This window comes from Streptomyces sp. DH41, assembly GCF_029813785.1.
In the GTDB taxonomy this organism is placed as follows: domain Bacteria; phylum Actinomycetota; class Actinomycetes; order Streptomycetales; family Streptomycetaceae; genus Streptomyces.
In genome coordinates, this window is sequence record NZ_JARVKY010000037.1 from 1 (window position 1) to 55,988 (window position 55,988).

General features: G+C 72.1%; 54 protein-coding genes and 2 pseudogenes. 26 read left to right on the forward strand and 30 right to left on the reverse strand.

Features of this window, described 5'->3' with window-relative positions:
- Both QC283_RS36510 and QC283_RS36515 read right to left on the reverse strand, forming a co-directional pair.
- The coding region (locus QC283_RS36510; RefSeq protein WP_279566089.1) for a hypothetical protein at positions 1–239 on the reverse strand (239 nt) is incomplete at its 3' end.
- Between the two features lie 128 nt (positions 240–367).
- Positions 368–1,009, reverse strand: coding sequence for a DNA-3-methyladenine glycosylase (locus tag QC283_RS36515; protein ID WP_279566090.1), 642 nt, complete (start codon positions 1,007–1,009; stop codon positions 368–370).
- A gap of 147 nt (positions 1,010–1,156) precedes the next feature.
- Here QC283_RS36515 and QC283_RS36520 point away from each other — a divergent pair, with 147 nt between their 5' ends.
- The 3 genes from QC283_RS36520 (at position 1,157) to QC283_RS36530 (ending at position 3,224) form a co-directional block, all read left to right on the forward strand.
- Positions 1,157–1,939, forward strand: coding sequence for a sporulation protein (locus QC283_RS36520; protein WP_279566091.1), 783 nt, complete (start codon positions 1,157–1,159; stop codon positions 1,937–1,939).
- Positions 1,940–1,988: 49 nt separating this feature from the next.
- A complete protein-coding gene (locus tag QC283_RS36525) occupies positions 1,989–2,528 on the forward strand; it encodes a YbhB/YbcL family Raf kinase inhibitor-like protein (RefSeq protein ID WP_279566092.1) in 540 nt (179 codons plus the stop codon).
- A gap of 189 nt (positions 2,529–2,717) precedes the next feature.
- On the forward strand, positions 2,718–3,224 hold the full coding sequence (locus tag QC283_RS36530; RefSeq protein ID WP_279566139.1) for an HNH endonuclease: 507 nt from the start codon (positions 2,718–2,720) through the stop codon (positions 3,222–3,224).
- Between the two features lie 46 nt (positions 3,225–3,270).
- On the opposite strand, the pseudogene QC283_RS36535 reads toward QC283_RS36530, so the two are convergent.
- The 3 genes and pseudogenes from QC283_RS36535 to QC283_RS36545 all read right to left on the reverse strand — a co-directional run.
- Positions 3,271–4,221: pseudogene (locus tag QC283_RS36535) on the reverse strand (SPFH domain-containing protein); the annotation flags it as partial.
- A 168-nt stretch (positions 4,222–4,389) separates the two neighbouring features.
- Positions 4,390–4,821, reverse strand: a complete 432-nt coding sequence (locus QC283_RS36540) for an NfeD family protein (protein WP_279566093.1) — start codon at positions 4,819–4,821, stop codon at positions 4,390–4,392.
- A gap of 320 nt (positions 4,822–5,141) precedes the next feature.
- Positions 5,142–5,672, reverse strand: a pseudogene (locus tag QC283_RS36545) (ABC transporter ATP-binding protein); the annotation flags it as partial.
- 152 nt (positions 5,673–5,824) lie between these two features.
- Here QC283_RS36545 and QC283_RS36550 point away from each other — a divergent pair.
- Positions 5,825–6,613, forward strand: coding sequence for a hypothetical protein (locus QC283_RS36550; RefSeq protein WP_279566095.1), 789 nt, complete (start codon positions 5,825–5,827; stop codon positions 6,611–6,613).
- A 300-nt stretch (positions 6,614–6,913) separates the two neighbouring features.
- Here QC283_RS36550 and chpE read toward each other — a convergent pair whose 3' ends face one another.
- The 3 genes from chpE to QC283_RS36565 form a co-directional block, all read right to left on the reverse strand.
- Positions 6,914–7,159, reverse strand: coding sequence for a chaplin ChpE (gene chpE, locus QC283_RS36555; RefSeq protein ID WP_100044926.1), 246 nt, complete (start codon positions 7,157–7,159; stop codon positions 6,914–6,916).
- Positions 7,160–7,314: 155 nt separating this feature from the next.
- Entirely contained in the window at positions 7,315–7,956 is a 642-nt protein-coding gene (locus QC283_RS36560) for a response regulator transcription factor (protein ID WP_279566096.1), read from the reverse strand.
- Positions 7,949–9,094 carry a GAF domain-containing sensor histidine kinase gene (locus QC283_RS36565; RefSeq protein ID WP_279566097.1) on the reverse strand — a complete coding sequence of 382 codons (1,146 nt, stop codon included), beginning with the start codon at positions 9,092–9,094 and terminating at the stop codon, positions 7,949–7,951. Before QC283_RS36565 ends, QC283_RS36560 begins: the two co-directional genes overlap by 8 nt.
- A gap of 263 nt (positions 9,095–9,357) precedes the next feature.
- Between QC283_RS36565 and QC283_RS36570 the strand changes: the two genes are divergently transcribed.
- The 3 genes from QC283_RS36570 to QC283_RS36580 all read left to right on the forward strand — a co-directional run bounded on the left by QC283_RS36570 (position 9,358) and on the right by QC283_RS36580 (position 12,197).
- The gene (locus QC283_RS36570; protein ID WP_279566140.1) at positions 9,358–10,056 is read left to right on the forward strand and encodes an SDR family NAD(P)-dependent oxidoreductase; all 699 of its coding nucleotides are present in this window, start codon (positions 9,358–9,360) and stop codon (positions 10,054–10,056) included.
- Complete coding sequence (locus QC283_RS36575) at positions 10,053–11,132, forward strand: S-adenosylmethionine:tRNA ribosyltransferase-isomerase (RefSeq protein ID WP_279566098.1); 1,080 nt, start codon at positions 10,053–10,055, stop codon at positions 11,130–11,132. The genes QC283_RS36570 and QC283_RS36575 overlap by 4 nt, the downstream gene beginning before the upstream one ends.
- 351 nt (positions 11,133–11,483) lie before the next feature.
- Positions 11,484–12,197 carry a transglycosylase SLT domain-containing protein gene (locus QC283_RS36580; protein WP_279566099.1) on the forward strand — a complete coding sequence of 238 codons (714 nt, stop codon included), beginning with the start codon at positions 11,484–11,486 and terminating at the stop codon, positions 12,195–12,197.
- Between the two features lie 101 nt (positions 12,198–12,298).
- Here the strand turns inward: QC283_RS36580 and QC283_RS36585 are convergent, their stop codons facing one another.
- The gene (locus tag QC283_RS36585) at positions 12,299–14,869 is read right to left on the reverse strand and encodes an FHA domain-containing protein (protein ID WP_279566141.1); all 2,571 of its coding nucleotides are present in this window, start codon (positions 14,867–14,869) and stop codon (positions 12,299–12,301) included.
- Positions 14,870–15,109: 240 nt separating this feature from the next.
- On the opposite strand from QC283_RS36585, the gene QC283_RS36590 reads away from it, so the two are divergent.
- Positions 15,110–17,071: a streptophobe family protein gene (locus tag QC283_RS36590; RefSeq protein WP_279566100.1), complete on the forward strand. Its 1,962-nt coding sequence runs from the start codon at positions 15,110–15,112 to the stop codon at positions 17,069–17,071.
- A gap of 489 nt (positions 17,072–17,560) precedes the next feature.
- On the forward strand, positions 17,561–18,805 hold the full coding sequence (serB, locus tag QC283_RS36595) for a phosphoserine phosphatase SerB (RefSeq protein ID WP_279566101.1): 1,245 nt from the start codon (positions 17,561–17,563) through the stop codon (positions 18,803–18,805).
- 135 nt (positions 18,806–18,940) lie between these two features.
- On the opposite strand, the gene QC283_RS36600 is transcribed toward serB, so the two are convergent.
- The 4 genes from QC283_RS36600 to QC283_RS36615 form a co-directional block, all read right to left on the reverse strand.
- Positions 18,941–19,459, reverse strand: coding sequence for a SixA phosphatase family protein (locus QC283_RS36600; protein ID WP_279566102.1), 519 nt, complete (start codon positions 19,457–19,459; stop codon positions 18,941–18,943).
- A gap of 94 nt (positions 19,460–19,553) precedes the next feature.
- Positions 19,554–19,760, reverse strand: coding sequence for a hypothetical protein (locus QC283_RS36605; protein WP_279566103.1), 207 nt, complete (start codon positions 19,758–19,760; stop codon positions 19,554–19,556).
- 188 nt (positions 19,761–19,948) lie between these two features.
- Positions 19,949–20,065, reverse strand: a complete 117-nt coding sequence (locus QC283_RS36610; RefSeq protein ID WP_279566104.1) for an SGM_5486 family transporter-associated protein — start codon at positions 20,063–20,065, stop codon at positions 19,949–19,951.
- Positions 20,066–20,142: 77 nt separating this feature from the next.
- The gene (locus tag QC283_RS36615; protein WP_279566105.1) at positions 20,143–21,570 is read right to left on the reverse strand and encodes a CynX/NimT family MFS transporter; all 1,428 of its coding nucleotides are present in this window, start codon (positions 21,568–21,570) and stop codon (positions 20,143–20,145) included.
- A gap of 83 nt (positions 21,571–21,653) precedes the next feature.
- On the opposite strand from QC283_RS36615, the gene QC283_RS36620 reads away from it, so the two are divergent.
- The gene (locus QC283_RS36620; protein WP_279566106.1) at positions 21,654–22,346 is read left to right on the forward strand and encodes a FadR/GntR family transcriptional regulator; all 693 of its coding nucleotides are present in this window, start codon (positions 21,654–21,656) and stop codon (positions 22,344–22,346) included.
- Here the strand turns inward: QC283_RS36620 and QC283_RS36625 are convergent.
- The 3 genes from QC283_RS36625 to fabG all read right to left on the reverse strand — a co-directional run bounded on the left by QC283_RS36625 (position 22,324) and on the right by fabG (position 24,351).
- Positions 22,324–22,692 carry a hypothetical protein gene (locus QC283_RS36625; RefSeq protein ID WP_279566107.1) on the reverse strand — a complete coding sequence of 123 codons (369 nt, stop codon included), beginning with the start codon at positions 22,690–22,692 and terminating at the stop codon, positions 22,324–22,326. The genes QC283_RS36620 and QC283_RS36625 overlap by 23 nt on opposite strands.
- A 166-nt stretch (positions 22,693–22,858) precedes the next feature.
- On the reverse strand, positions 22,859–23,626 hold the full coding sequence (gene fabI, locus QC283_RS36630; RefSeq protein ID WP_279566108.1) for an enoyl-ACP reductase FabI: 768 nt from the start codon (positions 23,624–23,626) through the stop codon (positions 22,859–22,861).
- 5 nt (positions 23,627–23,631) lie between these two features.
- Positions 23,632–24,351 (reverse strand): 3-oxoacyl-[acyl-carrier-protein] reductase, encoded by a 720-nt coding sequence (gene fabG / locus QC283_RS36635; RefSeq protein ID WP_279566110.1) that lies wholly within the window; start codon positions 24,349–24,351, stop codon positions 23,632–23,634.
- Positions 24,352–24,665: 314 nt separating this feature from the next.
- Between fabG and QC283_RS36640 the strand changes: the two genes are divergently transcribed.
- The 3 genes from QC283_RS36640 to tyrS all read left to right on the forward strand — a co-directional run bounded on the left by QC283_RS36640 (position 24,666) and on the right by tyrS (position 29,096).
- Entirely contained in the window at positions 24,666–26,189 is a 1,524-nt protein-coding gene (locus tag QC283_RS36640) for a TldD/PmbA family protein (RefSeq protein ID WP_279566111.1), read from the forward strand.
- A 168-nt stretch (positions 26,190–26,357) separates the two neighbouring features.
- Positions 26,358–27,755, forward strand: coding sequence for a metallopeptidase TldD-related protein (locus tag QC283_RS36645; RefSeq protein WP_279566112.1), 1,398 nt, complete (start codon positions 26,358–26,360; stop codon positions 27,753–27,755).
- A 72-nt stretch (positions 27,756–27,827) separates the two neighbouring features.
- Positions 27,828–29,096, forward strand: coding sequence for a tyrosine--tRNA ligase (gene tyrS / locus QC283_RS36650; protein ID WP_279566113.1), 1,269 nt, complete (start codon positions 27,828–27,830; stop codon positions 29,094–29,096).
- Positions 29,097–29,185: 89 nt separating this feature from the next.
- Here the strand turns inward: tyrS and QC283_RS36655 are convergent, their stop codons facing one another.
- Positions 29,186–29,467 carry a GlsB/YeaQ/YmgE family stress response membrane protein gene (locus QC283_RS36655; protein WP_219186398.1) on the reverse strand — a complete coding sequence of 94 codons (282 nt, stop codon included), beginning with the start codon at positions 29,465–29,467 and terminating at the stop codon, positions 29,186–29,188.
- A 260-nt stretch (positions 29,468–29,727) separates the two neighbouring features.
- On the opposite strand from QC283_RS36655, the gene QC283_RS36660 reads away from it, so the two are divergent.
- Both QC283_RS36660 and QC283_RS36665 read left to right on the forward strand, forming a co-directional pair.
- Positions 29,728–30,126, forward strand: a complete 399-nt coding sequence (locus QC283_RS36660; RefSeq protein WP_279566114.1) for a DUF3099 domain-containing protein — start codon at positions 29,728–29,730, stop codon at positions 30,124–30,126.
- A gap of 288 nt (positions 30,127–30,414) precedes the next feature.
- Positions 30,415–30,636 (forward strand): hypothetical protein, encoded by a 222-nt coding sequence (locus tag QC283_RS36665; protein WP_279566115.1) that lies wholly within the window; start codon positions 30,415–30,417, stop codon positions 30,634–30,636.
- On the opposite strand, the gene moaA is transcribed toward QC283_RS36665, so the two are convergent.
- From moaA to QC283_RS36680, 3 genes are all read right to left on the reverse strand, one after another.
- Positions 30,633–31,622: a GTP 3',8-cyclase MoaA gene (gene moaA, locus QC283_RS36670; protein ID WP_279566116.1), complete on the reverse strand. Its 990-nt coding sequence runs from the start codon at positions 31,620–31,622 to the stop codon at positions 30,633–30,635. The genes QC283_RS36665 and moaA overlap by 4 nt on opposite strands.
- A gap of 196 nt (positions 31,623–31,818) precedes the next feature.
- Positions 31,819–33,453 (reverse strand): solute symporter family protein, encoded by a 1,635-nt coding sequence (locus QC283_RS36675; RefSeq protein ID WP_279566117.1) that lies wholly within the window; start codon positions 33,451–33,453, stop codon positions 31,819–31,821.
- Positions 33,450–33,806, reverse strand: a complete 357-nt coding sequence (locus QC283_RS36680; RefSeq protein ID WP_279566118.1) for a DUF485 domain-containing protein — start codon at positions 33,804–33,806, stop codon at positions 33,450–33,452. The genes QC283_RS36675 and QC283_RS36680 overlap by 4 nt, the downstream gene beginning before the upstream one ends.
- 265 nt (positions 33,807–34,071) lie before the next feature.
- Between QC283_RS36680 and QC283_RS36685 the strand changes: the two genes are divergently transcribed.
- The 9 genes from QC283_RS36685 (at position 34,072) to QC283_RS36725 (ending at position 45,497) form a co-directional block, all read left to right on the forward strand.
- Complete coding sequence (locus tag QC283_RS36685; protein WP_279566119.1) at positions 34,072–35,655, forward strand: S8 family serine peptidase; 1,584 nt, start codon at positions 34,072–34,074, stop codon at positions 35,653–35,655.
- A 76-nt stretch (positions 35,656–35,731) separates the two neighbouring features.
- Positions 35,732–37,282 (forward strand): S8 family peptidase, encoded by a 1,551-nt coding sequence (locus QC283_RS36690; RefSeq protein ID WP_279566120.1) that lies wholly within the window; start codon positions 35,732–35,734, stop codon positions 37,280–37,282.
- A gap of 259 nt (positions 37,283–37,541) precedes the next feature.
- Positions 37,542–39,122, forward strand: a complete 1,581-nt coding sequence (locus QC283_RS36695) for a CoA transferase (RefSeq protein ID WP_279566121.1) — start codon at positions 37,542–37,544, stop codon at positions 39,120–39,122.
- A gap of 132 nt (positions 39,123–39,254) precedes the next feature.
- Entirely contained in the window at positions 39,255–40,262 is a 1,008-nt protein-coding gene (locus QC283_RS36700; protein WP_279566122.1) for a CopD family protein, read from the forward strand.
- A gap of 263 nt (positions 40,263–40,525) precedes the next feature.
- Positions 40,526–41,512 carry a DEDDh family exonuclease gene (locus QC283_RS36705; protein ID WP_279566123.1) on the forward strand — a complete coding sequence of 329 codons (987 nt, stop codon included), beginning with the start codon at positions 40,526–40,528 and terminating at the stop codon, positions 41,510–41,512.
- A gap of 90 nt (positions 41,513–41,602) precedes the next feature.
- On the forward strand, positions 41,603–41,836 hold the full coding sequence (locus QC283_RS36710) for a hypothetical protein (protein WP_161164690.1): 234 nt from the start codon (positions 41,603–41,605) through the stop codon (positions 41,834–41,836).
- 145 nt (positions 41,837–41,981) lie between these two features.
- Complete coding sequence (locus QC283_RS36715; protein WP_279566124.1) at positions 41,982–42,782, forward strand: SURF1 family cytochrome oxidase biogenesis protein; 801 nt, start codon at positions 41,982–41,984, stop codon at positions 42,780–42,782.
- A 167-nt stretch (positions 42,783–42,949) separates the two neighbouring features.
- Positions 42,950–44,737 carry a glycoside hydrolase family 15 protein gene (locus tag QC283_RS36720; protein ID WP_279566125.1) on the forward strand — a complete coding sequence of 596 codons (1,788 nt, stop codon included), beginning with the start codon at positions 42,950–42,952 and terminating at the stop codon, positions 44,735–44,737.
- A 4-nt stretch (positions 44,738–44,741) separates the two neighbouring features.
- On the forward strand, positions 44,742–45,497 hold the full coding sequence (locus QC283_RS36725; RefSeq protein ID WP_279566126.1) for an SDR family oxidoreductase: 756 nt from the start codon (positions 44,742–44,744) through the stop codon (positions 45,495–45,497).
- 75 nt (positions 45,498–45,572) lie between these two features.
- Here QC283_RS36725 and amaP read toward each other — a convergent pair whose 3' ends face one another.
- The 5 genes from amaP to QC283_RS36750 are packed head-to-tail and all read right to left on the reverse strand — an operon-like array spanning position 45,573 to position 47,940.
- Positions 45,573–46,160, reverse strand: coding sequence for an alkaline shock response membrane anchor protein AmaP (gene amaP / locus QC283_RS36730; RefSeq protein ID WP_279566127.1), 588 nt, complete (start codon positions 46,158–46,160; stop codon positions 45,573–45,575).
- On the reverse strand, positions 46,157–46,867 hold the full coding sequence (locus QC283_RS36735; protein ID WP_279566128.1) for a DUF6286 domain-containing protein: 711 nt from the start codon (positions 46,865–46,867) through the stop codon (positions 46,157–46,159). The genes amaP and QC283_RS36735 overlap by 4 nt, the downstream gene beginning before the upstream one ends.
- On the reverse strand, positions 46,864–47,247 hold the full coding sequence (locus QC283_RS36740; RefSeq protein WP_279566129.1) for a hypothetical protein: 384 nt from the start codon (positions 47,245–47,247) through the stop codon (positions 46,864–46,866). The genes QC283_RS36735 and QC283_RS36740 overlap by 4 nt, the downstream gene beginning before the upstream one ends.
- Positions 47,244–47,429: a hypothetical protein gene (locus tag QC283_RS36745; RefSeq protein ID WP_031047637.1), complete on the reverse strand. Its 186-nt coding sequence runs from the start codon at positions 47,427–47,429 to the stop codon at positions 47,244–47,246. Before QC283_RS36745 ends, QC283_RS36740 begins: the two co-directional genes overlap by 4 nt.
- Positions 47,430–47,457: 28 nt before the next feature.
- Positions 47,458–47,940 carry an Asp23/Gls24 family envelope stress response protein gene (locus QC283_RS36750; protein WP_279566130.1) on the reverse strand — a complete coding sequence of 161 codons (483 nt, stop codon included), beginning with the start codon at positions 47,938–47,940 and terminating at the stop codon, positions 47,458–47,460.
- Positions 47,941–48,027: 87 nt separating this feature from the next.
- On the opposite strand from QC283_RS36750, the gene QC283_RS36755 reads away from it, so the two are divergent.
- Complete coding sequence (locus QC283_RS36755; protein ID WP_279566131.1) at positions 48,028–48,789, forward strand: nucleopolyhedrovirus P10 family protein; 762 nt, start codon at positions 48,028–48,030, stop codon at positions 48,787–48,789.
- 156 nt (positions 48,790–48,945) lie between these two features.
- Here QC283_RS36755 and QC283_RS36760 read toward each other — a convergent pair whose 3' ends face one another.
- From QC283_RS36760 to QC283_RS36770, 3 genes are all read right to left on the reverse strand, one after another.
- Positions 48,946–49,749: an enoyl-CoA hydratase/isomerase family protein gene (locus QC283_RS36760; protein WP_279566132.1), complete on the reverse strand. Its 804-nt coding sequence runs from the start codon at positions 49,747–49,749 to the stop codon at positions 48,946–48,948.
- 158 nt (positions 49,750–49,907) lie between these two features.
- A complete protein-coding gene (locus QC283_RS36765) occupies positions 49,908–50,129 on the reverse strand; it encodes a helix-turn-helix domain-containing protein (RefSeq protein ID WP_018567695.1) in 222 nt (73 codons plus the stop codon).
- Positions 50,130–50,463: 334 nt separating this feature from the next.
- Positions 50,464–52,062 (reverse strand): ABC-F family ATP-binding cassette domain-containing protein, encoded by a 1,599-nt coding sequence (locus QC283_RS36770; RefSeq protein WP_279566133.1) that lies wholly within the window; start codon positions 52,060–52,062, stop codon positions 50,464–50,466.
- A 333-nt stretch (positions 52,063–52,395) separates the two neighbouring features.
- Here QC283_RS36770 and QC283_RS36775 point away from each other — a divergent pair, with 333 nt between their 5' ends.
- Entirely contained in the window at positions 52,396–52,809 is a 414-nt protein-coding gene (locus tag QC283_RS36775; protein WP_279566134.1) for a VOC family protein, read from the forward strand.
- 87 nt (positions 52,810–52,896) lie between these two features.
- Here the strand turns inward: QC283_RS36775 and QC283_RS36780 are convergent, their stop codons facing one another.
- On the reverse strand, positions 52,897–54,324 hold the full coding sequence (locus tag QC283_RS36780) for a hypothetical protein (protein ID WP_398018358.1): 1,428 nt from the start codon (positions 54,322–54,324) through the stop codon (positions 52,897–52,899).
- A 169-nt stretch (positions 54,325–54,493) separates the two neighbouring features.
- Positions 54,494–55,621 carry an alpha/beta hydrolase gene (locus QC283_RS36785; protein ID WP_279566135.1) on the reverse strand — a complete coding sequence of 376 codons (1,128 nt, stop codon included), beginning with the start codon at positions 55,619–55,621 and terminating at the stop codon, positions 54,494–54,496.
- Between the last annotated feature and the right edge of the window lie 367 nt (positions 55,622–55,988).

Here is a 55,988-nt window from a genome sequence, read left to right on the forward strand (position 1 = left end):
TGCGTTTCCGACTCTATCAGATCTTTCCGATCCGATTTCCTCGGTGCTTTCCAGGTTCTCGCTTTCGCGTTTCCCTTTCCGGCGGTTCCGACTCTATCAGATCCTTTCGGGCCTGATTCCCAGTCAGGGGGGTTTGCCGTGGCTTTTTGGCTTTCGCCCGTCGGCCTTTCGACATTCACTACGTTAGCCGATTCCTCCGTGGACTCATAATCGAGTCCTGCGAGTTTGAATTCAGACATGCGGACACGCCGAATTCGCCCCCGCTGAGGGGAAGTCGTAGGTAGTGGGTTGGCCGCTTCCGGCTGCAGGCGATTGCCGTACCCGGGTCAAGCGGCTCGGGCTACGTTACGCGTCTCCCAAGGGAGAGTCAACTTCGGCGCCGCCTCGGTACGTGGGCCCGGTACGGGCTGACTGTCGGGTCGTCGGCGACCCAGTAACGCCACGGATGGACGCCGCCCTCGCCCGCCACGCCGGTGCGCGGGCCGCTGCGCACCTGGTCGCGCGGGACGGCGACGCCGGTCAGAATGCGCAGCGGGGTGTCCTCGGCCGTGCACGCGTCCGTGCCGTTCAGGGCGCGGTCCACGCCCAGGGCCGTGGCCAGCCGGGCCGGGCCCTTGGCCAGTTCCTTGTCGTTACGGGCGGAGAGCCGGCGGGGACGGGCCAGGTCGGCGCCCTCGATGATCTCGCCGGCGCGGAGCAGAACGGCGCTCGCCCGCCCCTCGGGGCCGCACACCAGGTTCATGCAGAACCACATGCCGTAGGTGAAGTAGACGTACACGTGTCCGGGCGGACCGAACATCACGTCGTTGCGGGGTGTGCGACCGCGGTACGCGTGGGAGCCGGGGTCGTTCTGACCGTCGTAGGCCTCGACCTCTGTCAGGCGGAGGGCGATCGGACCGTCCGGGGCGTTGCGCACCAGGACGCGGCCCAGGAGGTCGGGCGCCACTTCGAGAATGGGGCGGTCGAAGAAATTCCTGGGGAGGGGCGTACGGTCGGGGCTCGCGATCATGCCGTCCGAGCGTAACGCAGACGGATCCGTGCACGGGGTGGCCAGGGGGCGTCCCGCCTTGCCAGGGTGTGGCGGTGTGGAACCGGCCACCGCCGGATCGCGTTTGTAGGGATCAAGGGTTCACACACTGCCTGGAGAGGGAGAGACATGGCGTTCAAGAAGCTGCTCGCGAGCCTGGGGGCCGGCGGGGCTTCGGTCGAGACCGTGCTGAGCGAGGTCAACGTCGTTCCGGGCGGTGTCGTCCAGGGCGAGGTGCGGATCCAGGGCGGGTCCGTCGACCAGCAGATCGAGGCGCTTTCGGTCGGTCTGCAGGCCAAGGTCGAGGTCGAGAGCGGCGACCAGGAGCACAAGCAGGACATCGAGTTCACGAAGAGCCGGCTCGGCGGTGCCTTCGAGCTCAAGGCGAACGCGGTGCACGCGGTGCAGTTCGGGCTCGAGATCCCGTGGGAGACGCCGATCACGACGATCGACGGACAGACCCTGCGCGGGATGGACATCGGCGTGACCACGGAGCTGGAGATCGCGCGCGCCGTGGACTCCGGCGACCTGGACGCGATCAACGTGCACCCGCTGCCGGCGCAGAAGGCGATCCTGGACGCGTTCATCCAGCTGGGCTTCCGCTTCAAGAGCGCGGACATGGAGCGCGGCCACATCCGGGGTACGCGGCAGAAGCTGCCCTTCTACCAGGAGATCGAGTTCCTTCCCCCGCAGCAGTACCGGGGGCTGAACCAGGTCGAGCTGAGCTTCGTGGCCGACGCGCAGGCGATGGACGTCGTGCTGGAGATGGACAAGAAGCCCGGGCTGTTCAGCGAGAGCAGCGACACGTTCCGTTCCTTCAAGGTGGGGCTGAACGACTACCAGGGAACCGACTGGGTCGCGTACCTCAACCAGTGGCTGTCGGAGGTCGGCAGCAAGCGGAACTGGTTCTGAGGGTTCTAGGCTCGGTCGTCTCTGCACCAAACGATCAGGAGGTACCGAGGTGACCGAGCTCAAGCGGCGTCCGCTCCCCCATGACTTCCACCCGCCCGTGCCGTCGTTCACCGTCATGAGCGAGGACGTCCAGGAGGGCGCGACGCTCAAGGACGCTCAGGTCCACGCGGCAGGCAACACCTCGCCGCAGCTGCGGTGGGAAGGTTTCCCCGCCGGGACCAAGAGCTTCGCCGTGACGTGCTACGACCCGGACGCCCCGACGGGCAGCGGGTTCTGGCACTGGGTGGTGTTCGACATCCCGGCCTCGGTGACCGAGCTGCCGGTGGGCGCGGGCAGCGGCAAGTTCGAGGGGCTGCCGGACGGTGCCGTACAGGCACGCAACGACTTCGGCAGCAAGGACTTCGGCGGTGCCGCGCCGCCGGCCGGGGACGGGCCGCACCGGTATGTGTTCACGGTGTACGCCGTGGACCAGGAGAAGCTGGGGCCGGACGCGGAGGCCACTCCTGCGTTCGTCGGGTTCAATCTGCGGTTCCACACGATCGCGCGTGCCCAGCTGATCGGTGAGTACGAGGTGCCCGCCGATGGCTGAGTGTTCATGGAACGTTTGCCCGCCTCTGGTCTTGGAATGGATCAGGGGCGGGCATTTTTGTTGCGGGGGTGGTGGGGGCTCGGCCCCCGCAGGAGCAGCAGATATTGCGTTGTCCATCTCGGCGTGCCCGGCCAGAGTTGATCCCAGCCCGCCAGGGGGTGGGCCGGTGCGCACGGGAGGTGGGCTGGTATGCGGGACACGCTGGTACTGAACGCGAGCTTCGAGCCGTTGTCGACGGTGACGCTTAATCGAGCCGTCGTTCTGGTGCTCCAGGACAAGGCCGTCGTCGAACAGGCCCACCCCGAACTGCGGATGCGCGGAGCCGCGCTCGACATACCGGCGCCCCGGGTGATCAGGCTGTGCCACTACGTACGGGTGCCCTTCCGAAGACGCGCGCCGTGGTCGAGGCGGGGGGTGCTGGTCCGGGACCGGCACCGGTGCGCGTACTGCGGGCGGCGGGCGACGACCGTCGACCACGTGGTGCCGCGGTCGCACGGTGGGCAGGACACGTGGCTGAACACGGTGGCCTCGTGCGCGGAGGACAACCACCGCAAGGCGAACCGGACGCCGGAGCAGGCGGGTATGCCATTGCTCCGGGCGCCGTTCGAGCCGACGCCCGCGGACGCCATGTTGCTGGCGCTGGGGCGGGACGACTTCGACGCGCTGCCGGAGTGGCTGGCGCAGCCGGCCGCGTAGCCCGTAGTTCGTGGCCCGAAATCCGTGGTCCTTGGTCCGCTACTACGTCGATGGACGGCTTCTCGCGCCGCTCCTGGGCCGGGACGCTCGCACCGGAGCCTCCGCTGCCCGAACCGCCGCCCAGGCCGCCGAAGTTGCCCATGGCGCCGGACAGGCCCTTGAGGGCGTCGCCGATCTCGCTGGGGACGATCCAGAGCTTGTTGGCGTCACCCTCGGCGATCTTCGGGAGCATCTGGAGGTACTGGTAGGAGAGCAGCTTCTGGTCCGGGTCGCCGGCGTGGATGGCCTCGAAGACCGTGCGGACGGCCTGGGCCTCGCCCTCGGCGCGCAGGGCGGCGGCCTTGGCCTCACCCTCGGCGCGCAGGATCTGGGACTGCTTCTCGCCCTCGGCGCGCAGGATCTCGGACTGCCGGACGCCTTCGGCTTGGAGGATCGCCGCGCGCTTGTCCCGGTCGGCGCGCATCTGCTTCTCCATCGAGTCCTGGATGGAGGTGGGCGGTTCGATGGCCTTGAGCTCGACGCGGTTGACGCGGATGCCCCACTTGCCGGTGGCCTCGTCGAGGACGCCGCGCAGGGCCGCGTTGATCTCCTCGCGGGAGGTGAGGGTGCGTTCCAGGTCCATGCCGCCGATGATGTTGCGGAGGGTGGTGACGGTGAGCTGCTCGATGGCCTGGATGTAGCTGGCGACCTCGTAGGTCGCGGCGCGGGCGTCCGTCACCTGGTAGTAGATGACCGTGTCGATGTTGACGACCAGGTTGTCCTGGGTGATGACCGGCTGCGGCGGGAAGGGCACGACCTGTTCGCGCAGGTCGATGCGGTTGCGGATGGTGTCGATGAACGGGACGACGATGTTGAGGCCCGCGTTCAGCGTCCGCGTGTAACGGCCGAAGCGCTCGACGATGGCGGCGCTTGCCTGTGGGATGACCTGGATGGTCTTGATCAGGGCGATGAAGACCAACACCACCAGGATGATCAAGACGATGATGACCGGTTCCATCGTGGTTGTCCGTCCCCTTCTCCGCCTCGGCGCTCTGGCAGATCCTTATTGACCCTGACTACTGACCCTGACTACTGCTGATCCTACGGCTGTTGAGGATCTTGCTGGTCGAGTCTGACAGACCGTCGTGTACCTCGGAGGGTGTTCGGTCCACTTCGTCCGGCGAGGTCACAGGATGATCGCCGTGGCCCCCTCGATGTCCACGACATCCACTTCCTCGCCCGTCTCGTAGGCGCGTCCGGCGTCGAGTGCGCGTGCCGACCAGACCTCTCCGGCCAGCTTGATCCGGCCGCCGGAGCCGTCGACCCGCTCCAGCACCACGGCCTGTCTGCCCTTCAGGGCGTCCACGCCCGTGGCGAGTTGGGGCCGTTGGGAGCGATGTCGGGCGGCGATGGGCCGTACGACGGCGATGAGCGCGACCGAGACGATGACGAAGACGAGTACCTGGACGACGACGTCCACGCCGAACCCGGAGGCGACGGCGGCGGCGACCGCGCCGACCGCGAGCATCCCGAACTCCGGCATCGCCGTCACGACGAGCGGGATTCCGAGCCCTGCCGCGGCGACGAGCCACCACACCCATGCGTCGATGTCGTTCACACGGTCATGGTAGGTCCGCGGGACTCACTGGGACAGGGCGCACGGGGGGCGGGTCAGGACAGAGGGAGCCCCTGTGCGGTCCAGCGGTCGCCGACCTGCTCGACGACGAGCGGCAGTCCGAAGCAGAGGGACAGGTTGCGGGAGGTGAGTTCGAGCTCCAGCGGGCCGGCGGCCATGACCTTGCCCTGACGGATCATCAGGACGTGGGTGAAACCCGGGGCGATCTCCTCCACGTGGTGGGTGACCATGATCATCGAGGGGGCGATCGGGTCGCGGGCGAGGCGGCCGAGGCGGCGGACCAGGTCCTCACGACCGCCGAGGTCGAGGCCGGCGGCCGGCTCGTCCAGGAGCAGCAGCTCGGGGTCGGTCATCAGCGCGCGGGCGATCAGCGTGCGCTTGCGCTCACCCTCGGAGAGGGTGCCGAACTTCCGGTCCAGGTACTCGGTCATGCCGAGGCGGTCGAGGAAGGCACGGGCGCGCTGCTCGTCGATGTCCTCGTACTCCTCCTGCCAGCCGGCCGTCATGCCGTAGGCGGCGGTCAGCACGGTCTGCAGCACGGTCTGGCGCTTGGGCAGCTTGTCGGCCATGGCGATGCCGGCCATGCCGATGCGCGGGCGCAGTTCGAAGACGTCGGTGCCGGGCTCACCGAGGGTCTCGCCGAGAATGGTGGCGGTGCCCTTGCTCGGGTAGAGGTAGCTGGACGCGACATTGAGGAGGGTGGTCTTGCCGGCGCCGTTGGGGCCCAGGATGACCCAGCGCTCACCCTCCTTCACCGACCAGGAGACCTGGTCCACCAGAGCCCGGCCCTCGCGGACCACGGATACGTCCTGAAGCTCCAGAACATCGCTCATGAGCGCGTTGTCTCCCCTTGCATTGTGGCCGGTCTCGGCTGTCGCGTACGCCTGTGGCTCGGGCCGCCGCGCCGGGGGGCGCAGGCCCTCCAGGAAATCTACGCCACCGGTCGGCTTCACCGTTCCATCGGTCCGGTCCTTAGGGTGGGGGCATGCTCTCGGAACCACGCGCAGGGCGCCTTGCCGCCTGGGGAAATGCCCTTATTGCCGGAATGGTCTCGCCGGATGACGCCGCGCTCGCGGTCGTCGGCGAAGACGCGGTGCACCGGGTGGAGGGGTTGCCGGGTGAATCGGCGCCGGTCGGTCTCACGCTGGCGCTGGGGCGGCTGCGGGCGCTGGGGGCGACCGGGCTGAGGGTCGCGCTGCCCGCGCCGGGGCATCCGCTGGGCCTGAGCGGTCCGCCGGAGTTCAACGCGCGGGCGCTGGAGGCCGAGGAGGCGGTGATCTGTCACGGTGCCGCGCTCGGGCTGGTGCCGGAGGTGTACGAGGCCGGGCCCGAGGGTGATGTGCATGTCGAGGTCGTCTGGCACTGCCTGCCGGTGCGGGAGGCGCCGCCCGCCGATGTGCCCTCGCTCGGGGAGGCCGAGCGAGAACTGGCGGAGGGGCTGCGGGACGCGACGGAGGTGCTGACGCGGCTGGACGTCGCCGGGTCGGGGCCGGTCGCGGAGGCGGCGGTCGCGGCGTATCGGGCGCGGGCGGAGCGGGGGCGGGAAGTGCTGGCGCCGGGGTATCCGCCTCGGGCGGTGCGGGTGCTGGAGTTGGCGCAGCGGGTGGGGGCGTTGGTGTCGCTGGCGTATGAGAACGGTCACGGGGGTGCGGTGAGCGCGTCCGAGATGGCGGCGCGGGGGGAGGCGTTGCGGCCGGTGGAGCGGACGGCTCGGCGGGCGCAGGTCGCGGCGTACAACTCCGTTGTGGAGGAGCGGGAGCGGGGGGTGCGGTGACGTCTGTCGGTTGTGCGGGGGCGGCCCTTGGTTGTGCGGGGGCGTTGCTCTGAGGGGTGCCCGGCGTGGGTGCGGGGCGGGGGTGGGTGCGCGGCCCGGCGCTGCGGGGTGCCTCCCCCACTCTCGACTGCGCTCGAGCGGGAGGTGCCCCCACCGCCCACCCGTGCCGCCCCTGGGGGTACCTCCCAGGCCGTTCAGGCACTGGGGGAGGCACGACTGCCCGCAGCTGGGGGGTGGGGGGAAATGCGACCGGCCCCCCGGGGTGGGCCCGGGAGGCCGTGGTCGGCTTGGTGGCCTGGGTCAGTGGTTGACGCCGAGGTTGCCGAAGGCCGGGTTCAGGACGCCGATGACGTTGACGCTGTTGCCGACGGCGTTCACCGGGATGTGGACCGGCGCCTGGACGACGTTGCCGGAGGCGACGCCCGGGGAACCGATGGCCTCGCCGTGGGCGACGGAGCCGTCGGTGGCGGAGGCCATGCCCGCGCCGGCGGCGATCAGCCCGCCGGCCACCATCGTCACGGCCGCTGCCTTCTTCAGGTTCTTCACTTACAAGCCCTCCTTGCGATTGCCGCGGCAGTCGCCGCAGCACGCACTGGAGAACGGCCGGGCGCCGGAGAGGATGCGCCATATGGGGGACATTCCCACGACGGTATGAATCTCGGACTGGAGGGGAACCCTCCGCGGTGCCGTCGCGTAGAGGGTCAGCCGGTCACGCCGTGGCGTACGGCCCACAGCGCGGCCTGGGTGCGGTCCGCGAGGTCGAGTTTCATCAGGATGTTCGACACGTGGGTCTTCACGGTCTTCTCGGAGAGGACGAGGGCGCGGGCGATCTCCCGGTTGGAGCGGCCGTCCGCTATCAGGCCCAGCACCTCACGCTCCCGCTCCGTGAGGGCCCCCGCTCTGCCCTGGCCAAAGTTGCTCTCCTCCTGGGACAGCAGGGCGCCCGCGACCTCGGGCTGGAGCAGGATGTGGCCGGCGTGGACGGAGCGGATGGCGCCCGCCAGCGCGTCGGGATCGACGTCCTTGTAGACGTAACCGGCCGCGCCCGCGCGCAGGGCCGGGACCACCGTGCGCTGTTCGGTGAAGCTGGTGACGACCAGCACGCGCGCGCGGTTGTCCAGCTCGCGGAGTCTGCGCAGCGCGTCGACGCCGTCCATGCCCGGCATCTTGACGTCCATGAGGATCACGTCGGGCTTCAGCTCCTCGGCGCGGTCGACTCCCTCGGCACCGTCCGCGGCCTCGCCCACCACCTCGATGTCGTCCTGCACCTCCAGGAAGGTGCGCAGGCCCCGGCGGACCACCTGGTGGTCGTCGACGAGCAGCACCTTGATTGCGTCAGCCACCGGGGACCTCCATCTCGATCGTGGTGCCCTTGCCGGGCGCCGATTCCACGGTCAGCGTGCCACCGGCACCGTTCGCCCGGTCCCGCATGGAGACCAGGCCCAGGTGGCGTCCCGCGCGGCGCACCGTATGCGGGTCGAAGCCGCTGCCGTCGTCGGTGACCCGCAGCACGGCTCCGGTGCCGCGCCGGTGCAGCGTCACGTCGACGTGTTCCGCCGCGGAGTGGCGCAGGGCGTTGTGCAGCGCCTCCTGGGCGACGCGCAGCATCGCCTCCTCCTGGGCGGCGGGCAGGGCCTTGACCCCGTGCCCGGCGAAGGTCACCCGTGCGGCGTGGGCGCGGTCGAGGACCTGGATCTGGGTGCGCAGCGTGGCGACGAGGCCGTCCTCGTCCAGGGCGGCCGGGCGCAGCTCGACGACGGCGGCGCGCAGCTCGTCGGCGGCCTCCGCGGCGAGCGTGGCGACCTGTTGCAGCTCGCCCTTGGCGCGCGTGGGGTCGCGGTCGACCAGGGTGGCGGCGGCCTGGGCGGTCAGGCGCAGGGAGAACAGTTTCTGGCTGACCGCGTCGTGCAGTTCGTGGGCGAGGCGGGAGCGCTCCTCGGCGATGGTCAGCTCGCGGCTGCGTTCGTAGAGGCGGGCGTTGGTCAGGGCGATGGCGGCGTGCTGGGCGAGGATGCCCAGCAGTTCCTCGTCGTCCTGGGTGAAGCCGCAGCCGCCGTCGGGTTTATCGCAGTTCTTGTTGGCCAGGAACAGCGCGCCGATGACCTCGTCGCCGTCGCGGATCGGCAGGCCCAGGAAGTCGACCAGGTCGGGGTGGGCGGACGGCCAGCCCTCGAAGCGGGGGTCCTTGCGGACGTCGGCGAGGCGCTCGGGGGTGGCCTCGTGCAGCATCGCGGCGAGGATTCCGTGCTGGCGCGGCAGGGGGCCGATGGCCTTCCACTGCTCCTCGCTGACGCCGTCGACCACGAACTGGGCGAACCCACCGTGGTCGTCGGGGACGCCGAGGGCCGCGTACTGCGCGTCGAGCAGCTCGCGGGCCGAGGCGACGATCGTCTTGAGGACGTCGCGCACCTCGAGGTGTCTGCTCATGGCCAGCAGCGCGGAGCTGACCGCGGCGAGGCCGGACCGGGGGCCGTGGCTCATGTCCTCACGGTACCGGCGGAGTGTGACACCCGGATCGGACCTGTGACCGCCGTCGCCTAGGGCGGTGGGCCTAGGCCGGAGGTCCCCGGTCGTCCTGGGCCGGAGGTCCCCGGTCGTCCTGGGCCGGAGGTCCCCGGTCGTCCTGGGCCGAAGGGCCCCGCACGGTTGCGGCTCGTGCCCGAGGCGGCCGGTGCGGCCCGGTTCCTAGGTTGAGGATCACGCCGCGCCGATCAGGAGGCGTGGACGACGAGGGGACGTCTGTCATGCCGGTCGCGATCATCACGGGAGCTTCGAAGGGACTGGGCCGGGCGCTCGCCGGGGCCTTGGCGGCACGAGGGTGGGACCTGGTGCTCGACGCCAGGACGCCGGAGACGCTCGAGGAGACGGCGGCGGCGCTGGGGGCGTACGGCACGCGCGTGACGGCGCTGCCCGGAGATGTCAGCGACGCCGGGCACCGGGCCGGGCTGGTCTCGGCGGCCCGGCGGCTGGGCGGGGTGGACCTGCTGGTCAGCAACGCGAGCGCGCTGGGCGCGCAACCGCTGGTGCGGCTGGAGGAACTGCCGGCGGCCGGACTGCGGCGGGCACTGGAGGTGAACGTGGTGGCCGCGCTGGGCCTGGTCCAGGAGGCGCTGCCGCTGCTGCGGGCGGCCCCGGCGGGCGCGGTGCTGACGGTCAGCTCGGACGCCGCGGCGGAGGCGTACGAGACGTGGGGCGGCTACGGGGCGTCCAAGGCGGCCCTGGACCAGCTGGCGGCGGTGCTGGGCGTCGAGGAGCCGGGGCTGCGGGTCTGGGCGGTCGATCCCGGGGACATGGCCACGGACCTGTACGCGGCGGCCGTACCGGACGACGACGATCCGCGGCCCGATCCGGGGAGTGTCGTACCGGCGCTGCTCAGGCTCCTGGACGAGCGGCCGGCCAGCGGTCGCTACGGGGCTCCGGCGCTGCTGGAGGGAGTGCGATGACGCCGGCGACGGGGGTCCCCCCTCAGGGGGCCGTCGGAGCGTGGGGGAGCGTTCCCGAGGAGTTGTCGGCGCGGGTGCCCGTCGAGCAGCGGGGGCCCGGGCTGGGCCGGGACGGCGTACGGCTGCTGGTGTCGCGTGGCACCGAGGTGTCGCATCACGGGTTCCGGGAGCTGCCGGGGCTGCTGCGGGCCGGCGATCTGCTGGTCGTCAACACGTCGGCCACGCTGGCCGCCGCGGTGGGCGGGGACGTCGGGCACGCGCGCGTGGTGGTGCATTTCTCCACGCGGGGGGACGACGGCCGGTGGGCGGTGGAGCTGCGGGAACCGGACGGGCGGGGCACCACGCGCGCGCGTGCGGGCGGACCGAGGGGGACGGTGGTGCGGCTGCCGGGCGGTACGCGGCTGGTGCTGGAGGAGCCGTTGAGTACGCGCGGGGAGCGGTTGTGGTGGGCCCGGGCGTCGGGGGCGGAGGTGCCCGTGGTGCTGCGGGAGCACGGGCGGCCCATTCGTTACTCCTATACGGAGCGGGATCAGCCGTTGTCCGTGTACCAGACGGTGTTCGCGCGGCCGGCCGGGGACGGGTCGGGGAGCGCGGAGATGCCGAGCGCGGCGCGGCCCTTCACGGCGCGGCTGGTGGCGGAGCTGGTGAGCCGGGGTGTGCTGTTCGCGCCGGTGACGCTGCACACGGGGGTGGCTTCGGCCCAGTCGCACGAGCCGCCCTATCCGGAGCGGTTCTCCGTGCCGGAGGTGTCGGCGCGGCTGGTCAACGCCGCGAAGGGCGGGGGCGGCCGGGTGGTCGCGGTGGGCACGACGGCCGTGCGGGCGGTGGAGTCGGCGGCCGGTGCCGACGGGGTCGTACGGGCCCGGGCGGGGTGGACCGGTCTGGTCGTGACTCCGGAGCGCGGGGTACGGGTGGTGGACGGGCTGCTGACGGGGCTGCACGAGCCCGAGGCCTCGCATCTGCTGATGCTGGAGGCGGTGGCGGGGCGGGCGGCGATCGACCGCGGGTACGAGGCGGCGGTGCGGGAGCGCTACCTGTGGCACGAGTTCGGGGACGTCCATCTCCTCCTGCCGTAGGAGTGCGGTCCACAGCCCTCACGGATTGCATTGCTCCAGCAACCATCGGTGAGAAGCGCGGGGTGCCGATGTGAGCCCGCGCATAGGGCGCACGTCACGTACGAAGGGGGATAGGAGAGCGACTCGTCCGTTTTGACCGGGCCGACAGTCCAGACTGCCCCGTTTTACCCGACCCTGATCCACTACCCCGGATCGTACGTCACACCTTTGCCTCCGAATTTTGCGGCCGCTAAGAATTGCTCTCGTCGCTCAACGCGGCGGGTCTCGCCCCGCGGCGTTTGTGCCGGAAGCACCAACTGTCCCCACCGGACGAGAGCGACCTCCGCGCTATTCGAAGAGGTCTATCCCGCCATGCCCAAGAACATCTTCACCCGTGGTCGCAGTCTTCCCCTGAACCGCAAGCACAAGATCGCGGTCGCCGGTGTCGGCACGCTCGGCGCCGCCGCCGTCGCGCTCACCGCGGTCCCGGCCAGCGGTCAGACGACCACGAGCGAGGCCGCTCCGACGGCCAAGGTGGCGTACAGCACCGAGCAGATCAAGGACGTGCACGCCGGCGTCACCGGCCAGTTCGCCGGTGCCGGCCAGAAGGTCGCCTCCATCGAGGCGAAGCAGGAGGCGGCCACCAAGACCACCTCCACGAAGAAGGCCGCTGCCGAGAAGGCCGCGGAGAAGCGCACGGCCAAGGAGAGCACGAGCCGGTCCGCCGCGCGCGCCGAGGCCAAGCAGTCCCCGAAGAAGAGCTACGCCGACAACCTCGACGGCTGGATCCGCGAGGCCCGGGACATCATGAAGAAGCACGGCATCCCGGGTACCTACGAAGGCATCCACCGCAACATCATCCGCGAGTCCTCCGGCAACCCGAAGGCCATCAACGACTGGGACATCAACGCCATCAACGGCATCCCGTCCAAGGGCCTGCTCCAGGTGATCCCGCCGACGTTCGAGGCGTACCACGTGCCGGGTACCCCCAAGAACATCTACGACCCGGTCGCCAACATCGTCGCCGCCTGCAACTACGCCGCGGACAAGTACGGCACCATGGACAACGTCGACAGCGCGTACTGAGGTCGGCGCGGACCTCTTCACGCCGGCTCGGAACCGAACGCCGAAGGGCGGCACCCTCCTGACAGGGTGCCGCCCTTCGGGGCGTCTCGGCTCGGCCGCGGTTACTTGCGCATGACCTCGGGCTCGTGGCGGCGCAGGAAGCGTGCCACGAAGAAGCCGCAGATCACTCCGAGGACGATCAGCGCGGCCATGTTCAGGCCCCAGGCGCCGATGGTGTGCTCCCACAGCGGATCCGCCTCGGCGCCCTTCTCCGGCGGACTGATCCGGTTGAAGTCCAGCGTGGCGCCGGCCGCGGCGACCGCCCAGCGGGACGGCATCAGGTACGAGAACTGGTTCACGCCGACCGCGCCGTGCAGGGCGAAGAGGCAGCCGGTGAAGACGACCTGGATGATCGCGAACATGACCAGCAGCGGCATGGTCTTCTCGGCGGTCTTCACCAGCGAGGAGATGATCAGGCCGAACATCATCGAGGTGAAGCCCAGCGCCATGATCGGCAGGGACAGCTCGAGGAGCGTCAGCCCCCCGAGGACCAGTCCCTCCTCCGGGATCTCCCGGTTGACGAAGCCGATGACGCCGACCAGCAGACCCTGCAGCACGGTGATCACGCCGAGCACGAAGACCTTGGACATCAGGTACGCCGACCGGGACAGGCCGGTCGCGCGTTCCCGCTCGTAGATGACGCGTTCCTTGATCAGCTCACGGACCGAGTTCGCGGCGCCGGCGAAGCAGGCGCCGACCGCGAGGATCAGCAGGACCGTGGTCGCCGTGCCGTTCGGGACGATCCGGCCCGCCGCGTTGGGCGGGTTGGGCAGCAGGCCCTTGTCCGCGTCGATCAGCAGGCTCACCGCGCCGAGCACGGCCGGCAGGATCACCATCAGGGCGAGGAAGCCCTTGTCGGAGACGATCACCGAGGTGTAGCGCCGCACCAGCGTGATGAACTGGGACATCCAGCCCTGCGGCTTCGGCGGCTTCATCGCCTGCATCGTCGGCACCTGTACGGACTGCGGCGCGACGGCGTCGATGTCCGCGGCGTACATCTGGTAGTGCTGCGAGCCCTTCCAACGGCCCGCCCAGTCGTAGTCGCGGTAGTTCTCGAAGGCGGAGAAGACGTCGGCCCAGGTGTCGTAGCCGAAGAAGTTCAGCGCCTCCTCCGGCGGGCCGAAGTAGGCCACCGAGCCGCCCGGCGCCATCACCAGCAGCTTGTCGCAGATCGCCAGCTCGGCCACCGAGTGGGTGACGACGAGGACGGTGCGGCCGTCGTCGGCGAGGCCGCGCAGCAGCTGCATGACGTCGCGGTCCATGCCCGGGTCGAGGCCGGAGGTCGGCTCGTCCAGGAAGATCAGCGACGGCTTGGTGAGCAGCTCCAGCGCGACGGAGACACGCTTGCGCTGGCCACCGGACAAGGAGGTGACCTTCTTGTCCTTGTGGATGTCCAGCTTGAGCTCGCGCAGCACCTCGTCTATGCGGGCGTCACGCTCGGCGCCCGTGGTGTCGGCCGGGAAGCGGAGCTTGGCCGCGTACTTGAGGGCCTTCTTGACGGTCAGCTCCTTGTGCAGGATGTCGTCCTGCGGGACCAGACCGATGCGCTGGCGCAGCTCGGCGAACTGCTTGTACAGGTTCCGGTTGTCGTAGAGGACCTCGCCCTGGTCGGCGGGCCGGTATCCGGTGAGCGCCTTGAGCAGGGTCGACTTGCCGGAGCCGGACGGGCCGATGACCGCGATCAGCGACTTCTCGGGGACGCCGAAGGAGACGTCCTTGAGGATCTGCTTGCCGCCGTCGACCGTGACGGTCAGGTGGCGGGCGGAGAAGGACACCTCACCGGTGTCGACGAACTCCTCGAGCCGGTCCCCGACGATCTGGAACGTCGAGTGGCCGACGCCCACGATGTCGGTCGGGCCGAGCAGCTGGGAGCCGCCCTTGGCGATCGGCTGACCGTTGACGTACGTGCCGTTGTGCGAGCCCAGGTCGCGGATCTCCATGCGCCCGTCGGGCGTCGAGTGGAACTCCGCGTGGTTGCGGGAGACCTGCAGGTCGGACACGACCAGGTCGTTCTCCAGGGCACGGCCGATGCGCATCACGCGGCCGAGCGAGAACTGGTGGAACGTGGTCGGACTGCGGTCCCCGTAGGCCGGTGGCGCCCCCGCCGCGCCGCCGGGCCCCTGCTGCTGGGGGAAGTGCGGCGCGGCCTGCGGCTGCTGTCGCTGCTGCCAGCCGGCCTGCTGCTGCCCGTGCTGCGGAGCCTGCTGCTGCGGAGCCGCCTGTTGCTTCGCGGCCTGCTGCTGCGGCTCCTGGACCGGCGCCTGCTGGGCCCAGCCCGCGTTCACGCCCTGAGCCGCGTACGGCGGCTGAGGCTGAGCCTGCGGCGTGCCGACGGCGGCCTGGGCGCCGGTCAGGTTCAGACGCGGTCCGTCGGTCGCGTTACCCAGGTTCACCACCGTGCCGGCGCCGAGCTCCATCTGCTGGATGCGCTGCCCGTGCACGAACGTGCCGTTGGTGCTGCCGTGATCCTCGACGACCCAACTGTGGCCGTTGAAACGGATCGTGGCATGCCGCCAGGAGACCCTGGCGTCGTCGAAGACAAGCTCCCCCTGCGGATCGCGTCCGAGCGCGTATGACCTGGACGGATCGAGCGTCCAGGTCTGTCCATTGGATTCCAGTACGAGTTCCGGCACTCCATGCCCCACTGAGTTGTCCCCCGATTTGCCCCCGTCGCGGGGAGTCTAGGGATGTCGAACATCGGGGGGAACTATTTCAGGCTCGGCCCCCTGACCGAAAGTCGGGCCTTGTGAAAACTGCGTGGGCGCCCTTCGGCCGTTCCCGTTGACGGGGTTGAAACCTGCCCGGAGAGTGGTATTCCACGCGAGGGGGACATGCGCGGCAACTCGGCCGCGCAGCGGATCGGGGGGTCTGCCATGAGCGTGTCCACGAGCGCCGAAGCCAAGGGGTACGGCACCGGGGTGCCGTGGGGGGACGTACTGCTGTCCGCGATCGCCTCGGTGAGCTGGGCGTTGATCGGCATGGCGGGAACGGCGGCGCTCGGCCTGCGTCTGCTGGGCGCGGACGCGGCCGGCTCGCTGGGCCCGATGACCGCGGCGGTCGTGGCGCTCGGAGCCGGTGGTTCGGTCACACCGGCCGGAGATGTGTCCGCGTTCGGGCTGAAAGGGGCTCAGGCCCACACGGCCATCGAGTTCACGCCACTGGGCGTGGGACTGGTCGGTGCGGTGCTCCTGTCGTTCTTCTTCCTGCGGTCCCTGCGGGCGGCCGGGGTCGTGGTAGCGCCCGCCGAACTCCTCGCGCGCGCAGGGGCGGTGATCGCCCTGTTCGTGGCGATGATGGGCGGGCTGGCCTGGGCGGGTCACGACGTCATCACGATCGACGGCGGCTCGCTCGGACTCGACGACCTGCCCGGCGGGGGTGGCGACGGCGGGGGCATCGAGATTCCGGGGCTCGGCGATCTGGGCGCCATCGACGGGCTGCTGCCCGACCGGATCGGTGACCTCGTGGACGCCGAGGCGGCCGTCGGCTTCTCCGTCGACACCGCGCCGACGCTGCTGGGCGGCCTGGTCTGGTCCGCCGGGGTCCTGCTGATCGCGCTGCTGGCCTCGCGCCGCACTCCCCTGCCGCGCGGGTGCGAGACCGTGCACCGGGTGGTACGGCCGGCCGTGTCGGCCCTGGTCACGGTGGCGCTGACGGCGGTGGTGGCGGGCTTCGCGGCGGCGGCCTACGCGGCGGTCGGCGACGACCATCCCCGGCGGATCGCGGGGGCGGCGCTGCTGGGCGCGCCGAACGGGGTGTGGCTCGGCGTTCCGGTCGGCCTGTTCGTGCCGTGGGACGGGCGGGCCACCGGTGAGCTGGTCCGGGTCCTCCCGGCTCCGCTGGACGAGCTGCTCGGCGCCGGCACCGAGGAGCCGGTCACCCTCGGGCGGCTGGCGGAGCTGGACGAACGGGTGTGGCTGCTGGGAGTGGCGGCGGCTCTGATGATGCTGCTGGCCGGGGTGCTGACGGCGGTACGGACACCTGTGGCGCGGGACGAGGCGCGTTCCCTGGCTTTCGCCGGGCGGTGCGCCGTGCGGCTGGGCGTCGTGACCGCGCCGGCGCTGCCGCTGCTGGCCCGGCTGACGGAGGTGTCCGTGGACGCCTCGCTGTCGGTACTCGGCGTCGACGCCTTCGGCGCGGGCATCGACCTGCGCGGGCATCTCGGTACGGCCCTGCTGCTGGGTGCCGTGTGGGGCGCGGGGGCGGGGGCCGCCGGGGCGTTGCTGGCGCGGGCGAGCGGGGCGGCGGGGTCGCGGGCGTCGGCCTTGGCACGGAGTGCCGGGACGGCGGGGTCGGGGGTCGCGGGCGTAGGCGGGGCGGGCGTCGACGCTTCGGCGTACGCGGGGGCACCGTCCTCGGGGCCGTACCGGCCGCGGGCACCGCATCGGCCGCCCGACCCGGGCACCAATCCGTATCTGCGCCTGCGGGGAGGGGCGGGCATGGGGGCGCGGGCGGAGGAACCCGAGGACGCGCGGCCTGGCGGGTCGCGTATCCGTCCGCCGTCCGACCCGGGGTATGCGCCGGGTGCCGGGCGGCCCGCTCCCGGAGCCCGGCCGCCCGACGGCACGGGGCAGGGGCACGCGGGCGGGGACCGACGGCCCGAGAACGCGGGGCAGCGGCCCGACACCGACGGACAGCAGGCCGGCAGCGACGGACAGCAGTCCGGCGACGATGTGTACGGCGCCCCTACGGTGGCCGGGCCGCTGGGACCGCGGCCGGGTACGCCGCCACGGCCTCCGCGGCCCGGCGGCCGACCGCCGTCCCGGTGGGGCGAGCGGCCCCCGCCCCCACCTCCCCCGCCTCCGGCGCCACCCCGGCGGCCCGGGGACGAGCGGTGAGGAGACCGGATCCGGACGGGCAGGCCGTGGCCGCCGCCGGCCGTGGCCCCTTCAGCCGCCGGGCGACTGTAATCACCGCCCCCTGAGCACCGCCGCGGCCTCGACGCCCGGCAGCGGCTCGACGCCGATCCCCTGGCGACGAGGCTCCCCTCCCCCGGCACGAGGCCCCCTCGCGGCCACCGACGGCGCCGAGGTGGGCGAGGTGGGTACGGACGCGGTGCGGGCCGCCACCCTTGGGCCCCGAGCCGCCGAGCCACCGAACCGCTGCGATCACCACCGGGCGCGCCTCCGCAGCCTTCCGTCGCGGCCTCCGAGGCCTTCCGCGATCCGGCGGAGGGCCACAGCCGGTCGCCGTCCCCACCGGCGCGTGTGGAACAGCCGCCTCCGCCGTCCCGCGCCCCGGAGGCGACCAGGTCCGCCCCGAGGCCCTGTCCGTCAGGCGGACCTCGGGGGCGGGAGGCACCGGGTGCCGGATACGGTTGGAGCACCATGAGCGCTTCGCAGACCTCTGACGTTCCCACGCTTCTCGTCAAGATCTTCGGCAAGGACCGACCGGGCATCACGGCCGGCCTGTTCGACACCCTCGCCGCCTACTCCGTCGATGTCGTCGACATCGAGCAGGTCGTCACCCGTGGCCGAATCGTGTTGTGCGCGCTCGTGACCGAGCCGCCGCAGGGCCTGGAGGGCGATCTGCGGGCCACCGTCCACAGCTGGGCGGAGTCGCTGAAGCTGCAGGCGGAGATCATCTCCGGCATCGGCGACAACCGGCCGCGCGGTCTCGGCCGCTCCCTGGTCACGGTGCTCGGCCACCCGCTCACCGCTGAGGCGACGGCCGCCATAGCGGCCCGGATAGCCGAGTCGGGCAGCAACATCGACCGTATCTTCCGGCTGGCCAAGTACCCGGTGACCGCCGTCGAGTTCGCGGTGTCCGGCGTGCAGACCGAGCCGTTGCGCACTGCGCTGGCCACCGAGGCCGCGGCGCTCGGTGTGGACGTCGCGGTCGTCGCGGCGGGGCTGCACCGGCGGGCGCAGCGCCTGGTGGTGATGGACGTGGACTCCACGCTGATCCAGGACGAGGTCATCGAGCTGTTCGCCGCGCACGCCGGGTGTGAGGACAAGGTCGCCGAGGTGACGGCGGCCGCGATGCGCGGGGAGCTGGACTTCGAGCAGTCGCTGCACGCGCGCGTGGCACTGCTGGAGGGGCTGGACGCCTCGGTGGTGGAGAAGGTGCGCGGCGAGGTGCGGCTGACACCGGGTGCCCGCACCCTGATCCGTACGCTGAAGCGGCTCGGCTACCAGGTGGGGGTCGTCTCCGGCGGCTTCACGCAGGTCACCGATGATCTGAAGGAGCGGTTGGGACTGGACTTCGCCCAGGCCAACACGCTGGAGATCATCGACGGCAGGCTGACGGGCCGGGTCACCGGGGAGATCGTGGACCGGGCGGGCAAGGCGCGGCTGCTGCGTCGGTTCGCCGCCGAGGCCGGCGTACCGCTGGCGCAGACCGTGGCGATCGGGGACGGGGCCAACGATCTGGACATGCTGAACGCGGCCGGGCTCGGGGTCGCCTTCAACGCCAAGCCGGTGGTGCGCGAGGCGGCGCACACGGCGGTGAACGTGCCCTTCCTGGACACGGTGCTGTATCTGCTCGGCATCACCCGTGAGGAGGTCGAGGCGGCGGACACGCTGGACGAGGGTCTCGTCGAGGGCCTCGGACTGCCCATCGACCGGATCTGACCGACCCACCCCACCTGATCCGATCCGGTCCACCCGCCCCACCGGGTCTGCCCCACCCGGCCCAGGCGCCTCCTCCTACGGCCGGGGCCCGGACCGCCTGAGTGCCGGTCCGGGCCCTGTCCTGCGGGGATCGGATCAGTCGGTCGGCGCCCAGTAGTCGACCAGGGAGGCCGCGCCCGGCTCCACGTCCTTCCAGGAGCCCGTGAAGGTCAGGACGGCGAAGGCCGCGGTCGGGAAGCCACGACGGCCCATCCGCTCCCGGACGTCGTCCTCGGCCGAGCCTGCCAGGATCTCGGCGAGGGCCTCCATGCCCGGGTTGTGGCCGATCACCAGCACGTTCCGCAGGTCGTCGGGGGTCTCGTTGAGCACGGCGATCAGCTCGCCGGGCGAGGCCTCGTAGATCCGCTCCTCATAGACGGTTTTCGGCCGCTGCGGGAACTCCTGGACGGCGAGCTTCCAGGTCTCGCGGGTCCGGGCCGACGTGGAGCACAGTGCCTGGTCGATGGGGACGCCGGTATCCGCCAGCCTGCGTCCGGCCTCTGCGGCGTCCTTGCGGCCCCGATCGGCGAGCGGCCGCTCGTGGTCGGTCACCTGTGGCCAGTCGGCTTTCGCATGCCGGAAAAGGATGATCCTGCGGGGTTCTGCGACGCTCATGGAATCCAGCTTCGCATGAAACAGGCCACGAGGCGCAGGGAGTTGACATGCGGATTCACCGCTTTGAGCGCGCCCGGGGACGCCGGTCCCGGCCTCAGTGCGCGGTCAGCTGCCGCACCCGCTCCAGGAGGTGGGCGATCCCGGGGTCACCGGCGGTGGCGTGGGCCTCGGCGGGATTCAGTATCAGCAGGAGCAGCGCGACGAAGGCGAGCACGGGCAGGGCGAGGGCCCACCAGGGCAGCCGGATCTCGACGCCGCCCCGGGTCGCCTGGGGAGGCCGGGTGTGGATTGGGGCCGACATGAGTGCCTCCGCTGGTCTTCGAGCGTCCCTGGTCCGTGCTCCGCGGCCCGCCTGCCGTACTGCGGGCACATCTCGAAACTACGGAATCCGCGGGCCCCGACCCATCCGGAAGTCCACCCACTTGACCCTGACCCTCGCCCCCTAGGGGATGGGAGGTTAACCCCACCCTCCGGCGGACGAGGACGGGATCACGGTGAGGCGATCGTCGCGACGATGCCGATGATCACGAAGATCGCGAGGAAGCCGCCGAAGACGTACAGCATCTTCTTCTGGCCGTGCTGGGGATTCGGGTCGAGGACTGGCATACGGCAAGTCTCGCATCCGTCTCGCCCACCGGAGCGGGCGGGCCGCACCCCGGAGGGCGGACCGGCCGCTGACGGGTTCAGCGGGCCGCCTCCTCCTCCACTGTGCGGTCGCGTCCCGCCAGGAAGCCCACCACCATCTGCGGCACCATCAGGGCACTCATCAGCGCGATCGGCATGCCCCAGCCGCCGCTGTGCTGGTAGAGCACGCCCACCAGCAGCGGCCCCGGGATGGAGATCAGGTAGCCGGTGCTCTGCGCGAAGGCGGACAGCTGGGCGACGCCCGCGCCCGTCCTGGCCCGCATCCCGACCATGGTCAGCGCGAGCGGGAAGGCGCAGTTGGAGACGCCGAGCAGCAGGGCCCAGGCCCAGGCGCCGCCGGCCGGGGCGAAGTACAGGCCGGCGTATCCGGCGAGTCCGCACACGCCCAGTACGAGCACGATCGGCCCCTGGTGGGGCAGGCGGGTGGCCACCCGCGGGATGACGAAGGCGAGCGGCACGCCCATCACCATGATGACGGCGAGCAGGAGGCCGGCGGTGCCGGCGGACACACCCGCGTCCCGGAAGATCTGCGCCATCCAGCCCATCGTGATGTAGGCCGCGGTGGCCTGGAGGCCGAAGAAGACGGCGAGGGCCCAGGCCGTACGGCTGCGGGTGATCCGCAGCGGGGGCTGCTCGGCGGGCTGTGCCGCCGGCCGGTCCGCACGGCGCGCGGCCGCGGGCCCCGAGGCACCCTCGGCGCCCTCGGCGCCCTTGTCGGCGTCCTTGGAGGCGTCCCGGGCGGGCGAGGGCTCGGACGGTGCCTTCCGGTCGCGCACGAAGGGGATCCACGGCAGGACGGCGGCCGCCGCCAGGACGGCCCACACCGCGAGGCCGGGCTGCCAGTCCCCGCCCAGCGCGTTCGTCATGGGCACGGTCGCCGCGGCGGCGATCGAGGTGCCGAAGGCGAGGGCCATGGAGTACAGGCCCGTCATGGAACCGACCCGGTCGGGGAAGAAGCGCTTGACGATGACCGGCATCAGGACGTTGCTGACCGCGATGCCCATCAGCGCGAGGGCGGTGGCGGCCAGGAAGCCTGCCGTGCCGCCGGCGTACGGGCGTATGAGCAGGCCGGCGGTGATGGCGACCATGCCCGCGCAGACCACCGCGCCGGGTCCGAAGCGGCGGGCCAGCCGCGGGGCGGTGACCCCGAAGACGGCGAAGCACAGCGGGGGCACGGAGGTGAGCAGTCCGGCCACGCTGCCGCTCATGCCGAGCCCGTCGCGGACCTCTTCCAGGAGCGCGCCCAGGCTCGTGATGGCGGGGCGCAGGTTGACGGCGGCCAGGACGATGCCGAGGACGAGCAGGCGGGTCGTCCACGTCGTCCACGCGCGCGTGCCGGGCGGTCCGGGCGTCCTGCCGGGTACTCGGGCATCACGTTCGGCCGCCTCGCGGCCGAGGGGCGCGGACTTCGAGGTCTCCGTCCGGGTCTCCGTCCGGGTTTCGTCACTAGCCATGAGACCCATCATAGAATCATGGGATGATTGGTTGTCCATCCCGGCGTTCGTCCGGTGGCTGTCCGCCGCCGGGACCCCGCGTGCGAAGGTGAGCCATGCCCCTGAGCCATCCCCGTCGTTCGGCGCTGTCCGAGCAGGTCATCGCGGCACTGCGCCAGCAGATCGCCTCGGGCGAGTGGCCGGTCGGCTCCCGCATCCCGACGGAGCCCGAACTGGTCGAACAGCTCGGTGTCGCCCGGAACACGGTCCGTGAGGCGGTCCGGGCGCTGGCCCACAACGGTCTGCTGGACATCCGTCAGGGCTCCGGCACGTACGTCGTGGCGACCAGCGAGCTGGCGGGCGTGATGCAGCGCCGCTTCGCCGACGCCGACCCCCGGCACATCGCCGAGCTGCGTTCCACGCTGGAGTCGGCCGCCGCCCGGCTCGCCGCCGAGCGGCGTACGGAGAAGGACCTCAAGCAGCTCGACGCGCTGCTGGTGCGCCGCGAGGAGGCCTGGGAGTCGGGCGCCACGGAGGCGTTCGTGACGGCGGACGCCACCTTCCACCTGGCCGTCGTGGCCGCCTCGCACAACGACGTGATGACCGCGATGTACGCGGATCTGGGTGAGGTGATGCGGGACTGGCTGCGCGTGGACGTCGGCAGCGAGCTCACTCCGGAGTCGCACATGGACCACACACGGCTGGTGGACGCGATCCGCGCGGGGGACGCGGTGACGGCCGCCCAGGAGGCGGCCGGCTATCCGTTCCTGTGCCGCCCCGGCCGGATCAGCGCGCCCGCCGGTGGCTGACCCACGCCGCCCGGACCTCCTTCCAGCACCGTCCGTCCAGACGTACGGTCTGCGCGGGCCCGGCCGAAACGGCCGAACCGTCGCTGTCGAGGTCCCACCAGCGGACGCACTCGATGTGCAGCCGCACCTGGTCGGCCCCCGGGTACGGGTTGTGGCAGTAGGCGGTCACCCGGGAGCCGTCGACGCGGACCCTGCACTCGGCGCCGAACGGCTCCTGAGACGCGGAGTCCTGGGCGTCCCCCGTGTCCCCGGCGGGCACGCGCGCGTGGGACACCGCCTGGGACGGCAGGATCAGCACACAGGCGAGGGCGGCGGTCACTGAGGCCAGGCGGGAGAGCAGACGCACAGGGGACCCCCTCGGCCGTGCGGGGAACTGGGGAGGCAAAGCGCGTGGTGAACCCGTACCCCAGCGTGTGACACCGGCCGCCCCACCGCCCGGCCGACTGAGCCGAACGGGTGACATGCCAAGGGCCCGCACCCGTGAAGGACGCGGGCCCCGGAGTGGCGGCCGGTCAGGCGCCGACGGCGTGCAGACCGCCGTCGACGTGGACGATCTCGCCCGTGGTCTTCGGGAACCAGTCGCTCAGCAGCGCGACGACGCCGCGGCCGGCCGGCTCCGGGTCCTTCAGGTCCCACTCCAGCGGGGCGCGGTTGTCCCACACGGAGGCCAGCTCGGCGAAGCCCGGGATGGACTTGGCGGCCATGGAACCGATCGGGCCCGCGGAGATCAGGTTGCAGCGGATGTTCTGCTTGCCCAGGTCACGCGCCATGTAGCGGCTGGTGGCCTCCAGGGCGGCCTTGGCCGGGCCCATCCAGTCGTACTGCGGCCAGGCGTACTGCGCGTCGAAGGTGAGGCCGACGACCGAGCCGCCGTTCTGCATCAGCGGCAGGCAGGCCATGGTCAGCGACTTCAGGGAGTACGCCGAGACGTGCATGGCGGTGGCGACCGACTCGAACGGCGTGTTCAGGAAGTTGCCGCCGAGCGCGTCCTGCGGCGCGAAGCCGATGGAGTGGACGACGCCGTCGAGGCCGCCCAGCTCCTCGCCGACGATGTCGGCCAGGCGACCGAGGTGCTCGTCGTTGGTGACGTCGAGCTCGATGACCTTGGTGGGCTTGGGCAGCTTCTTGGCGATGCGCTCGGTCAGCGTGGGCCGCGGGAACGCGGTCAGGATGATCTCGGCACCCTGCTCCTGGGCCAGCTTGGCGGTGTGGAAGGCGATGGAGGACTCCATCAGCACACCGGTGATCAGGACGCGCTTGCCCTCGAGAATTCCGCTCATGGTGATCAGTGACCCATTCCCAGTCCGCCGTCAACGGGGATGACGGCTCCAGTGATGTACGAGGCGTCGTCCGAGGCGAGGAACCGCACCGTCGCGGCGATCTCCTCCGCCTGCGCGTACCGGCCGAGCGGCACCTGCGCGAGGATCTTCGTCTGCTGCTCCTCGGTGAGCTCCCGCGTCATGTCGGTGTCGACGAAGCCGGGCGCGACGACGTTGAAGGTGAGGTTGCGCGAGCCCAGCTCCCGGGCGAGGGAACGCGCGAAGCCGACCAGGCCCGCCTTGGAGGCGGCGTAGTTGGCCTGCCCCGCGGAGCCGAGCAGCCCGACGACCGACGAGATGAGCACGACACGGCCCTTCTTGGCCCGCAGCATGCCGCGGTTGGCGCGCTTGACGACGCGGAAGGTGCCGGTGAGGTTGGTGTCGACGACCGAGGTGAAGTCCTCCTCGGACATGCGCATCAGGAGCTGGTCCTTGTTGACGCCCGCGTTGGCGACCAGGACCTCGACGGGACCGTGTGCTTCCTCGATCTCCTTGTAGGCCTGCTCCACCTGCTCGCTGTCGGTGATGTCGCACCTGACGGCCAGGCAGCCCAGCTCCGTCAGGGCGGCGGGCGGCTCACCCGAGCGGTACGTGATCGCGACCTTGTCGCCGGCGTCGGCGAAGGCGCGGGCGATGGCGAGGCCGATGCCCCGGTTGCCTCCGGTGACGAGAACCGAGCGGCTCAACGGATCACCCTTTCAATAGCGGTCTGGTAGCCGCCCGAACACCCGGTTGACGGGCGGCGATGACAGGCGGCTTCCTCGAAAACCTATCGGTCCCCACCCGTCCGCAAAGACTCGGGCACCCACAGTGGCTTACGGGGCTGGCTGTCGGGTCCCTACAGAAAAGGCCCGGGCGCCGGCCCTCCGGCACGGCCGACACCGCTGCCGCGCGTACTGTCCGGCCTGACGCGAATCCATTGGCAGGTCCCGGCGCCGGCACCCCATGATTCACTGCGGGACGAGCACGTCTCGCTCACCATGACTCAGGGAGGCAGTTCGTGGCCCACGAGGTCGATCAGTCATTCCTAGCACTCCCCCTACGAGCCCTCGCCGACGCCGCGCTCGCACGCGCGCGGGCGCTCGGCGCGGAGCACGCGGACTTCCGGCTGGAGCGGGTGCGCGACGCCTCCTGGCGGCTGCGGGACGCCAAGCCCGCCGGGTCCTCGGACTCCACCGACCTCGGGTACGCGGTACGGGTGGTGCACGGCGGCACCTGGGGCTTCGCGTCCGGTGTGGACCTCACCATGGACGCCGCCGCCAAGGTGGCGTCCCAGGCGGTGGCGATGGCGAAGCTGTCCGCGCAGGTGATCAAGGCGGCGGGGTCCGACGAGCGCGTGGAGCTGGCCGACGAGCCCGTGCACGCCGACCGGACGTGGATCTCGTCGTACGAGGTCGATCCCTTCACCGTGCCCGACGCGGAGAAGTCGGCCCTGCTGGCCGACTGGAGCGCGCGGCTGCTGGCGGCCCGCGGGGTCGACCACGTCGACGCCTCGCTGCTCACCGTGCACGAGAACAAGTTCTACGCCGACACCGCCGGGACGGTGACCACACAGCAGCGGGTGCGGCTGCATCCGGTGCTCACCGCCGTGTCGGTGGACGACTCCAGCGGCGAGTTCGACTCCATGCGCACCCTCGCGCCGCCCGCCGGGCGCGGCTGGGAGTACCTGACCGGCACCGGCTGGGACTGGGACGCCGAGCTGGCCGGGATCCCGGAACTGCTGGCCGAGAAGATGCGGGCGCCGAGCGTCGAGGCGGGCCTGTACGACCTGGTCGTCGACCCGTCGAACCTGTGGCTGACCATCCACGAGTCCATCGGCCACGCCACCGAGCTGGACCGCGCCCTCGGTTACGAGGCCGCCTACGCCGGCACCTCCTTCGCCACCTTCGACCAGCTCGGCAAGCTGCGCTACGGCTCCGAGCTGATGAACGTCACCGGCGACCGCACCGCCGAGCACGGCCTGGCGACCATCGGGTACGACGACGAGGGCGTCGAGGGACAGTCCTGGGACCTGGTGAAGGACGGCACGCTGGTGGGGTACCAGCTGGACCGGCGGATCGCGAGGCTCACCGGGTTCGAGCGGTCCAACGGATGCGCCTACGCCGACTCCCCCGCCCATGTGCCCGTGCAGCGCATGGCCAACGTGTCGCTGCGACCGGATCCCGGCGGGCTGTCCACCGAGGACCTGATCGGGGGCGTGGAGCGCGGGATCTACGTCGTCGGTGACCGGTCCTGGTCCATCGACATGCAGCGCTACAACTTCCAGTTCACCGGGCAGCGGTTCTTCCGCATCGAGAAAGGGCGGCTCGCCGGTCAGCTGCGGGACGTGGCCTACCAGGCGACGACCACCGACTTCTGGGGGTCCATGGCGGCCGTCGGCGGCCCGCAGACGTACGTCCTGGGCGGCGCCTTCAACTGCGGCAAGGCCCAGCCGGGGCAGGTCGCGGCCGTGTCGCACGGCTGCCCGTCCGCCCTCTTCAAGGGAGTCAACATACTGAACACCACCCAGGAGGCGGGCCGATGAGCGCCGGTACGAGCGTCGGCCGGGGGTCCGGGGGTCGTCCCCCGGGACAGCACAGCCTGAACACCACCCAGGAGGCGGGGCGATGAGCGCCGGTACGAGCGTCGGCCGGGGGTCCGGGGGTCGTCCCCCGGGACAGCACAGCCTGAACACCACCCAGGAGGCGGGGCGATGAGCGCGCGTACGAGCAAGCCGCACGAGATCGTCGAGCGGGCGCTGGAGCTGTCCCGGGCGGACGGGTGTGTCGTCATCGCCGACGAGGAGTCCACCGCCAACCTCCGCTGGGCGGGCAACGCGCTCACCACCAACGGCGTCACGCGCGGACGCACGCTCACCGTCGTCGCCACCGTGGACGGGCGGGAGGGCACGGCGTCCGGGGTCGTGTCGCGCTCGGCCGTCACCGTTGACGAGCTGGAGCCCCTGGTGCGCGCCGCCGAGGCCGCCGCGCGCGGCGCCGGACCGGCCGAGGACGCGCAGCCGCTGGTCACGGGCGTTCCGGCCGCGCCCGACTTCACCGACGCGCCCGCCGAGACCTCGTCGGCCGTGTTCGCCGACTTCGCGCCGGCCCTCGGTGAGGCGTTCGCACGCGCGCGTGCGGGCGGCCGGGAGCTGTACGGCTTCGCCAACCACGAGATGACGTCGACGTACGTGGGTACGTCCACGGGGCTGCGGCTGCGGCACGACCAGCCGAACGGGACGCTGGAGCTGAACGCCAAGTCGCCGGACCGCGCCCGGTCGGCGTGGGCGGGGCGCTCCACGCGTGACTTCAAGGACGTCGACCCGGCGGCACTCGACGCCGAGCTGGCCGTACGGCTGGGCTGGGCCCGGCGGCGGATGGAGCTGCCCGCCGGCCGGTACGAGACGCTGCTGCCGCCGACCGCGGTCGCGGACCTGCTGATCTACCAGCTGTGGTCGTCCTCGGGGCGGGACGCGACCGAGGGGCGCACGGTGTTCTCGAAGCCGGGCGGCGGCACGCGCGTCGGCGAGCGGCTCGGCGAGCTGCCGCTGACCCTGCGCAGCGATCCGCACGAGCCGGGTCTTCAGAGCGCGCCCTTCGTGGTCGCGCACTCCTCGGGCGGTGATCAGTCGGTGTTCGACAACGGGCTGCCGGTCGGGGCCACCGACTGGATCCGCGCGGGCGAGCTGAACCGGCTGACGACCACCCGGCACAGCGCCGTGCTGACCGGGCTGCCGGTGGCACCGGCGATCGGCAACCTGGTCCTGGACGGTGGCGACCCCGACCGGTCCCTGGACCAGATGGTCGCCGGCACCTCGCGCGGGCTGCTGCTGACCTGCCTCTGGTACATCCGCGAGGTCGACCCGGCGACACTGCTGCTGACCGGGCTGACCCGGGACGGCGTCTATCTCGTCGAGAACGGCGAGGTCGTCGGCGAGGTGAACAACTTCCGGTTCAACGAGTCGCCGGTGAGTCTGCTGGGCCGGGCCACGGAGGCGGGGCGCACGGAGAAGACGCTGCCCCGGGAATGGGGCGACTGGTTCACCAGGGCGGCGATGCCCGCGCTGCGCGTCCCGGATTTCAATATGAGCTCTGTCAGTCAGGGCGTATAACCTCGTAGGCGGCTGTCACCCGACTGCCCGAGGATCATGAACGCACATGAGTACGTAGGAGACACGAGAACCGTGACGGACATCGTCGACGAGCTGCAGTGGCGCGGGCTGTTCGCCCAGTCCACCGACGAGAACGCATTGCGCAAGGCGCTCGCGGACGGTCCCGTCACGTTCTATTGCGGTTTCGACCCGACCGCGCCGTCCCTGCACGTGGGGCACCTGGTCCAGGTGCTCACCGTGCGCCGGCTCCAGCAGGCCGGTCACCGGCCGCTGGCGCTGGTCGGTGGCGCGACGGGGCAGATCGGCGACCCGCGCCCGACCGCGGAGCGCACGCTGAACTCGCCGGAGACCGTCGCGGGCTGGGTGGCGCGGCTGCGCGGCCAGATCGAGCCGTTCCTGTCCTTCGAGGGCGAGAACGCGGCCGTGATGGTCAACAACCTCGACTGGACCGAGGGGCTCTCCGCGATCGAGTTCCTGCGGGACATCGGCAAGCACTTCCGGGTCAACAAGATGCTGACCAAGGACTCCGTCGCGCGACGGCTGGAGTCCTCCGAGGGCATCAGCTACACGGAGTTCAGCTACCAGCTCCTCCAGGCGATGGACTTCCTCCAGCTCTACCGGAGGTACGGCTGCACGATGCAGCAGGGCGGCAGCGACCAGTGGGGCAACCTCACGGCCGGCCTGGACCTGCTGCACCGGCTGGAGCCGGACGCCACCGCGCACGCCTACGCCACGCCGCTGATGACGAAGGCGGACGGCACCAAGTTCGGCAAGACCGAGGGCGGCGCCGTCTGGCTCGACCCCGAGATGACCACGCCGTACGCGTTCTACCAGTTCTGGCTGAACGTGGACGACCGGGACATCTCGAAGTACATGCGCATCCTGTCCTTCCGCTCCCGCGAGGAGCTGGAGGAGCTGGAGCGGCAGACCGAGGAGCGTCCGCAGGCCCGGGCCGCGCAGCGCGCGCTGGCCGAGGAGCTGACGACGCTGGTGCACGGCGCCGGCCAGACGGCCGCCGTGATCGCCGCGTCCAAGGCCCTCTTCGGCCAGGGCGACCTGACGGAGCTGGACGACCGGACGCTGGCCGCGGCCCTCTCCGAGCTGCCGCACGTCAAGGTCGCCGAGCTGGGGCCGGTGGTGGACCTGTTCGCCGAGGTCGGCCTGGTCGCCAGCAAGTCCGCCGCGCGCCGCACGGTCAAGGAGGGCGGCGCCTACGTGAACAACGCCAAGGTCACCGGTGAGGACGCGGTCCCCGCCGCCGAGGACCTGCTGCACGGGCGCTGGCTGGTGCTGCGCCGCGGCAAGAAGAACCTGGCCGCGGTGGAGGTCACCAGCGCCTGAGCGCGTACGAGGGGCGGTTTCCGGTGCCGTGCGGCTGCCGGAGGCCGCCCCTTGGTCGTACGGGCGCCGTACGGGCGCCGTGCGTGCCGTCAGGCCCGTTCGCGCCGCTTGTTGCCCCGCACCGCCATGTAGATCGCGTCGCCCACGGCCACGATGATGATGGCGGCCACCAGCTGGAAGACGTGCCGCCACCAGTCGATGCCGGACGTCGCGTCCACGCCGGCCGCCCGCGCGATCGCGTTGCCCGCGATGGCGCCGAGCATGCCGAAGATGGTGGTCAGCCACAGGGGGCTGTGCTGCTTCCCGGGAATGATCGCCTTGGCGATCAGACCGAGCACGAAACCGACGATGATCGCCCACAACCAGCCCATGACTGCCTCCTCATACGGCTCTACGCGAGCATTACCGCCAGTGTTCGGCCGTACCGCGTACGGCGCATGCCGGATACGGCCGAACGGGGTACCGGACTACGCGGTGCGGCGCACGCCGTGCGGGCGCAACGGGGGTGCCCCGGTCTCGTAGGCGGCGCAGGCGCGGCGTAACGTGGGGAGTTGTCCGGGACCGGAGTCCCCGAGCGGCCGCGGACGGGAGCGGGCGGGGAGAGTCCGATGCGGGCGGATGGTGGAACCAGATGCGGAAGCAGAGTGCCGGCGGCAGCGCCGAGGTGTTCCGGATCACCGGGGCCCGGACGGGTCTCCAGGAGGACGTGCGCGGGCGGCAGCGCCGGTACATCATCTCGATGTCGGTCCGTACGCTGTCGGTGATCCTCGCGGTCTGCCTGTGGAACGTGGAACGGCACGTCGCGATCGTGGCCCTCATCCTCGGGGCTGCCCTGCCGTACATCGCGGTCGTGATCGCCAACGCGGGGCGCGAGAACGCGCCATCGTTGCCGTCGACGTTCGTGACGGCGCGGACCGCTCCGATGATCATGCCGCCACGCGCCGAGGACGGTTCGGCGAAACCCGTTCCGGAGGACGCCGGGGCGGACCCGGCACCGGGCCCGGCCGGTGAGCCACGTGGCCCGGCGTGACCCGTGGGCGTACGCCGAGGCCGACGCCGGGGCGGCCGTCGATTCCGCGCCAGGCCGAAGAAATGCTCAGATGAATCGTGTGGTTCCGGTGCCGGGCCACGGGTGACCCGTGACATACTTCGTACTCGCTCCGCATCCCCCGTCGGAGCGACGGACCGACGCCGGGCAGCTCCCCCCGTGGCTGCTCGGCGTCGCCTTTTTCCGGGGCCGTCTCCGCGTTGTCGCGCGGGTGTTCTGTTGTCTTTTCAGTAGTCGGTAGTTCTGATTCGGTAGTTGTGAGACGAAACTGTGAGTGACGAGACGAGCCCGATCTGCTCCGCCAAGGGCTGCCGCGCCGCCGCCGAGTGGGTGCTGGCGTGGAACAACCCGAAGATCCACACGCCGGAGCGTCGCAAGACGTGGATCGCCTGCGACGAGCACCGGGAGCATCTGTCCCAGTTTCTCGGGGTGCGGGGCTTCCTGAAGGACGTGGTCCCGCTGGCCGACTGGGAGGCCCCCGCGGGTTCCTAGCCTCCGATCGCCGACATCGGCCGGTCGGGCTGGACGAAGGTCGGGTCGTCGAGGCCCGCGCCCGCCTTCTTGCCCCACATGGCCAGCCGCCAGACTCGGGCGATCTCCTCGTCGGGGGCGTCGGAGCGCAGGGCGGCGCGCAGGTCGGTCTCCTCCGTGGCGAACAGGCAGGTGCGGACCTGGCCGTCGGCGGTCAGTCGGGTGCGGTCGCAGGCCGAGCAGAACGGGCGGGTGACGGAGGCGATGACGCCGACGCGGTGCGGGCCGCCGTCCACGAGCCAGCGCTCGGCGGGGGCCGAGCCGCGTTCCTCGGAGCCTTCGGCGGTCAGCTCGAAACGGGTGCGCAGGGAAGCCAGGATGTCACCGGCGGTGACCATGCCCTCGCGCTTCCAGCCGTGCTGGGCGTCCAGCGGCATCTGCTCGATGAAGCGCAGCTCGTAGTCGTGCTCCACGGCCCAGGCCAGCAGGTCGGGGGCCTCGTCGTCATTGAGCCCCGGCATCAGGACCGAGTTCACCTTGACCGGGGTCAGACCGGCCTCGCGGGCGGCTTCCAGGCCCTCCAGGACGTCCTTGTGGCGGTCCCGGCGGGTGAGGGTCTTGAAGACGTCCGGGCGCAGGGTGTCCAGCGAGACGTTGACCCGGTCCAGGCCCGCGGCCTTCAGAGCGGGCGCCGTGCGGCGCAGGCCGATGCCGTTGGTCGTGAGGGACATCTGGGGACGCGGTTCCAGGGCGGCGACGCGCTCGACGATGCCGGTCAGGCCGGGGCGCAGCAGGGGCTCGCCACCGGTGAAGCGGACCTCCTCGATACCGAGGGAGGTGACGGCGATGCCGATGAGGCGGACGATCTCGTCGTCCGTGAGCAGGTCGGGTTTGGCCAGCCACTGGAGGCCCTCTTCGGGCATGCAGTAGGTGCAGCGCAGGTTGCAACGGTCGGTGAGCGAGACCCTCAGGTCGGTGGCCACTCGGCCGTAGGTGTCGATGAGCACGTGGGCCCCCTCCCTCGACGCGGATCGGCGGAGCTCTTCCACTTCTCTCCTCCGACACCTGCGAGCCTACGTGACGGGTCCGACATCGACAGCGGCCCGATCCCACGACGTGGGACGCGGCCGCGTCGTAGAGATCTACGAGCGGCCGCGTCCCGGTGGCGTCGTACGGGGCCCGCTGCGTGGCCCCGCGCCCGGCTCAGTGCGCTCCGGTGCCGGTCAGGGACCGGACCTCCAGCTCCGCGTACTTGGCCTCGTCGGGCTCCTCCTTGGACAGCATCGTGCCGAGCCAGCCCATCAGGAAGCCGAACGGGATGGAGATGATGCCCGGGTTCTTCAGCGGGAACCAGGCGAAGTCGACGTCGGGGAACATCGCCTTCGGGTCGCCGGAGACCACGGGCGAGAAGAGCACCAGGCCGACGGCGACGATCAGACCGCCGTAGATCGACCACAGGGCGCCCTGGGTGGTGAACCGCTTCCAGAACAGGCTGTAGAGGATGGTCGGCAGGTTGGCGGACGCGGCGACCGCGAAGGCCAGGGCGACCAGACCGGCCACGTTCAGGTCGCGGGCGAGGGCGCCGAGCGCGATGGAGGCGATGCCGATGAAGACGGTCGACCAGCGGGCCGCCCTCATCTCCTCCTTCTCGGTCGCCTTCCCCTTGCGGATGACGTTGGCGTAGATGTCGTGCGCGAAGGACGAGGACGAGGCGAGGGTGAGGCCGGCGACCACGGCGAGGATGGTGGCGAAGGCCACCGCCGAGATCGTGGCGAGGAGGATCGCGCCCCAGGCCGAGTCGACGCCGCCCACGTGCAGGGCGAGCAGCGGCGCGGCCGTGTTGCCTGACGGGTTGGACGCGATGATCTCCTTCTGCCCGACGAGCGCGGCGGCGCCGAAGCCGAGCGCGATGGTCATCAGGTAGAAGGCGCCGATGATGCCGATCGCCCAGTTCACGGACTTACGGGCGGCCTTGGCGTTGGGCACCGTGTAGAAGCGGATCAGGATGTGCGGCAGGCCGGCCGTGCCGAGCACCAGGGCGATGCCCAGGGAGATGAAGTCGAGCTTGGTGGTGCCGCTGGCGCCGTACTGGAGGCCGGGCTCCAGGAAGGCGGCGCCCTTGCCGCTGTTCTCCGCGGCCGTGCCGAGCAGGTCGGAGATGTTGAAGTTGAACTTCAGCAGCACCAGGAAGGTGATCAGGATGGTGCCGCCGATCAGCAGCACGGCCTTGACCATCTGGACCCAGGTGGTGCCCTTCATGCCGCCGATGGAGACGTACACGATCATCAGCAGGCCGACGAGGGCGACGATGAGGATCTTGCCCGCGTCGGAGGTGATGCCGAGCAGCAGCGAGACGAGGATGCCCGCGCCCGCCATCTGGGCCAGCAGGTAGAAGATCGAGACGACGATCGTGGAGGTGCCGGCGGCGGTGCGCACCGGGCGCTGGCGCATGCGGTACGCGAGGACGTCGCCCATGGTGTAGCGGCCGGAGTTCCTCAGTGGCTCGGCCACCAGGAGCAGGGCGACCAGCCAGGCGACCAGGAAGCCGATGGAGTAGAGGAAGCCGTCGTAGCCGAAGAGGGCGATGGCGCCGGCGATGCCCAGGAAGGACGCGGCCGACATGTAGTCGCCGGAGACGGCGAGTCCGTTCTGGAAGGCGCTGAACTGGCGCCCGCCCGCGTAGAAGTCGGCGGCGTCCTTGGTCTGGCGGCCCGCCCAGACGGTGATGCCGAGCGTGGCGAGGACGAAGAGCGCGAAGAGCGTGATGATCAGCGGGCGGTGCTCGCTGGCCTCGTTGGCGGCGAGCTCGGCGGCGAGAACGGTCTGTGCGGGGCTCATGCGCCGCCCTCCATCCGGGACTTGATGGCCTCAGCCTTGGGGTCGAGCTTCGCGGCGGCGTACCGCGAGTACCACCAGGCGATGAGGAACGTGGTGACGAACTGGGCGATACCGAAGACGAGGGCGACGTTGATGTTGCCGAACAGCTTGGTGCCCATGAAGTCGCCGGCGTAGTTCGACAGCAGCACGTACAGCAGGTACCAGGCCACGAAGGCGATCGTCAGCGGGAACGCGAAGGAGCGGAAGGAGCGGCGCAGTTCGGCGAACTCAGCGCTCTGCTGCACTTCGGAGAACTCCTCGGCGGACGGAAGTGGGCGTTCCTCTTTCGAGGGGGGTGGTGCGTCGGTGGCCACGGAGTCTCCTCGTACGACGGACATGACGGCTTGGACCTCGGTGTTCTCACGGGGGCCTGATCGTGCTCGGGCTCCCTGTCCAACGACACGGCGCCCCACGGGGACCGGTTCAACACCCGGGGCACTTTCCGAAGTCACCTGTGGCGGGTCATTGCTGGCCAGGGACTGCGGGGGATAGCTTCGCCCTGCACCACTCCGTCATGTACCTGCCCGAGCATCATCTGTGTCTCGGGCCGGTTTCGTTTCCGGATGATGTGGAGACCCCATGGATCATCTGCATGCGTCGCGTCCGTCGCGTTCCCCGCGTCCGTCGCGTTCCAGACGGCGGCTCGCCCTCGCCGTACCCGTCGTGCTGTCGCTGACCGCGTCGCTCGGCTTCCTGCCGGCGGCCGCCTCGGCCGCCCCGCGGGCGGAAGCCGCCGCAAAGGCCTCGGCGACCGGCCCGGCCGAGGACGCGCCCAGTCTGGCGTACGTCGTCAACACGAGGACGGACCATCGCACGATCGCGTCGGTGAAGCGCGCGATAGCCAGGGCCGACGGCACCGTCGTGGCCACATACCAGAAGATCGGCGTGATCGTCGTCCACTCGGCGAACCCGGACTTCGGGGAGCGGATACGCAAGGCGCGCGGAGTGCAGTCGGCGGGCGCGACCCGCACCGCGCCGCTGACCGCCGCCGGGACGACGGACCAGGGCGCCGCAAAGATGCTCTCCGCCGAGCAGGCGGCGAGGACCGCGAAGGCGTCCGAGGCCGCGGGAGCCGGCGAACCGCTGGAAGCGGAGCAGTGGGACCTGCGCGCGATAGGCGCCGACAAGGCCGCGAAGATCAACCCGGGCAGCTCCAGGGTCACCGTCGCCGTGATAGACACCGGCGTCGACGACACCCACCCCGACCTCGCCCCGAACTTCTCCGCCTCGCAGTCGGCCAACTGCGTCGGCGGCAAGGCCGACACCAGTGAGGGCGCCTGGCGGCCGTACACCGCCGACGACTACCACGGCACCCACGTGGCCGGTGAGATAGCCGCCGCCCGCAACGGCATCGGCGTCGCCGGCGTCGCGCCGGGCGTGAAGGTGTCGAGCATCAAGGTGAGCGACCCGGACAACGGGCTCTTCTACCCCGAGAACGTCGTGTGCGCGTTCATGTTCGCCGCCGACCACGGCGTGGAGATAACGAACAACAGCTACTACGTGGACCCCTGGCTGTACAACTGCATGGACCACCCCGACCAGCGCGCGATCGTCGACGCGGTCAACCGGGCCCAGCTGTACGCCCAGCGCAAGGGCACCCTGCACCTCGCCTCCGCGGGCAACTCCAACCACGACCTGGACTCCGACGCGATCGTCGACGACTCCAGCCCCGACGACTCCACGCCGGTGACGCGGACCGTCGACCCGCACGAGTGCTACGACGTGCCGACCCAGCTGCCGGGCATCGTCACGGTCAGCGCCACGGGCGTCGACAAGGAGAAGTCCTACTACTCCACGTACGGCAACGGTGTCGTCGACATCGCGGCGCCGGGCGGCGACGGGCGCTACCAGACCCCGGACACGCCGTCGAAGAACGGCCGCATCCTGTCGACCATGCCGAACAACGAGTACGCCTGGCTCCAGGGCACCTCGATGGCCTCGCCGCACGCCGCGGGCGTCGCCGCGCTGCTGAAGTCGGAGCATCCCTGGGCGTCCCCCGCGCAGTTGCAGTGGCTGCTGAAGGCCCAGGCGGACAACCCGGGCTGCCCGGCCTCCTACGACCAGGACGGCGACGGCACGCAGGACGCCGACTGCGAGGGCGGCAAGCGGGTCAACGGCTTCTACGGCTTCGGCATCGTCAACGCGCTGCGCGCGGTGAAGTGACCGGCTCGCCCGGCACCGCACGCCCGGGCCTCCGCTCCGCTCACGAAGTTCCTCGGACCAACTGGAGACATCGCACATGACAGCGTTCCACCCGCGTCACCGCCGTGCCCTCGCGATCCCGGCCGGCCTGGCCGTGGCCGCGTCCCTCGCCTTCCTGCCGGGCGTCCCGGCCTCCGCCGCGGAGGCCTCCGAGGCCGCTCAGGCCGCGTCCTTCGTCTCGGCCGACTCGGCGTCCTCGTTCAGCTACGTCGTCAACGTCCGCCCCGGGCACGGTCCCTCGGCGAAGGTCGAACGCGCGATAGCCAGGGCCGGCGGCACGATCGTGACGTCGTACGACCGGATCGGCGTGGTCGTCGTCCACTCCGCGAACCCGGACTTCGCCGAGACCGTCCGCAAGGTGCGCGGCGTGCACTCGGCCGGTGCCACCCGCACCGCACCGCTGCCCTCGGCCGCCACGACCGACACGGGCGCGCCGAAGGTGCTCGGCAGCCAGGAGATCGCCGCCGCCCAGGCAGCCGCCCAGGCCAGCGAGGGCCAGGACCCGCTGCAGCCCCTCCAGTGGGACCTCCCCGCCATCAAGGCGGACAAGGCGCACGAGAAGTCGCTGGGCAGCAGCAGGGTGACGGTCGCCGTGATCGACACCGGCGTGGACGACACGCACCCGGACATCGCCCCCAACTTCGACCGGGACGCCTCCGTCAACTGCGTCTCGGGCAAGCCGGACACCACCGACGGCGCCTGGCGGCCGGGCGCGGCGGAGAGCCCGCACGGCACGCACGTCGCCGGGGAGATAGCCGCGGCCAAGAACGGCGTCGGCATGACCGGCGTGGCGCCCGGGGTGAAGGTCTCCGGCATCAAGGTGTCCAACCCCGACGGCTTCTTCTACGCCGAGGCCGTGGTCTGCGGCTTCATGTGGGCGGCCGAGCACGGCGTCGACGTGACCAACAACAGCTATTACACGGACCCCTGGTACTTCAACTGCAAGGACGACCCGGACCAGAAGGCGCTCCTGGAAGCCGTCACCCGGGCCTCGCGGTACGCGGAGAAGAAGGGCGCGGTCAACGTCGCCGCGGCCGGCAACGAGAACTACGACCTCGCGGCCGACGAGATCACCGACCCGTCCTCGCCGAACGACACGACACCCGGCGACCGGGTGGTCGACCCGTCGAAGTGCCTCGACATCCCGACCCAGCTGCCGGGTGTCGTGACGGTCGCGTCGACCGGTGCGAAGGACCTCAAGTCGTCCTTCTCCAACCACGGCCTGGGTGTCATCGACATCGCCGCGCCCGGCGGCGACTCGACGGCCTACCAGACGCCGGAGCCGCCCGCCACCAGCGGACTGATCCTGGGCACGCTGCCCGGCGGCAAGTGGGGTTACATGGCCGGTACGTCGATGGCGTCACCGCACGTCGCGGGTGTCGCCGCCCTGATCAAGTCGACGCACCCGCACGCCTCCCCGGCCATGGTCAAGGCCCTGCTGTACGCCCAGGCCGACGCCACGGCGTGCACCAAGCCGTACGACATCGACGGCGACGGCAAGGTCGACGCGGTGTGCGAGGGCTCGAAGAACCGCAACGGCTTCTACGGCTGGGGCATGACCGACGCGCTGGACGCGGTGACCCGGTAAACGGCACGCGCGCGCGAACGTGAAGCGGACCGGGGCAGCCCCCCGGTCCGCTTCGTGCGTAGGGCGGGATCCTCGCCATGGCGGCCGGAGCCGCGGCACGAGGGGGACACCGGGTACTCCAGGGCGCGCGTCGACGAGAAGGTCGCCCGCCGGGCCGCCCGGGCCTCGGCTCCGCAGGAGCCGGACGTGCACGAGGAGGTGCGGCCGAGGCGGCCGTCGGCCTCTGGTGCCGGCGTGGCCGACGCCGCATAGTGCTCCCATGAGAGGCATCGAGCAGGCGTGGTCGGCGTTGGGGGGCGATCCCGCGCTGGTGTCCCGGGTGTCGGAGATCGTACGCCGCGAGGCACTCGACGCGCGGCTTCCGGTACGGGAGTCGGCGAGGGCCTGCGTCGGCGCGTGTGCGCTGGCCGCGTCCGAGCTGGGGGCGCGGCGGGCCGGGCTCGCGGAGGTGCCCGGGGTGCGGGTGGACGACGGGGCCGTCGCCGCGGCCTTCACCAGCGAGCGGCACCTGCGGGTCGACGGACGGGAGCCGGTGTCCTTCGCGCCCCTGTCGCGGCTGTGGCGGACGGCCGACGGGTGGGTCCGGACGCACGCCAACTATCCGCACCACCGGGAGCGGCTGCTCGGCGCGCTGAGCGCGCCGGCGGACGTGGCCGCGGTGGGGTCGCTGCTCGCCGAGCGGTCCGCGCTGGAGGTCGAGGAGAGCGTGTACGCGGCCGGTGGACTGGCCGTCGCGCTGCGGACGCCCGAACAGTGGGCGGCGACCGGGCAGTACGGGGCCGTGGCCCGACGGCCGCTGGTGGAGCGGGGACGACTGGACGCCTCGCCCGCGCGCGTGTTCACGTCGTCGGTCCGCCCGTCCTCCTCACCGGTCCGCCCGTCCTCCTCGGCGTCTCCCCTGCTGCCCGCCGCCGGGCTGCGGGTCCTGGATCTGACCCGGGTCATCGCGGGGCCGGTCGCCACCCGCACGCTCGCCCTGCTCGGCGCGGACGTACTGCGCCTGGATCCGCCGGGACTGCCGGAGCTGTCCGACCAGCACGCCGACACGGGCTTCGGGAAGCGGTCCGCGACGCTCGGCCTGTCGGACGGTCGTGGTCAGGAGACGTTCGAGGAACTGCTCGGCGCGGCCGACGTCGTCGTCACCGGTTACCGGCCGGGCGCCCTCGACCGGTTCGGACTGTCTCCGCAGGCGCTCGCCGGGCGCAGGCCGGGGCTGGTCGTGGCGCAGCTGTCGGCGTGGGGCGCGTACGGGCCGTGGGCCGGGCGGCGCGGTTTCGACAGCCTGGTGCAGGTGGCCACCGGGATCGCCGCGGTGGAGGGGACGTCCGAGCGGCCGGGCGCGCTGCCCGCACAGGCCCTCGACCACGGCACCGGGTACCTGCTGGCGGCCGGGGTGCTGCGGGCGCTGACCGAGCAGTCGTACGAGGGCGGCAGCCGGTACGTCCGGGTGGCGCTGGCGCGGACCGCGGCCTGGCTGACCGGCTCCGTCCGGCCGGACGACGTGGACGGCGCGAACGGCAGGGACGGCACGGACGGCACGGACGGCACGGACGGCACGGACGGCACGGACGGCACGGACGGCACGGACGGCACGGACGGCACGGACGGCACGGACGGCACGGACGGCACGGACGGCACGGACGGCACGGACGGCAGGGACGGCGACGCGAACGACGTCGGCGGCGCCGCGTACCCGGGGCCCGATCCCTGGCTCGCGGAGCGGGAGAGCCGGCTGGGGCGGTTGCGGTACGCCCTGTCGCCGGTGTCCTTCACCGGCGGCCCGGCCGACTGGGCCCGGCCGCCGGGGCCCTGGGGCGCGGACGCCGCGCGGTGGGTGTGACGCGTTCCTCACCCTTTCCCGGGCCTTCTCGAACCGTACGGCGGCCGAAAACGTCCTCATGTACGGAATGCCGGACCGCCAGTTGTTTTCCGGAACTTGCCCGGATCTGGGGGAGCTGGTGAAGATCTCGAGGTGACCTTGACAAGACCCCCGTCCCGGACCGCCGACACCGGACGGCACGCACGGCCCTCCGGCGCCGGCCGGACCGCGGCCGTGCTCGTGCTGGTGGTGCTGGCCGCTCTGATACCCGTCCTCGGCCCGTCTCCCGCCCTGCACGGCACCGGGGAGGCCGAAGCCCCCGGCACCGGCGGGATAGCCCTGCTGCGCACGGTGCTCTTCGCCGCGCTGAGCGTTCCGCTCGGCGAGCTCTTCGTGAACCGGCTGGCCCGGTCGCTCCCCGACGCGCCCCCCGAGCGGCCCCGCGGCTGGTCGCCGTACGCGGCCGCCGCGGGCTTCGTCGCCGCGCTGGGCCTGGCGTCGGTCGTGGCCACGGGCAATCTGGTGCCGGACAGCGTCGCCGCCATCGACGTCGGCGGCCTCTACGAGTCCCGTGACGGCAAGCTCGCGCTCCTGGAGGTCAACGCCTTCCTGGCGGCCGGTCTGTGCGCCACCTCGCGCCGGCCCGGCCTCCAGGTCTGGCCGCTGGCCGCCGTGGTCGTCGCGGAGGCGCTGCGCGCACACCCCACGACCGAGTACAGCCCGCTGATCGGCTCCGGCCTGACCCTCGTCCATCTGACGTGCGCGTCGCTGTGGGTGGGCGGTCTGCTGTACGCGCTGCGGACCCTGCGGCGGTGGCGGGGCGCCGAGGCGGGTCCGGCCCTGCTCGGGCTCTACGCGCGCGTGGCGGCCGTTCTGCTCGCCGCCATCACGGCGACGGGGGTGTGCAGTTCGCTGCGCCGGATGCCGGCGGGCACGATCATGGACCAGCTGACGGACACGGCGTACGGGCGGGTCCTGCTCGCCAAGGTGATCCTCGTGGCCGCCGTCGCCGCCCTCGCCCTGTGGGCCAGAATCCGGCTGAGCCGCGCGGCCGACCCGCTGGCCGCCTGCTCTCCCGCGCGCGCGGAGGTCGTCGCCCTGGGTGTGGTGGTCGCGGTGTCGGGACTCCTGACGGCCCTTCCGGTACCGATCCGGTGGTGACCCCGCGGGGCGTCCGGCCCGGGGCTCGTCGTGCGTGCGTCGCGTCACACGCGGGAGGCCGACAGGCGGCGTGTCGCCCGCCTCGTACCGACACTTCGCACTCGTCTCCGCACCCGCTTCCGCGGGTCTCCTCACGCCTTCTCACGCCGTCTCACCGCAACCCTCCCCCACCGCGCGGAACTTGACGGGGGAACCGTTTCGCCGGGTGGCGCGGCGCACCTGCCGGGGCGCAGTGTCAGTCGCGGCCCGTATCCTCATGGACCATGCTCGAAGACCACACGACCGCAGCGTCGTCCGCCACGACGTGGCCGACCGCGTATCCGCAGGGATACGCGGTCGTCGACGTGGAGACCACCGGCCTGGCCCGCGACGATCGCATCATCTCCGCGGCCGTCTACCGGCTGGACGCCCGCGGCGAGGTCGAGGACCACTGGTACACCCTGGTCAATCCGCAGCGGGACCCGGGCCCGGTGTGGATACACGGGCTGACGAGCGAGGCGCTCCGGGGTGCGCCGCTCTTCCCGGACGTCGCCGAGGAGTTCGCGGCCCGGCTCGACGGGCGGGTACTCGTCGCGCACAACGCCGTCTTCGACTGGCAGATGATCGCCCGCGAGTACGCGCGCGCGAAGCGCGAGGCGCCGGTGCGGCAGCGGCTGTGCACCATCGCGCTCTCCAAGGAACTGGGCCTGCCCCTGCCCAACCACAAGCTGGCGTCGCTGGCCGCCCACTTCGGCGTCGTACAGCAGCGGGCGCACCACGCGCTGGACGACGCGCGCGTGCTGGCGGAGGCGTTCCGGCCCAGTCTGCTCGCCGCGGCGGCCGGCGGCGTACGGCTGCCGCTGCACGAGTGCCGGCCGCTGACCGAGTGGTCGGACCGGCCCGCGCCTGTGATCGGGCAGCAGGCGGGCTACGGCGGCTCCCGGCCGACCAGTTGGCGCCCCTCCCGCAAAAGGCCCGCGTGCCCCCATCCCAACCCGGGCCGGTACGAAGAGGGCAAACGGCTCAAGCAGGGCATGCGGGTCGCCTTCTCGGGTGACACCTCCGTCGAGCGGGACCTGCTGGAGGACCGCGCGACCGAGGCCGGACTGCATGTCGCCACCAGTCTGTCCCGGCTGACCAGCCTGCTGGTCACCAACGATCCGGACTCGGGCACGTCGAAGGTGGTCAAGGCCCGCCAGTACGGCACGCCGGTGGTGGACGAGGCGGCGTTCGGTCAGCTGCTGGCGGATGTCGAGCCCGCGGACGGCTGAGCCGCGCGTGAGCCGTACGGACGGGTGATTCCGGGCGACTCGCCCGCCGTCCGCTCGCCCGCGTCGCGGCGACGGCTCACCCTGTGGCGCATGGCGACATGTGAAGTCTGCGGCAACAACTACGGAATGACCTTCGAGGTCCACGCCCAGGGAGCGGTGCACGTCTTCGACTGCTTCTCCTGCGCGATCCACCGGATGGCCCCCATCTGCGAGCACTGCCGGGTGCAGATCATCGGCCAGGGCGTCGAGGTCGAGGGCCACTGGTACTGCGGCGCCCACTGCGCCCGTGCCGAGGGGAGAGCGGGGGTCGTCGACAAGGTCTGAGCGCTTCGCGTGAGCGCCGGGCGAAGCCGTCGTCGCACCCACGCCGCGGTATCGACGCCGAACGCGCTCCGCGCGGACGCGGGGGTCACGTCCCTCGCGGGGACCTCCCCGCGAGGGACGATCCCGGCCGAGGTACCGTCGACGCGTGTACCGGTTCCTGTTGTCCCGCCAGTGGGTGATCCTCACCCTCGTGGTCCTCGCGCTCGTCCCGACGATGATCGAGCTGGGCTTCTGGCAGCTGCACCGCCACGAGCGCAGGGTCGAGCTGAACGGGGAGATCGCGGACTCCCTGGCGGCGGATCCCGTGCCGGTCGAGTCCATGACCTCGCCGGGAGCGAAGGTCGACGACGAGCACCGCTACCGCAGGGTGACCGCGAAGGGGCACTTCGACCGGGCCGACGAGGTCGTCGTGCGCCGCCGCACCAACGCGGACGACCGGGTCGGCTACCACGTCCTGACCCCCTTCGTCCTGGACGACGGCAAGGTGCTGATCGTCAACCGGGGCTGGATCCCGTCGAACGGCGCGAGCCAGACCGCCTTCCCGAAGATCCCGGCGCCCCCGGAGGGCGAGATCACCGTCACCGGCCGGCTGATGCCCGACCAGACGACCGAGGGCAGCGGGATCAAGAACGTCGAGGGTCTGCCCGACCGCCAGGTCATGCTGATCAACAGCGGACAGCAGGCCGAGCGCCTCGGCGAGCCCGTCCTCGGCGGCTACGTCGAGCTGACCGATCCCGAACCCGCGGGGGACACACCCGAGCGGATCCCGGAGCCCGACCACGACGGCATCGGCAACCACATGGCGTACGCCGTCCAGTGGTGGCTGTTCACCGCGGGCGTCCCGGTCGGCTGGTTCATCCTGGCCCGCCGTGAGGCCCGGGACCGGGCCTCACAGGACGAGCAGGACGAGCAGGAGACCACGGAGGCGGAGCCCGCGGCGGTATAGCTGGTGGCGGTGCGACCGGTGTCGGTGCGACCGGTGGCCGTGCAGCCGGTGGCTCGTGCAGCCGGTCGCGGTGAAGCCGGTGGCTCGTGCGGGGTGGACGATCGATCGGCCGGCGGGCCGCGGAAGCGGATCCGATTGCTCCGCTCCCCGTCGGGAAGACGGAGCCCGTGCACCCCCACATCGAGGACTACGCGCTCATCGGCGACCAGCAGACCGCCGCACTGGTCTCCACGGACGGCTCCGTGGACTGGCTCTGCCTGCCCCGCTTCGACTCCGCCGCCTGCTTCGCCAAACTCCTCGGCGACGAGGACAACGGCCACTGGCGCATCGCGCCCAAGGGCGCCGAGCGCTGCACCCGGCGTGCCTACCGGCCGGACACCCTCGTCCTGGACACCGAGTGGGAGACCGAGGACGGCGCGGTACGGGTCACCGACTTCATGCCCCAGCGCGACCGCGCCCCGGACCTCGTACGCGTCGTGGAGGGCCTGAGCGGTGAGGTCACGGTGCACAGTGTGCTCCGGCTGCGCTTCGACTACGGCTCGATCGTGCCGTGGATGCGCCGGGCCGACGGACACCGGGTGGCCGTCGCCGGGCCGGACGCGGCGTGGCTGCGCAGCGAGCCCGAGGTGCGCAGCTGGGGCCGGGACTTCGGAACGCACGCGGAGTTCACGGTCGCCGCGGGCGAGAAGGTCGCGTTCGTCCTGACCTGGCACCCCTCGCACGAGTCCCGCCCGCCGGTGATCGACCCGTACGTGTCGCTGGAGCACAGCCTCGAGGACTGGCGGGCCTGGGCCGCCCACTGCGGCTACGACGGCCCGCACCGGGACGCCGTGGTCCGCTCCCTGATCACGCTCAAGGCGCTCACCTACAAGCCGACCGGCGGCATCGTGGCCGCCCCCACCACCTCGCTGCCCGAGGAGCCGGGCGGCGTGCGCAACTGGGACTACCGCTTCTGCTGGCTGCGCGACTCCACCCTCACCCTGGGCGCCCTGCTGTCGGCCGGATATCTGGAGGAGGCCGAGGCCTGGCGCGACTGGCTGCTGCGGGCGGTCGCGGGCAACCCGGCGGACCTGCAGATCATGTACGGCCTGGCGGGCGAGCGGCGGCTGCCCGAGTTCGAACTGCCGTGGCTGTCCGGCTTCGCCGGGTCGACGCCCGTGCGGATCGGCAACGACGCGGTGAACCAGCTCCAGCTGGACGTGTACGGCGAGGTCATGGACTCACTGTCGCTGGCGCGGCTGGCGGGCATGCATCCCCAGCCGCAGATGTGGCAGCTGCAGTGCGCCCTGATGGACTTCCTGGCCACGGCGTGGCGGCAGCCCGACGAGGGGCTCTGGGAGGTGCGCGGCGGACGCCGGCAGTTCGTGCACTCGAAGGTGATGACATGGGTGGCCCTGGACCGGGCGGTGCGCACCCTGGAGGACCACCCCGAACTGGGCGGGGGCGACCCGGACGGCTGGCGCGCGCTGCGCGAGGAGGTCCACCGCGAGGTGTGCGAGAAGGGCTACGACCCGGAGCGCAACACCTTCACCCAGTCCTACGGCTCGTCGGAGCTGGACGCTTCCCTGCTGCTCATCCCCCGCCTGGGCTTCCTGCCGCCGGACGACCCGCGGGTCGTCGGCACGGTCGACGCCATCGGCGAGGAGCTGACCCGGAGCGGACTCGTGCGCCGCTACAGCACCGAGGGTGACCCGGTCGACGGGCTGCCGGGCGGCGAGGGGACCTTCCTGGTGTGCTCCTTCTGGTACGCCGACGCGCTGCACGCGACCGGCCGGACGAAGGAGGCCCGGGAGCTGTTCGAACGGCTGGTGGGACTCGCCAACGACGTGGGGCTGCTGGCCGAGGAGTACGACCCGGTCTCCGGCCACCAGCTCGGCAACTTCCCGCAGGCGTTCAGCCACATCGGCCTGGTGAACACGGCCCTCGCCCTGTTCGGGGACGAGGGGGCAGGATAGGACCATGGATCTTGGACTGAAGGACCGGGTGTACGTCGTCACGGGAGCCACCCGCGGCCTGGGCAACGCGGCGGCGCGCGAGCTGGTCGCCGACGGCGCGAAGGTGGTCGTCACGGGGCGGGACGAGAAGAGCGTCGCCGACGCGGCGGCCGCGCTGGGCCCGGACGTGGTGGGGGTGGCCGCCGACAACGCCGGCCCCCGGACCGCCGACCGGCTGGTCGCGACCGCCCGTGAGCACTTCGGCCGCTTCGACGGCGTACTGATCAGTGTGGGCGGGCCGCCGCCCGGGTTCGTCGCCGACAACACCGACGAGCAGTGGCAGGTGGCGTTCGAGTCGGTGTTCCTCGGCGCGGTGCGGCTGGCCCGCACGGCCGCGGCGGAGCTGGAGCCGGGCGGTGTCATCGGCTTCGTGCTGTCGGGCTCGGTGCACGAGCCGATTCCGGGCCTGACCATCTCCAACGGCCTGCGGCCGGGACTGGCCGGCTTCGCCAAGTCCCTCGCCGACGAACTGGGCCCGCGCGGCATCCGTGTCGTCGGCCTGCTGCCGGGCCGCGTCGACACCGACCGGGTGCGCGAGCTGGACGGCCTGTCCGCCGACCCGGAGGCGACCAGGGCGGCCGCCGAGTCCCGTATCCCGCTGCGCCGCTACGGCGCCCCGGAGGAGTTCGGCCGCGCGGCGGCGTTCCTGCTCTCCCCGGCGGCGTCGTACGTGACGGGCGTGATGCTGCCGGTGGACGGCGGGGTACGGCACGGGTTCTGAGCCTGTCGCCTGTCGCCAAGCCAGGGGGCCTGGGTCCAAGGCCCAGGGCCCATGGGTCCGGGGCCCGCACAGGGCTCAGCCGACCCGCTCGGCCCCGTGTCTGACGCCCCGGAGGTGGACCTCCGCGGGGAGGGTCGTGAGGTTCGCCGAGACGCGGGCGTGGGTCAGGGCGTGGGCGGTGAGGTCGTCCAGCGCGGCGCCGGGGTCCACGTGAGGTGCCAGGAGCAGCCGGATTCGGCTCGCCGGAGCGCTGCGACGGCCGGTGAGCCGGACCTTGGCCCGCTCGACCCCGTCCGTCCGTTCCGCCTCCTGGGCGAGGACGGCCTCCAGGGCCCGGCCGCGCAGCACCGCGCCGTCGCCGTCGCCGGTGTCGACGAGCACCTCGGCGAGCCGGCGGCGGCGCACCACCGCGACCAGCCACCACAGGGCCAGCAGCAGCAGGACGGCGAGTACGGCGATGACGGCCGGCCACCACCAGCCGGCGTCCCGCCACCGGGTCCGCTCGGTGGCGCTGAGCAGCACGTCGTGCGGCCCGTCGTGGAGCCACCAGGACGGCGCGGAGGCGCCCAGGCCGATGGCCAGTACCGAGCCGCCGAGGGCGACCAGGACCAGGCCCACGAGCCCGAGCAGCACACGGTCGACGGTTCTGAGCACCGCTCTCACCTCTTCCGTCCGGGCCGCGCCACCCGTACGGACACGGCGGGCGGCCGGGCCAGCCCCAGCCCGCGCACCGCGTCCTGGAGCACGCCGTCCAGATCCGTCCGTACGTCGTCCAGTTCCCGGAAGTGTGACAGCGCGCGCACGCGGGCCCTGCGCCGGCGCACGCGTACCCGTGCCGACTGCACCCCGGCGACCTCCATGGCCCGGTCGCGCAGCACCGTCGCGGCGGCGTCCCGGTGGAGCCCCGCGCGTACGTCCGGGTGGGTACGGCGCATCGGCAGCACCTTCCGCAGGCCCGGAGTGAGGGCCAGGGCGAGCAGCCAGAGCCCCAGGGCCGTGGCGACTCCCGCGCCGACCAGCACCCACGTGTTGTCGAGGGGCCGGTCGGCGAGTTGCCGGGCCAGTTCGCGGCGCCATCCGAGGGCGGACCGGCCGGCGCGCACCGCGGTGACGTCGTAGAGGAAGGCACCGGCGACGAGGAGGAGCAGGAGCGCGACGACGCCGGCGGGGACGCGGCGCACGGACCAGAAGCGGCCCGCTGGTCCGCCCGAGTCCCCGCCGGACGCGGGCGGGGGCTCGGTGCCGGGCGGCTCCTTCGTCATGAGGGGTCCCGTGGCGGGCTCCATGACGGGCAGGCGCCGCGTGCTGCCCTCGGGGCCCACGCCGCCCCCGGAGTCCGCCGGGCCCTGGGATTCCCGGGGCTCGCTCATCGCGTCCTCCCCTGTGTCGCTCCGTGCTCCGCCGTCAGGTGCAGCCGTTCCACGTGGACGGCCACCTCCGGCACCGCCATGCCCACCAACGCACGTACCCGCTGGACGACTTGATGGCGCACCAGTCCGCAGCGGGCGCCGATGTCGCACGGGTAGTCGAGTTCGAGATGGATCCGGACGCGGGCGGTGTCGTGGTGGACGACGACGGTGGCGTAGGGGCGTGCCGCCTCCGGGTGGAGCGGGCCGACCGCCTCGCGCGCCGCGCGGGCGGCGACCTTGGCGACGACCCGGTCGGCGATCCGCGTGGCACCGCGCTCGCCCGGCGGCACGACGGCCCGGGGTCCGGGGAGCTCACCGGCCCCGCCGCTCACGCCTGTCACCGCCGCCTGTCGTCGCGGGAACGGAAGAAGTCACCGAGGTCCATGTCCCCCTCCAGGAGGCGGCCGACCACGAACCCGACGGCCCCCAGGGCCGCCACCAGCAGGAAGGCGCCGAATCCGCCGAAATACCCGGCGAAGCCCAGCGCCATGCCGGCGATCATGCCGACCACGGCCATGCTCATCGTGCGCTCCCCTCGGTCCGCGTCCACGTCACTTGATCCGGGGCTCCGGCTCCTCGTCCTCCTCGTCGGGCAGCTTCACGTCGCTCACCGCGATGTTGACCTCGACCACCTCCAGGCCGGTCATCCGCTCCACCGCCGCGACCACGTTCTCCCGGACGTCCCGGGCGACGTCCGCGATCGCCACGCCGTAGTCGACGACGATCTCCAGGTCGAGCGCGGTCTGCTTCTCGCCGACCTCGGCCTTCACGCCCCGCGTGACCCCTGACTTGGTCCCGCCGGGCACCCGGTCGCGCACGGCGCCGAAGGTGCGTGACATGCCGCTGCCCATGGCGTGCACACCGACGACGTCGCGTGCGGCCATCCCGGTGATCTTCTCCACGACGCCGTCGGCGATGGTGGTCCGCCCCCGGGCCCCGGGATCTCCGCCACCGCGCCGAATCGTCTGGGCCTTGGCCGTCCCGGGAGTCTCGATCGTTTCCTGCCCTGTCCGGTGGCTCTCCATGTCGCTCATCGCCGTACGTCCCTTTCGGTCGTAGTCCTGTGCCCACGGTAAGTGGGGTTGCGGCGGGACGCGCCGCGGATGCGGCAGGGTGGAGGAATGACGACGTCGGACGGGTGGACGCGAACGGTGCGGGAGCGGTTGGCGCTCGGCAGGCTGCTGCCGCTGGGGGGTCCGCGGGACGGCGCGTGGATCGCCGAGCGCGCGGCACGGGATGTCCTGCTGGCCGCGGCCCGGGGCGTGGCGGGCGTACGGGCCGGCGGTCTGCGTATCGCGCCCGCCGGTGCGCAGGACGCGGGCGAGCCGGTCGTACCGTCACCACCGAGCGCCCTGCCGCCCGGCCCTCTGCGGGTGACGGCCGACTTCGCGGCGACCGTCGACGTGGCCGCGGCGACGGCCGAGCCACTGCCGGCGACGGCCTCCCGGCTGCGCGCCGCGCTGGCGGCCGCGGCGACACGGGGGCTCGGCCTGACGGTGACCGACGTGGACCTGCGGGCGACGGCCCTGCTGGACGCGCCCACGGAAGCGGAACAGGAACCGGCTCCCCGACACGAGCCGCGACAGCCTCCGGCCGCGGGTCAGGCGGAGCGGGACGCGGAGGGAGACGGGGACGAGGGCCGGGCGGCCGGCGCCGCGCTGTCGGTCCCGGGCGTGGCCCGGCTCACGACGACGCTGGGCCGTCCGGTCCACGTCACGGAGCTGTCGCGGGGGCCGGCCCTGCCACGCCGCCATGTCCGGGTGGAGCTGGCCGTCGACGCGGACCACCGGGCCGTGGAGGTGGCCCGGCGGGTCCGTGCGGCGGTGGCGGAGGCCCTGCCGGACCGCCCGTCGGTGGCGGTGCTGGTGACGGAGGTCGGCTGAGGGGGCCCGCCCGCCCCCGGAGGTCTCTCGAACCTCGGGGGGCCGGGCCCCGGAGGTTCCTCGGACCATGCCCGCCACGCCCACCGGACCCGCGCGACGGTGCCGGACGCCGGACGCTCCCGGGCTGTCAGGACGCCGCCACGGCCCGCGCCCGGGTTACTCCCCGAGCCCGGCCAGGTCGCGCAGCCGGCGTCCCTGCGCGGCCCGCTCGGCGGCGCGCTGGGCCTCGTAGTCCCGGCTCTGGGCGCCCTGGAGCAGCGCCTTGGTTTCGATGACCGCGTCGCGCGGCGCGGCCAGGACCGCCGACGCCAGGTCGCGCACGGCGCCGTCGAGCTGGTCCGCGGGCACGGCGAGGTTGGCGAGCCCGGTGTTCACCGCCTCCTCGGCCATGACGAAGCGGCCCGTCGCACAGATCTCCAGCGCGCGGGCGTAGCCGACGAGGGACACCAGGGGGTGCGTGCCCGTCAGGTCCGGCACGAGGCCGAGGCTGGTCTCGCGCATGGCGAACTGCACGTCGTCGGCGACGACCCGCAGGTCACAGGCGAGTGCCAGCTGGAAGCCGGCCCCGATGGCATGCCCCTGGACGGCGGCGACCGACAGGATGTCGCTGCGCCGCCACCAGGTGAACGCCTCCTGGTACTCGGTGATGGTCGCGTCCAGCTCGGCGTCGCCGCCCCGCGCGAGGTCGATGAACGACGGTTCGCCGTCGAAGCCCTCGGGCGTGAACGCCTGCCGGTCGAGCCCGGCCGAGAAGGACTTGCCCTCGGCCCGCAGCACCACGACCCGGACGGAGCCCGGCAGCAGCCGACCGGTCTCGGCGAGCGCCCGCCACAGAGCGGGGCTCTGCGCGTTGCGCTTGGCCGGGTTGGTCAGCGTCACCGTGGCGATCGCGTCGTCGACGGTGAGCCGCACGCCGTCCCTGTCGAGTGCGGGAGCGGGGTCGTGGGCGGGCGAAGCCATGGGGCGCCTCCGAAAGATGCGGTCGTCGTCCTCGCCGTGCGCCGGTTTCCACGCCGTACGACGGAGGAGCTAAGTGACTGCACAGTAACCACCCGGCCGGTCTGACGACCGGCCGGGTGACCACCTTCACTTTCGGAGTCTCGGGGTCACCCGGGATATCAGGCCGATGCGGCCTTTTTGCCCCGGGTAGCCCCGCCACGCCCTCGCAGCGTGACACCCGACTCACTGAGCATGCGGTGCACAAAGCCATACGAGCGGCCGGTTTCCTCGGCCAACGCCCGGATGCTCGCACCGGCGTCGTACTTCTTCTTCAGGTCTGCCGCGAGCTTGTCGCGCGCGGCGCCGGTAACCCGGCTGCCCTTCTTCAGAGTCTCGGCCACCCGTGCCTCCTCATGGGAAGTGCGCTCTGGTCTCCTCATGATCACCCCTCCAGGGCTTCATGGCCACCCATTCGGCAAGGTCGATGAGACAAGGTTGTGACGACAGGAGCGGGTCCGCACATACGGAATCTGGGATTCCGCGAGATCGAGGCCGTACGGCCGAACGGGTTTTTCCGCGAAGTTCCAGGTCAGAAAGGCGTCACGGCCGGGCCCCCGGCAGTGGGGACCCGGCCGTGAATTCGATGTAGGACACACTTCGTGATGAGGAGATCTCACACAGATGGTGGATCACGGATCGGCCGAATGATCCATACCCAGTGGATCATCCGTTCGATCAAGCCAGGGCGACGAGGTCCGCGTAGTCGGCGCCCCACAGGTCCTCGACGCCGTCCGGAAGCAGGATGATCCGTTCCGGCTGAAGCGCCTCGACGGCGCCCTCGTCGTGGGTGACCAGGACGACCGCTCCCTTGTAGGTGCGCAGCGCGCCGAGGATCTCCTCGCGGCTGGCGGGGTCGAGGTTGTTGGTCGGTTCGTCGAGCAGCAGCACGTTCGCCGAGGACACCACGAGGGTGGCCAGTGCGAGGCGGGTCTTCTCGCCGCCGGACAGGACGCCGGCCGGCTTGTCGACGTCGTCGCCGGAGAACAGGAACGAGCCCAGCGTCTTGCGGACCTCGACGAGGTCGAGGTCGGGGTTGGCCGAGCGCATGTTCTCCAGGACGGTGCGCTCGGGGTCGAGGGTCTCGTGCTCCTGCGCGTAGTAGCCGAGCTTGAGACCGTGGCCCTCGACGACCTCACCGGTGTCGGGCTTCTCGACGCCGCCGAGCAGGCGCAGCAGGGTCGTCTTGCCGGCGCCGTTGAGGCCGAGGATGACGACCCGGGAGCCCTTGTCGATGGCCAGGTCGACGTCGGTGAAGATCTCCAGGGAGCCGTACGACTTGGAGAGGCCCTCGGCCATCAGCGGGGTCCTGCCGCAGGGCGCGGGCTCCGGGAAGCGGAGCTTGGCGACCTTGTCGGACTTCCGCTCCGCCTCGAGGCCTGCCAGCAGCTTGTCCGCGCGGCGGGCCATGTTCTGCGCGGCGACGGTCTTGGTGGCCTTCGCGCGCATCTTGTCGGCCTGCGAATGGAGCGCGGAGGCCTTCTTCTCCGCGTTCTGCCGCTCGCGCTTGCGGCGCTTCTCGTCGGCCTCGCGCTGCTGCTGGTAGAGCTTCCAGCCCATGTTGTAGACGTCGATCTGGGAGCGGTTGGCGTCCAGGTAGAACACCTTGTTGACGACCGTCTCGACCAGGTCGACGTCGTGGGAGATCACGATGAAGCCGCCGCGGTAGGTCCTGAGGTAGTCGCGCAGCCACACGATCGAGTCGGCGTCGAGGTGGTTGGTGGGCTCGTCGAGCAGCAGGGTGTCCGCGTCCGAGAACAGGATCCGGGCCAGCTCGATACGGCGGCGCTGACCGCCGGAGAGCGTGTGCAGGGGCTGACCGAGCACCCGGTCGGGCAGGTTGAGCGCGGCGGCGATGGTGGCGGCCTCGGCCTCGGCGGCGTATCCGCCCTTGGTGAGGAACTCCGTCTCCTGGCGCTCGTACTGCTTGAGCGCCTTCTCGCGGGTGGCGCCCTGGCCGACCGCGATGCGCTGCTCGTTCTCGCGCATCTTGCGGATCAGGACGTCGAGTCCGCGCGCGGACAGGACGCGGTCGCGGGCGAGTACGTCGAGGTCGCCGGTGCGCGGGTCCTGCGGGAGGTAGCCGACCTCGCCGGAGCGGGTGATGGTGCCGCCGGCGGGCTGGCCCTCGCCGGCGAGGCACTTGGTGAGGGTGGTCTTGCCGGCGCCGTTACGGCCGACCAGGCCGATGCGGTCGCCCTTGGCGACGCGGAAGGTGGCGCTTTCGATGAGGACGCGGGCACCGGCGCGCAGCTCGATGCCGGAGGCGGAGATCACGGTCAGACTCCTGGGCGGGTGGTTGGCGGGATGGGCGGCTGGAGGACGTTCCCGCCGTCTAATGCGCGAGGAGAATGGCCATGGGGCCAGTCTAACGGGGCCGTGCAAACGCTTTTCACGGGTTCCGGTGTCGAGCGTCTCCTGTTCGGGGGTCCCGTGTTCGGGGGTCCCGTGTTCGGGGGTGTGGGTCCGGGGCGTTGTCAGTGGGCGGTGCGAGACTGGGCGACAGGGCTGGATTCCGTGATTTTCCGGGCTTGTGGGATCTTCACGGCATCCGCCTCCGGGACCGGCTCGGACCGGTTCACAGGACCGGTGCACAAGGGAGTGATCGGCATGGCAGGCATGGACGGCGGGCGTCCGAGCATCTACCCGACGCTGCTGTACGCGGACGCCAAGGCGGCGGTCCGGCAGCTCACCCAGGCCTTCGGCTTCGCGGAACTCGCCGTGTACGAGGGCGAGGACGGCTCGGTGGCCCACGCCGAGCTGGCCCAGGGCAACGGCGCGGTCATGCTCGGCTCGAAGGGCACGGGCAGCCGCTTCGACGAGGCGATGAGGAACGCCGGGCCGACGGGGCTGTACGTCGCGGTGGAGGACGTCGACGCCCATCACCGCCGGGCCGTGGAGCACGGCGCGGAGATCCTGATGCCTCCGACGGACCAGGACTACGGCTCGCGGGACTACATGGCCCGCGACCTGGAGGGCAACGTCTGGAGCTTCGGGACGTACGCCCCGGAGATTCCCGGGTAGCCCCCGGCGGGGCGGGTCCGTACGACGCCACCGGCCCAGGAGCCGGAGCGGAGCCTCGCATCGTGCGGGGGCGGACGTCCGGTGTGGTCAGCTGCCTCCGGTGTGGACCTGGAAGGCCGCCCTGCGTACGGCCTTGGCCAGGGCGGGGTCGGGGTGTGCGGCGGCCAGGGCGACCAGGACCTGCACGGTGCGGGGATGGCCGACGGCGCGGACCTCGTCCAGCAGGGCCGGGACGGTGGGCTGCACCGCGGACTCCAGGTGTCTGACGAGCAGCGGGGCCTCACCGTGGTCCGCGACGGCGGCCGCGGTGTCGACCCACAGCCACGTGGCCTCCTGGCGGGTGAGGACCTCGTGGGCGTCCTCGGGGTCGGCGCCGTCGTGCTCGGCCAGCCACAGCAGGGCGTAGGGCCGCAGCGTCGGCTCGTCGAGGACGGCGCGGACGTCGGGCTCGGCGGGGGCGCCGACGACGCGCAGCGCGTCGAAGGCGAGGCCGCGCAGCAGGGCGTCCTCGCCGCGGGCGCCGCCGAGCAGTTCGGCGACGGCGCTGCCGACGGGGCGGGCGGCGAGCCAGGCGCGGTACTCGGCGCGCGCGGCGTTGGGCCGGAGCTGGGCGCAGCCGCGGAGCATGTCCTCGGCGGACTGCTCGATGTTGCCGGCCGGGCTCTGCGCGGCGACGCAGATCTGCTCCAGCTTGACCCAGACCGCCCAGCTGCCGAGCGGGGTGAGTGTGGCGTGTCCGTCGCCGCAGGTGAGGGCGCCGACGGAGGCGATGGCGTGCAGGGCCCAGTCGAGGAGGGGGGCGAGCGGGGTGTCTGAGACGGCGTCCGGAAGCGGCGCGGCCAAAGGGGGCTGCGGGGTTCCGGACTCGAGGCGGGGGCCGTAGGGGACCTCGCAGCGCTCGGTGCGCAGTTCGGTGACTCGCTGCTCCAGCAGGTCCAGGAGCTGCGCCACCGGGACGGGGCCGGCGGACAGCTGGAGGAAGGAGAGGACCTGGGGCATCGCGGAGATGACCTCGGCCACGGCGGCGGGCTCCTGCCCGGCGGGCTCGGGGTGGGCGAGCGACCAGGCGTCGAAGAGGGCGACCCAGCCGCGCAGTACGGCGCTGTCGTCGCGGTTCCAGGCGCGCAGCCGCCAGCCGGGGCGGGCGCTGTCGCCGTGCACCTCGATCAGTCCGGCGAGCCGGGCGGTGTCCCAGTCGTTGCGGACCTCGACCGCGGTCAGGCCCAGTTCCCCGGCCGCCTGGTCGGCGGTCGCGTCGGAGAGGGTGGCCTTGCCGTCGGCGGTCGCGCTGCCGCGGCCGGGGCCGAGAGCGGTGTCGGCCCAGCGGGCGACACGGGCCGCGTCGGCCAGGACGGAGCGGGCCATTCTGGCCAGCTCCGACCGGGCCGGTGTGCCCTCCGGGGGTCGCGGCGCGGCGCGGCGCGGACGCCGCTGGTTCATCGCTTGGGGGGCGGCGGCCAGGGGTCGCGGGCGGACGAGTCGAAGCCTGGAGTCGCGCGGGATACGGGACGTCACGGGTGCAGTCTTCCGGTTGACGGTCCGAAAACCCAAACGGAATGCCGTGGTGGGCGTCCGGCACGACGGACGCACGGGTCCAGGACGCCGTCCGGGCAGAGGAACAGGCCAGTGGTACGGCGCTAAACGGAACCGGAGGGACGCGCGGTGCGGCGGAGGTGCGCCGGGGTCACACCAGTGGGGTCATGAAGCGGCGCAGGGTCTCTTCGTAGTCCTCCGGGTCGGCGTTCCACATGGCGCCGTGCGGGGCGCCCTTGACCGGGTGGAGGGCGACCAGGCGCGGGTGGGTGTCGGCGAGGCGGCGGGAGAGCCGCCAGGGGGCCACCGTGTCGTCGGGACCGTGGAAGATCAGGGTCGGGACCGCCGGGCGGTGCAGGCCTGCGGTGCCGGCGTCGTGGTCGGCGCGCAGCCCGGCGCGGCCCTGTGCGGCGCGGACGGCGAGCGGCAGGAGGGCGCCCGGTGTGCGGCGGGCGGTGGCCAGCGCACGCAGCGTGGTCTCCCAGCTGAGCACCGGGGAGTCCAGCACGAGTCCGGCGATCGCCTCGCGCACGCCGGAGAGCGCGGCGGCGTGCAGGGCCATGGTGGCGCCGGTGGACCAGCCGAGCAGCACGACCTGTCGGGCGCCGCGGCCGAGGGCGTAGCGGATCGCCGCGTCCACGTCGCGCCACTCGGTCTCGCCGAAGTGGTGCAGGCCGTCCGGCGAGGGCGGGGCGCCGACGTCGCCTCGGTAGGCGAGGGCGAGCACCGGGACGTTCCGACGTCGCAGCGGGGCCATCAGGTTCATGGCGTGTTCCCGGGTGGCGCCCAGGCCGTGCAGGGCGATGATCCACGTCGGACGGGCACCGGGCAGGAACCAGGCCGGGAGAGGGCCGAGTTCGCCGGGGACCTCCACGTCGGCGTACTCGAGGTCCAGGGCGGCGCCCGGGTTTCCGACGTACAGGTTCGGGGTGAACCACGCCCGGTCGCCGGCGGCGAGGGTGCCGTGCGTGACGCGTTCGAGTCGGCGTACGACGGTGTCGGCACCGTGTTCGACGGTGCCGAGGACCGGCCCGACGACCGCGTGGGAGCCGTCGCCCGCGAGGCCGTACCGGCCGGGGCGCAGCGCGGCCAGATCCCGGGTGAGGGTGATCTGCCCGGCGGCGGTGCCGTGCACGGTGAGCCGGGGCTCGGTGGGCAGGGGCCGGCCGGGCGACGCCTTGAGCGCGGCGTCGCCGGCGAGCCGGCCGGCGGCGACGCTCGCCGCACCGGCCGCCAGGGCTGCGGTGACGGCGGCGGCCGTTGCTGTGACAGTGCGCATGGGGCCAGTCTCCTGGTGGAGTCCTTGGGCGGCCAGCGGGCGGGCGGCGGAGAGTGACGGGCCCCGCCGGGGGCGCCGGCCGGGCCGGGGAGCCATGGGTCGGTCTCGCTCCCGATACCCCCGAAGCCGCGCGGTACGCGCTTCGCCGACCGCCCGTTCCGCCGACACGGGTCGCCGGGCGCCGCCGCCGACCGCGGACCGCCGACCGCGGACCGCCGACCGCCGACCGCCGACCGGATGGTCGGCAACCGGCGCTTGCGGGGCGAGTGCGGGATGCCGGGTGCGAAACCTGGGGTGCCGGTCGGCGGGGAGCACGGAGCCCCGGGGCGCGGAGGCTGGACGCGTGGAGCTGGGCACGCGGCTGGGA

Excerpts from the sequence above, each read along its gene's own strand:
- QC283_RS36690 (WP_279566120.1), top strand. The coding sequence starts at position 35,732 with ATGACAGCGTTCCACCCGCGTCACCGCCGTGCCCTCGCGATCCCGGCC.
- fabI (WP_279566108.1), bottom strand. The coding sequence starts at position 23,626 with ATGAGCGGAATTCTCGAGGGCAAGCGCGTCCTGATCACCGGTGTGCTG.
- QC283_RS36615 (WP_279566105.1), bottom strand. The coding sequence starts at position 21,570 with ATGATGGGTCTCATGGCTAGTGACGAAACCCGGACGGAGACCCGGACG.
- QC283_RS36660 (WP_279566114.1), top strand. The coding sequence starts at position 29,728 with ATGCGGAAGCAGAGTGCCGGCGGCAGCGCCGAGGTGTTCCGGATCACC.
- QC283_RS36645 (WP_279566112.1), top strand. The coding sequence starts at position 26,358 with ATGAGCGCGCGTACGAGCAAGCCGCACGAGATCGTCGAGCGGGCGCTG.
- QC283_RS36755 (WP_279566131.1), top strand. The coding sequence starts at position 48,028 with ATGACGACGTCGGACGGGTGGACGCGAACGGTGCGGGAGCGGTTGGCG.
- QC283_RS36760 (WP_279566132.1), bottom strand. The coding sequence starts at position 49,749 with ATGGCTTCGCCCGCCCACGACCCCGCTCCCGCACTCGACAGGGACGGC.
- QC283_RS36600 (WP_279566102.1), bottom strand. The coding sequence starts at position 19,459 with ATGAGCGTCGCAGAACCCCGCAGGATCATCCTTTTCCGGCATGCGAAA.
- QC283_RS36705 (WP_279566123.1), top strand. The coding sequence starts at position 40,526 with ATGCTCGAAGACCACACGACCGCAGCGTCGTCCGCCACGACGTGGCCG.
- QC283_RS36530 (WP_279566139.1), top strand. The coding sequence starts at position 2,718 with ATGCGGGACACGCTGGTACTGAACGCGAGCTTCGAGCCGTTGTCGACG.
- QC283_RS36655 (WP_219186398.1), bottom strand. The coding sequence starts at position 29,467 with ATGGGCTGGTTGTGGGCGATCATCGTCGGTTTCGTGCTCGGTCTGATC.
- QC283_RS36695 (WP_279566121.1), top strand. The coding sequence starts at position 37,542 with ATGAGAGGCATCGAGCAGGCGTGGTCGGCGTTGGGGGGCGATCCCGCG.
- QC283_RS36520 (WP_279566091.1), top strand. The coding sequence starts at position 1,157 with ATGGCGTTCAAGAAGCTGCTCGCGAGCCTGGGGGCCGGCGGGGCTTCG.
- QC283_RS36750 (WP_279566130.1), bottom strand. The coding sequence starts at position 47,940 with ATGAGCGACATGGAGAGCCACCGGACAGGGCAGGAAACGATCGAGACT.
- QC283_RS36570 (WP_279566140.1), top strand. The coding sequence starts at position 9,358 with ATGCCGGTCGCGATCATCACGGGAGCTTCGAAGGGACTGGGCCGGGCG.
- QC283_RS36515 (WP_279566090.1), bottom strand. The coding sequence starts at position 1,009 with ATGATCGCGAGCCCCGACCGTACGCCCCTCCCCAGGAATTTCTTCGAC.
- QC283_RS36775 (WP_279566134.1), top strand. The coding sequence starts at position 52,396 with ATGGCAGGCATGGACGGCGGGCGTCCGAGCATCTACCCGACGCTGCTG.
- QC283_RS36575 (WP_279566098.1), top strand. The coding sequence starts at position 10,053 with ATGACGCCGGCGACGGGGGTCCCCCCTCAGGGGGCCGTCGGAGCGTGG.
- QC283_RS36590 (WP_279566100.1), top strand. The coding sequence starts at position 15,110 with ATGAGCGTGTCCACGAGCGCCGAAGCCAAGGGGTACGGCACCGGGGTG.
- QC283_RS36605 (WP_279566103.1), bottom strand. The coding sequence starts at position 19,760 with ATGTCGGCCCCAATCCACACCCGGCCTCCCCAGGCGACCCGGGGCGGC.
- QC283_RS36675 (WP_279566117.1), bottom strand. The coding sequence starts at position 33,453 with ATGAGCCCCGCACAGACCGTTCTCGCCGCCGAGCTCGCCGCCAACGAG.
- QC283_RS36745 (WP_031047637.1), bottom strand. The coding sequence starts at position 47,429 with ATGAGCATGGCCGTGGTCGGCATGATCGCCGGCATGGCGCTGGGCTTC.
- QC283_RS36610 (WP_279566104.1), bottom strand. The coding sequence starts at position 20,065 with ATGCCAGTCCTCGACCCGAATCCCCAGCACGGCCAGAAGAAGATGCTG.
- QC283_RS36580 (WP_279566099.1), top strand. The coding sequence starts at position 11,484 with ATGCCCAAGAACATCTTCACCCGTGGTCGCAGTCTTCCCCTGAACCGC.
- QC283_RS36725 (WP_279566126.1), top strand. The coding sequence starts at position 44,742 with ATGGATCTTGGACTGAAGGACCGGGTGTACGTCGTCACGGGAGCCACC.
- QC283_RS36550 (WP_279566095.1), top strand. The coding sequence starts at position 5,825 with ATGCTCTCGGAACCACGCGCAGGGCGCCTTGCCGCCTGGGGAAATGCC.
- QC283_RS36685 (WP_279566119.1), top strand. The coding sequence starts at position 34,072 with ATGGATCATCTGCATGCGTCGCGTCCGTCGCGTTCCCCGCGTCCGTCG.
- serB (WP_279566101.1), top strand. The coding sequence starts at position 17,561 with ATGAGCGCTTCGCAGACCTCTGACGTTCCCACGCTTCTCGTCAAGATC.
- QC283_RS36735 (WP_279566128.1), bottom strand. The coding sequence starts at position 46,867 with ATGAGCGAGCCCCGGGAATCCCAGGGCCCGGCGGACTCCGGGGGCGGC.
- QC283_RS36710 (WP_161164690.1), top strand. The coding sequence starts at position 41,603 with ATGGCGACATGTGAAGTCTGCGGCAACAACTACGGAATGACCTTCGAG.
- QC283_RS36620 (WP_279566106.1), top strand. The coding sequence starts at position 21,654 with ATGCCCCTGAGCCATCCCCGTCGTTCGGCGCTGTCCGAGCAGGTCATC.
- QC283_RS36565 (WP_279566097.1), bottom strand. The coding sequence starts at position 9,094 with ATGAGCCACGGCCCCCGGTCCGGCCTCGCCGCGGTCAGCTCCGCGCTG.
- QC283_RS36785 (WP_279566135.1), bottom strand. The coding sequence starts at position 55,621 with ATGCGCACTGTCACAGCAACGGCCGCCGCCGTCACCGCAGCCCTGGCG.